The sequence below is a fragment of the Desulfurellaceae bacterium genome, from assembly GCA_021296095.1.
In the GTDB taxonomy this organism is placed as follows: domain Bacteria; phylum Desulfobacterota; class Binatia; order Bin18; family Bin18; genus JAAXHF01.
Genome location: JAGWBB010000026.1, coordinates 1 through 45,172 on the forward strand (window position 1 = coordinate 1; position 45,172 = coordinate 45,172).

A 45,172-nucleotide genomic window follows, 5' to 3' on the forward strand; every position below is an offset into this window, starting at 1 on the left:
GGTCCCGTTTGGATATCCCCACCGCCGCGATGACAAGCGATCCCGAGCGTGGTGTATTCCCAATCCTCAGGGAGAGGGTCAAACAGTTGCTCCCCCGTCCCACCCTGCTCTTCCTTCTCCACTAGCACCACATGCTCCGCTTCAATCTGTTTGTGGAACGACTCGGGGACGGCGTCCCACACGAAGAGATCCACCCGAAACGGCAGGGCGCTTTCCTCAAAAGCATCCCGGAGAGCGGAAACTCCACGCTCCTGCGCCGGTGTTGTGAAGACCACCATGTCCAGATCGGACTGTGGGCGCGCGTTCCATGTGGCGCGGGAGCCGTACACCCAGGCGGTGGTATTCGGCAGATGCTTTCTGAGCAAGGCCAAAATGATCTTGCGCTGAGCGGCAGTAATGTCGATGGCGTTGTTCATTCCCATGTCTCTTGGGTCATGGTTTGATATAGGCCAATGGCATCGTCAATAAAATCACTCATCAGCTCGCGCGCAAAATCCGCCTTCCTGCCGCTGTAGTCATGTGTCGTTCCGATCCGGGCATCCATGTATTTCAGCCATTGCTCAATCGGTGATGAAAATAATTCATTTTCAGACGCCAGTTGGAAAATCCGCTTCGGGCTGTTGGGAACATCAGGAATGCCCAATTCCTCCTGTAGATAGCGTTTGAGAACTTTCCACAGACTGTCATAACAGGTTTCAAAACGCTGGATGACAGACTCAGCGACGGCTTCCTTGTTAAGCTCGGAGAGAGTAGCGTCGAGGTTTTGGTAGTTTGCGTGCTGCACCTCAAGGCGCTTGAGGGACAGCTGAAACTTGTCGTAAGCGATCACAGGACCACCTCAGATTCCTCGCCAATCAGGCCATCGCAGCTGCTCGCGTATACTGGCTCTTATCAATGTATTCGGCCTCTGTTTCTGAATCTCAGTGACCAGTGTCTCAGTTGGACTTCTTTAACTCTCCACCGCCGCCAAAACCAAGATGCCTCAGATTCTCTGCGATGGCCGCATCCAGCTTTGCACCTTCGGCTTGCTGTTCCCTCAGTTGCGCCACCAATCGTTGCATCTTGTGCTCGAACGGCTCGTCGTCGGCCTCTTGCGCCTCCGCGCCAACGTAGCGACCGGGGGTCAGCACATAGCCGTGCTTGCGTACCTCTGCCAGGGAGGCGCTCTTGCAGAAGCCGGGGGTGTCGGCGTAGGCGTTGACACCCTCACCCCGGCCCTCTCCCTTCAAGGGAGAGGGAGTAGGAGGAGACTCTACCTGCGAGGGAGAAGAGGGGAAGTTGCGCCAGGCGTGGTAGGTGTCGGCGATGCGGGCGATGTCGGCGTCGGTCAGTTCACGGTGGGTGCGGTCCACCATGCGGCCAAGCTTGCGGGCGTCGATGAACAGGATTTCGCCGTGCCGGCCGCTGGACTGTCTGTTTTTGCGGTTGCGGGCCAGAAACCACAGGCAGGCCGGAATCTGGGTTGAATAGAAGAGCTGGCCGGGGAGCGCCACCATGAAGTCCACCAGCCCGGCTTCGATCAGGCTTTTTCTGATGTGCCCCTCGCCCGACTGGTTGGACGACATGGAACCGTTGGCCAGCACGAAGCCGGCCGTACCGGCCGGTGCCAGGTGGTGGACGATATGCTGCACCCAGGCGAAGTTGGCGTTGCCCTTGGGCGGGGCGCCGTACTGCCAGCGCTTATCTTCGGTCAGCCGTTCGCCACCCCAGTCGGAGATGTTGAAGGGCGGGTTGGCCAGGATGAAGTCGGCCTTGAGGTCGGGGGTCGGGGTGACGGTCGGTGTGGAAGGTGTCGCCGTGGGCGATCTGGCCCTCGATGCCGCGAATGGCGAGGTTCATCTTTGCCAGCCGCCACGTCGTGTAGTTCGACTCCTGGCCATAAATTGAGATGTCGGCCTTGATGCCCTGCGGTGCGCCGCCACCATTGCCGTTGCCAGATTGATGGGCGCGGATGAACTCGACCGACTGCACGAACATGCCGGAGGAGCCGCAACACGGGTCATACACCCGGCCTTGATAGGGCTCCAGCAGCTCGACCAGCAGCTTGACCACGCAGCGCGGGGTGTAGAACTCGCCGCCCTTCTTGCCTTCGGCGCTGGCGAACTGCGACAGAAAGTATTCGTACACGCGGCCCAGCACGTCCTTGGAGCGGGCCGCGGCGTCGCCGACCTGGATATTGCTGATGAGGTCGATGAGTTGGCCGAGCCGCTGCTTGTCGAGCGCCGGGCGGGCGTAGTCCTTGGGCAATACGTCTTTGAGCGCCGGGTTGTCGCGCTCAATGCCGGTCATGGCGCTGTCAACAAGCTGGCCGACTGTGGCCTGCCGGGCCTGGGCCTTGAGATGCCCCCAGCGTGCTTCGGGCGGCACCCAGAAAATGTTCTCGGCGCGGTACTCGTCCGGGTCTTCGGGGTCGGCGCCCTGGTCCTGCTCGCCTTCGAGACGGGCGTGCATCTCCTCGAAGGCGTCGGAGATGTATTTCAGAAAGATGAGACCGAGGACGACGTGCTTGTACTCGGCGGCGTCCATGCTGCCGCGTAGGGCGTCGGCCATGCTCCAGAGTTCGACTTCATAGCCGGTCGTCGCATCATGGGCGGTGGCCTGCGAGTGATCGTCTCGTGTCTTCTGTCCCCGTGCCACATCCTTTCCTTCCGCTTGAATAGAGGCCGGTCTAAGGCTCCTGTTGATAGGCCAGCTCGCCCGCCTCAATCCGCAGCCCGAGCCGGTTGTGCCGGGTCGGCAGCGGACAGGTGGTGAAGGGATTGTAGGCGCACGGCGGGTTGTAGGCGGTGTTGAAATCCAGGACCAGCCGGCCGTCGCGCGGCAGCGGGGCGTGCAGAAAGCGGGCCGCCCCGTAGGTCTCTGTGCCGCTCGTTGCGTCCCGAAACACAAAGAACAACTCGTTCGGTCCCCCGACGACGGGCTCCAGGCGCACGGTCTGCCCGCGCAGTGCAAAGACGACCTGGCCCGGACTCTGGAAACGCTCGAGATCGCCCAGGATGTTGAGCATGGTGACTGACTTGGGGCGCTCGTAGGGCTCAAAGCGTGCCTCGACCCGGTAGGCCGCATCAACGGGAAACCAGCGCAGACCGGTGAAGGTCTTGCGCAGCGGGTGGTCGGGGTCTCTGAGCCGAAGGGCAAAGCGCTGCCCGCTGGTGTGCACCCACAGGCTCAGCCGGCCTATGCTGAGCGCGTCCGAGACGGCGCCCACCCCCAGGCTGGCGGTCTGGACTTTTTCCCCGTGCTGAAAAACCTCAACCCCCGGCGCGGCCTGAAACGTCGTCGTACCGTGCTCAAGCCGGAAGACGCCGACATGGGCGGGCGCCGCGTCAGCCGGCAGGACAATGTCGTTGTCCGCAGCGCTGCCGACCCGGTTGTCGCCGGCTTGAAGCCAGTGCAGGCCGGCTATGGTAAGCCAGCCGGTCTCCGACCTGAGACCCGCCTCGCGCTCCTGACGCCAGGTCTCGATGCGTTGCGTGTACGTCTGCTGCTGACCGATCGCCGGTGCGGGCAGCAGCAGGCCGGCCAGGCAAACCGCAAGCAGCAGGACGCGCATGGCCTAGTCCTGAGACGGGTACAGCGGCGTGCCACGCAGGGCGGGCGGGTAGTTGAGGGCGGCCGCACGTTGATAGGCGGGCCGCGCCGTCTGGCGGGCCGTATAGTCCAGCAAGACTTGGTCCAGGGGCTGCTTGTAGGCATCCGCCCAGGTCAGACAGCTGGTCAGAATGATGTCGGCACAGGTAAAGGTGTCGCCTAACAGATAGGGTCCGCCGGTCTGGAGGGCCTGGCTAATAACGGCGACCTGCCGGGCAAAGCCCTCTTGTGCAGCGGTGATGGCGTTGGGGGCTTCTCCGTACAGCGAGGCCAGATCACGGTGGCGGCGTATCACATACAGGGTGTGAGCGTCCAGCTCGGTCATCATGAAAAAACACCACTGATCGTACACCGCCCGCTGGCGCGAGTGGGGCGGAGGCACCAGGTCGGTCTCCCGGCCATAGGTGTCGGCCAGATAGGTGACAATGGCCGCACTCTCGGCCAGGACAAGATCGCGGTCGCCCAGGACCGGAATTTTTCCGCGCGGGTTCAAGGCCAGGTACTCCGGGGTCTGGGTCTCTCCGGTTCGGGAGCCGATCAGACGCCGCTCATAGTCGGTGATGCCGAGTTCGTACAAAACCCAGTGGACCCGCATTGTGCGGGTCGTACCTCCGCCCCAGACGGTCAGGTGCTGATATTCGCCGGCCATCGCTTGTCTCCAATCTGTGGGCAGTATAGGAGAGAGGGACGCAGAATCAAGGAGGGCGCATGGCGGAGGAAAAGCTTGCGTATCGCTGGTGGGTGTTGGCCGCCAGCGTTCTGGTGTTCACTTTTACCTTTGGCATGGGCTGGACCTACATCGTCATGGTTGTTCCCCAGGTTCGAGCCGACCTTGGCCTGAGCCTGGCAGACTGGGGCTCGCTGTGGTCGGCGATCGCGTTCGGCACGACGCTGGCGGCCATTGTGGGCGGGGTCCTGGGCGACCGCTTCGGCATTCGGCGCATCGTCGGCCTGGGAGTCGTACTGATGGGAACCGCCCTGGTCTTGCGCGCCACGGCGTCCGGTTTCCTGTCCATGTACGCCTGGATGTTTCTGTTCGGGATTGCCCTGGCCCTGACCTTCCCCAACGTCCCCAAGGCCCTGGGCATGTGGTTCCCGCCCCAGGAGTTCGGCTTGGCCAACGGGGTGTCCCAGGCCGGCTACGGGATGGGCGGGGCTCTGGCCACCGTCCTGACGCCGCTGGTGCTGGGCCTGCTTGGCGGCTGGCGCCCCCTGACCCATGTGCTGGGCTTTACGTCTATTGCGCTGGGCGTGCTGTGGCTGCTGACGGTCAAAGACCGCGCGCCGGCCACGCCCCCAGCCGACGCCTCACACACGACCGACGCCGGAGAATCCAGCCTGGGTGCTGTGGCGGCAATCCGCCAGGTCTTGCGGGTCCGGGACGTGTGGATTCTGGCCGGCTGTTACATGCTGTTTCTGGGCGGCTATATTGGCATCATCGGCTATGTGCCGACCTATTTTGTTGAGGAGCAGGGCATGACCCAGATAGAGGCGGGTTTTGTGGTGTCGCTGCTGCTGTGGGCCTTTGTGGTCGGGAGTCTCATCCTGCCCACTGTGTCCGACCGGATTGGGCTCAGAAAACCCCTGTATATCCCGGGCATGCTGATCTCCGGGGCGTGCATGATTCTGGCCGCCTATGCCACCGGCTACTCCCTGTGGGTTGTCGCCATTGTGTGGGGTCTGCTGGGCGGGGTGGGCCCGATTGCCTTTGTCGTGCCGCTGGAAATGAAGGGGGTGGGTCCGATCCTGGCTGGCTCGGCGGTCGGCATCGCGCTGACCGCTGGTTATCTGGGCGGCATGCTGTCGCCGATCGTCGGCATGAGCCTGGTCGAACTCAACCCGCTGGCCGGCTTTCTGTTCTGGGGCGGCTGCTATGCGCTGGCCGGCCTGCTGTTCATCGCGCTGAAAGAAACCGGGCCACGGGCGGGCTAAGAAAGCAAGGAAAGCCCGATGAAGCACTACAGGATATTTGAGCATCCGGCCGGCAACATTGAGGCGGTGAAGCTGGGCTGGTCATGGCCGGCCTTCTTCTTTCCTGTGATATGGGCACTGTTTAAGAAAATGTGGTGGTTGGGCGGTTGCGTTTTCGCTTTCTCCTTCCTCGCATTCTTGCTCCCTGATGAGGCGCTCTATGAATCAGCGATACTTGACGTCATTGCCGTCATAGAAATCGTTCTGCGCTTTATCTTTGGCGTAAACGGCAACCGCTGGCGTGAAAACAATCTGCAATCGCGCGGGTATGATTACAAAGAGACCCGGACCGCAGAAAACCCAGAGGGAGCGACGGCTCTCTACTTGAAGCAGAAATCAAACGCCCCTGTTCAGCCCGGCGTGGGACGGCTGTAGGAGAGACAAGCCTGACGAAGCCCGGGAAGCCGGACTGTCACCTGCCCCGCCATTGCGGCTTGCGTTTCTCGGCAAAGGCGCGCGGCCCCTCCTGGGCATCCTCGCTCCGATACACCGCATCGAACAGATGCCGGGCAGCCTCAAGCCCGGCCTGCCGACCCATATCCGTCGTCATATACACCATCTCCTTGGCCGCAGCGACGGTCAGCGGGGCATTCTCGGCAATCGTTTCGGCCAGCGCCAGGGCACGCGGCATGACCTGCTCGGCCGGCACGACATGGTTCACAAAACCGATCTCATACGCCCGCTGGGCGCTGATCGGCTCGCCGGTCAGCAGGATTTCGAGCAAGATCTTCTGGGGGATCATATGCATCAGCGGTACCGCCCACGGCATCCCCCGACCGACCTTGGCCTCGGTAATCGCAAACCGGGCGGTCTCAGCCGCCACAACCAGGTCGCACATCTGCACCAAGGCCCAGCCGCCGGCATACGCCACCCCGTTGACCGCAGCAATCACCGGCTTGCTGAGCTGCGTGTTGACGTTCAGGGTTGGCAGGAAATTACGCGGCAGGCGGCCAAGCTTCTTGAGCGCCATCTCCTTGAGGTCGGCCCCGGCACAAAAGGCCTTCTCACCCGCGCCGGTCAGAATGGCGACGCGGGCGTCGGCATCGTTCTCAAAGCGTTGCCAGGCGGCCGCCAGCCCCTCCCGCACTCCGCTATTGATGGCGTTGCGCGCCGCCGGCCGGTTGATCGTCACCACGGCGACCTGTCCACGGTTTTCATACACAATCTCGTCTGACATCGGTGTCTTTCCTTAAAAAATATCGTCCGCCCCTGTTCAGCCCGGCGCGGGACGGCTATAGGAGAGACAAGCCTAGCACACAAGGAGGAAACCCTCATGGCCGACGAACCCGGAATTTTTGAGATCATGTACTCCACCCGCGCCATGCGCCGGCTCAAACCCGACCCGATCCCGGAAGACACCCTGAAAAAAATCATTGACGCCGGTATTCGGTGCGCCAGCGGCGGCAATATGCAGGATTGGGCCTTCATCATCGTCCAGGACACGGAGCGCAAGCGCTTCATTCGGGATTACTACTGGAATACCTGGCAGCAGATGCGGGGCGGCGGCACGCTCAACTACGACGATATGCCGGCCCCCCAGCAGCGCATGCTGAACGCCGCCTCTCACCTGGCCGCCCACATGGACGAGGCGCCGGCCCTGCTGCTGGCGTGTACCCGTGACCACTATCCGCCCATCGCCTCAATGGGCAATGAGCGGGCCAGTCGGGTGGTGATTTACGGCTCCATCTTTCCCGCCGTCCAGAATATCCTGCTGGCCTGTCGCGCTCTGGGTGTGGGGGCAACGCTGACGACCATCCACTGCTTCTTTGAGGATCAACTCAAGGAGAAGCTGCATATTCCGAACGATATGGAAGTGGCGGCGTTGATCCCGATGGGCTATCCCCAGGGGAAGTTCGGGCCGGTCACCCGCAAGCCGGTCGAAGAAGTCATCCACTGGGACGAGTGGGGCAATACCAGAGCCTGACCGGTCAGGGCGACAGCAGGCCGACCCGCCAGCCCCGACCGGTACGGACGAAGGCTTCCCGGTGGTGGAGTCGATTGTCACGGTGGGTCCAGAACTCCAGGCTGTCGGGGATAAGCCGGAAGCCCGTCCAGCTGGATGGGCGGGGGACCGCGCTGGCCCGGTACTGGCGGGCCAGCTGGCGGCGACGTTGTACCAGGAGATTACGGTCGGCCAGCTTTGTGCTCTGGCGTGAGGCCGAGGCCGAGAGTTGGCTGGCGCGGGGTCGGGTCTGCCAGTAGGCATCGGCCATGTCCGCCTCGACCTGCTCAACCCGGCCCTCAAGCCGCACCTGCCTGCCCAGGCTGGTCCAATAAAACGTGGCCGCAGCATGGGGCGTGGCTCGCAGCTCGCGGCCTTTGCGGCTACGGCCGTCGGTAAAAAACACAAAGCCGTTCTCGTCAAAGTGTTTGAGTAAGACGAAGCGGACCGAGGGCAGGCCCGTCTCCCCCACCGTTGCCAGCGCCATGGCTTCGGGCTGGGGCACTCCTCTGCGCTGGGCCGTGGCAAACCAGTGCCGGAAGCGACGGATCGGATCGTGGGTCATGCCTCCCTTCATACCCGCCGGCTCAAAATGTTGTCAAATACGGCGCCGCGTCGGCTTTGTTGACACGCCCATGCGTTTCACCGGATAATCCGCTGAACGCTGCGCACACAGGGCGACCACCGGGGGCGTCCCACGTGGAGAGCTGGGAGTGAACGCATGGCTGAGACCCGCGAGCAGACCCGACATGTCGTCCGTGATGTGTACGACTTTATCGGTGAACACCTGTACCTGAACCGTCCCGACCTGGACCTCGGCGGAGAAAAACTGAACTCGACCCTGCTGTTCAGTCTGCTGACCGCGCTGCTGGGTGGCAAAGCCCTCATCATCGGTGAGCCGGGTCTGGGCAAGACCACCTCGGCCGAATACATCGCCTCGCTGTTGTACCGCATCCCACTCGGCGTCATCTGGGGCAGCCAGGTCGCCGGCCACCCCGAACAGACCGAAGAGAAAATCATCGGTCGGCCCAATCTGGGCAAGCTCAACCAGGGCGAAGAGCATGTGGTGTGGAGCAATTTCGCCCAGTTGCCGGTCAAGATCATTGACGAGATCAACCGCCTGCCCGAGACCAAACAGAGCCTGATTCTCGACGGTGTTGACCGCGGCAACTGGGAGTACCTGAACCAGTTCCTGCTCCACGACGAGTACTGCCTGTTTGCCACCGCCAACTACCAGGACCCCGGCACCCATCCCCTGATCCCGCCCCTGCTCGACCGCTTTGACGTGATGATCGAGTCCAAACATCCGGGCGCCAACCTGGCCTTTTTCATCGGCCAACAGGAGAACAAAGAAGACCTGCTGCGCAATCCCGCGCAGGAGCAGGACTTTTACGCCGTGCTGGGCGACGACCAGGTGTCGGCCGGCCAGGACGCCCGGCTGGAAGACGCCTGTCAGCGTTTTGCCGAGTGGTTGTCCGACCGCCACGGTCTGACCACCTTCGGCAAGGCCGAGCGCCAGGCGGTACGGGAAGACATTGCCGGCATCGGCTTCAGCCAGGACGCCAGCGCCTTTGCCCGGACGGCCCTGGCCGAGTTTTCGTTCTGCTGTTTATACGGCCAAAAACGCTCGAACGAAGAGTGTCCCGAGGGCTGCCACTACACCGGCTATCTGTGCTACCAGGTCCAGAACTGCGCCTCAAACCGGCTGCCGATTTCCCTGCGCCGCTACGCCCAGGCGCTGGTCTGGTTTCTGGGCGCCGAGCAGGTCGAGGCCGAACACGTGCGCTGGGTGCTGCCCTTTATTCTCGCCCACCGCACCCAGTGGCGAGACGCCTATGTCGCCGCCCGGGAGCGCGAGTCCCGCCGCGACCCCCTGCCGCTGCATCTGGCCAAACAGGCCACGGCCGAGAGCTGGCGGCGCTTTGCCGAGCAGCGCGAAGACATCATGGGCGCGCTGGCGGTCGCAGCCCGCATTCTGGCCGGCGAGGACGTGCAGCCGAGCCAGGGCGACCATCCGATCTTTGCCGAGATTCAGCGCGACCTGGGAATCGAGACGGCATGGTAAACCCGTTTGCCGAGTTCCAGACCTATCGGCCGTGCCAGCGCAGCCTGCCGCTCGACCGCATCATCGCCGTCCGGGACGCGATTCTGGAACAGCTGGTGGGCAGCTATACGGCCTATATCGACCAGACCGAGCTGGACTGGGAGCAGCTGCCCGACCCCCGGCCGGTTGAACGCGCCTATCAGAGCGCGCTGCGTCACGTGGCCGGCTTGACGTACAACCACGACGACATCGAGGACTTCTGTTTCAGCCTGGAACAGCTCCACACACCGGCGGCCGCCCACAATCTGCCGGACGACTCACCCAGTCTGTGGGGCCTGTCCGGCCTGTACCTGTCGGCCCTGTGCAACCAGACCGCCAGCCGCCAGGTCCAGCTGCGCCTGCAGTGGATGCCGGCCCGGGTGCATCTGCTGGGCTATCAACTCCCCGCCGGCAAGCGTCTGGACATCGAGGGTCTGTGTGGCGACTTCCTGGGCATGGCGCTGGCCGGCGGAGAAATCAGCTTGCAGGGCAGCGCCTTTCATGGCGTCGGGTTTGCGTTGCAGCGGGGCAAGATAGTGATCTCCGATAACGCCGGCGAAGATGTCGGCCAGGACATGATCGGCGGAGAGATCCACGTCCTTGGCGGCCGGATTCGGGGCGTCGGTCGGGTGCGGGGCGGCAGCGTTTATCTGGGCCAGCGGCGGATCGCTCTGGCCGAGTCGAGCGAGCAAAAAGAGAGCGGTGCTGACCAATCCCCGGGCAAGAAGACAGCACCGCTCTCTTTCAAGGAGCGGGCGGACGCATGAACCTCCAGGCGGTACTGGCCGAGGTCTGGCCCCGAGCCCGGCGCAAACATTTTTTTCCCGAGCTGCCCCAGCCCCAGATGACCGACGGACTCAGCCAGGAGGCGGTGGATATCCGCCAGCGGCAGATTATTCTCAACCCCAGCTTTTGCCAGCAGCTGGCCGAGCATCTGCCTATCGCCGAGGTGATCGAAGCCCTGCTCGACCACGGCATTGCCCACTACACCCGCTGCCCGTGGGACTTTGCCACCCAGCTGCGCCTGTACGCGGCCGCCAAAAGCGAACTCGGTCGGCGCGATTACGCCCAGCGGGCGACCGATATTTTCATCGACGTGGTGACCAACACCCACTGTGTGAAAGACTTTGAGACCGCCCTGCCCCAGGTGTATCGCCACCTCCAACACCTCAGCGGCCGGCCGCTCGACCGGCTGATGACCGCCCTCTATAGTCTGATCTGGGGCATGGATCTGGAGGCCAGCGGCCCTGAGCCGCTGCTGCGCCGCCTGGCCCGGATTCCGTATCTGGACCGCCGCCGCTGGGAAGAGAGCATGCGGCGGTTTTGCCGGCTGATTCATCCGGTTCTCGACCAGGAACTCCAGCACTCCGAGATTCTGCCCACCGCCCTGCTCGGTCGCCACGGCCTGTCGCAGCACTCCCACAACGAGGTCGAACGCGGCCTGCGGGCGTTTGCCCTGCACGTCGATAACCCGCGCGAATTCCGTACCACGATTGCCGATTTCGACGAAGAGCTGGTCGCCCAGGGGCATGCCGAAGAGCAGGAGGGCATGGGCCGGGGGCGTGGCGAACAGATTGACACCGGCCTGCTGTACTACATGAAGCTGACCGAGCAGTACCAGCTGCCGGTGTCCGAGGCGCCGCTGCACAAGAGCAGTTCCTCAGACCCGTATATGCATACCCCGTGGGAGCTGGGCAAGCCGATTCAGGACCTGGACGTGTGGACCAGCTTTGGCAAGATCTTCCCCGGTCTGTCTCAGGCCTGGTTGTACCAGAACGGTCTGATCTACGGCCGACGGGAGGGCGTGCCGGACTGCATCATCATTCTGGACTCCTCGGGCAGCATGGCCAACCCGCGCTATCTGTTGAGTCACGCGATTCTGGGCGCGGGCTGCGCGGCCGACGCCTACCTGCGCGCCGGCGCCCAGGTGGCGGTCTACAACTTCAGCGACGTGCCGGCCGGCGACAAACTGTTGCTCGACTTCAGTAACGAGCGCAGACAGGTCTATCAGGCTCTGTGCCGCTATTTTGGTGGGGGCACGGTCTTTTCGTTTGAAGAACTCGACGAGTTGCTGCGGCTGGTTGAACACGACATGCCGGACATCTTTTTTATTACCGACATGCAGATTCCCAATCTGCAAAGCTTGATCGACTATCTGTCGGAACTGACCGGCCGGATCACCGTCGTGCATATCGGCGACACCGACTCGGCCGCCATCTTCAAGAAAGAAACCGCCCGCTGGAAAAACGCCCAGGTGTTTTCCGTCCAGCGCCGGGAAGACATCCCGCATATTGTCCTGGGTCAGGTCAAAACCTATCTGGGCTACAGCCAGGCCAATCAGTAGCGGTCCCGGCCCAGGGACAGGAAGGATTCGCGGGCGATCGAGATTGAGGCCGAGGGAAAGAGCCCGAGCAGGACCGTGCCGGCGGCAGCAATGATGATCGCCGCGCTCAGGGCCGGCCGGAGGGCGGCAATCTCGAACGCGGCGTCGCCCTCTTCCATATACATGGTGACGATCACCCGGATGTAGTAGTAGGCCGAGACCGCGCTGTTCAGCACACCGATGACCGCCAGACCAATATAGCCGGCCTCGACCGCCGCGCTGAAGACATAAAATTTGCCGGTAAAGCCGACCAGCGGCGGGACGCCGGTCAGCGACAGCATGAAAATCGCCATGGCCATGCCCAGGGATAATCGCGCAGCTCTTCATTGGGTTGGTCCTGACGATTGAGGCTCAGCACCACCCCGAAGGCGCCCAGGTTCATGAAGCCGTAGGCGACCAGATAATACATCATGGCCGCGCCGCCCAGCTCTTTGCCGGCCACCATGGCGACCAGCACATAGCCGGCGTGGGCCACGCTCGAATAGGCCAGCATGCGCTTGATGTTGGTCTGGACCAGGGCCGTCAGGTTGCCGACCGTCATCGTCAGCACGGCAATCACCCACACCACGCCCTGCCACTCGGCATGGACCGCCGCCAGCGCGTACAAAAAGACCCGGGCAAAGGCGGCAAAGGCCGCAGCTTTCACCCCCACCGCCATGAAGGCGGTGATCGTGGTTGGCGAGCCCTCATACACGTCCGGCGTCCAGACGTGGAAGGGCGCGGCGGCAACCTTGAAGCCAAAGCCGACCAGCAACAGCCCCATGCCGACCAGCAACAGGGTCGAGGACCCCTGGGCCGCCACCTGCTCGGCAATCACGGCCAGCTGCAAGCTGCCCGTAACCCCATAAATCAGGGCCATGCCGTACAGCAGAAAACCGCTGGCAAACGCACCGAGCAGAAAGTATTTCAGCGCAGCCTCATTTGAAGCCAGACGCTGATGCCAGATCCCGGCCAGCACATAGACCGCAATCGACATGGTCTCCAGACCCAGAAAAATCGTAATCAGGTCGGTTGCCGCTGCCATCAGCACCATACCGACCGCAGCAAACAGCAGCAGGGCGTAATACTCCCCCTGGCGGATCTTGGTCAGGTCCAGATAGCTGCCCGACATCAGCACGGTCAGCACCCCGGCCAGACAGAAGATGCCGTTAAAAAACAGGGCGTAGGAGTCGAGAGCCAGGGGACCCGACGCATCGGCCTGGCCCCACAGCCCAAACGACACCACACCGGTGACCACAAAGCCGCTGATGGTCAGCCATACCAGGTGGGGACGGTCTTCCTCCTGAATCCACAGATCCCAGAACAGGACCAGAATCGCGGTCAGGACCAGCAGCCCGGACGGCACAACGGACAGCCAGTTGATGTCCGGCGGGGGAATCGGCGTCATGGCAGGGGCACCCCCTGCGGCTGTTCTTTGACAGCCAGATGTTGAACAGACAGGCGTTGAACAGACAGCGCCGAGGATCGCTCCTCGTGCAGGGCAGCAGTCACATGTTCCATGCGGGCCAGGGTCGCCTCAACCGACTTTTCCATGCGGCTCAGGAACGGCCGGGGGTACAGGCCCATGAACAGCATCAGGGCCAGTAGCGGGGCAAAGATCAGCACATGTCTGCGGTCGAGGTCTTTCAGGTCGCTGTTGGCCGCATTCGTGACCGGCCCGAACATGACCCGTTGAAACATCCACAGCATGTACACCGCGCCCAGCACGATGCCGGACACGGCAATCGTGCCGAACAGCGGGCTGGCCTTGAACACCCCGAGCAGAATCAGAAACTCGCCCACAAAGCCGTTGAGACCGGGCAGACCGATCGAGGACAGCATCACAAACAGAAAGACCGAGGCGTAGATCGGCACCTGCTTCCACAGCCCGCCATACTCGCTGATCAGCCGCGTGTGGCGCTGTTCGTAGACCACGCCGACCAGCAGAAACAGGGCGCCGGTGGACAGGCCGTGGCCCAGCATCTGGTAGATGGCGCCCTCGGTAGCCTGGACGTTAAAGGCAAACAGGCCCAGGACGACAAAGCCCAGGTGACTGACCGAGGAGTAGGCGACCAGCTTCTTCAGATCCGGCTGGACCATGGCCACCAGCGCGCCGTAGATAATGCCGATCACGGCCAAGGCCATGATCAGCGGGGCCGCCTCTATGGCCGCAGCGGGAAACAGCGGCAGGGCAAAACGCACAAACCCGTAGGTACCCATCTTCAGCAGCACCCCGGCCAGGATGACCGAACCACCGGTCGGTGCCTCAACGTGGGCGTCGGGCAGCCAGGTATGAAACGGAAACAGCGGCACCTTGATTGCAAACGACAGGGCAAAGGCGGCGAACAACCAGCGCTGGGCGTCAAGCGGAATGACCAGCTGGTACAACTGCAACAGATCGAAGGTTACCATCCCCTGCTGGCTGTGGTGCAGATAGGCCACATACAGGATCGCCACCAGCATCAGCAGGCTGCCGACCATGGTGTACAGCAGAAATTTGAGGGCCGCATAAATGCGGCGTGGCCCACCCCAGATGCCGATCAGGAAATACATCGGGATCAGCATGACCTCCCAGAACACGTAGAACAGGAACAGGTCAACGGCCACAAAAGTGCCCAGCATGCCGGTCTCCAGGAGCAGGAAAAAGAACTGATACTCCTTGACCCGGTGCCGCACATCGCCCCAGCTGGCCAGCAGCACCAGCGGGGTCAGCAAGCTGGTCAGCAGCACCAGAAACAGACTGATGCCGTCCACCCCGACGTAGTACTGGATGCCGAAATCCTCAATCCAGGTGTAGCGCTCGACAAACTGGAAGTCGGCCGTCTGGCTGTCGAAACCGGCCAATACGCCCAGCGACACGACAAAGGTCAGCAACGCCGTGGCCAGCCCTGCATAGCGAATCCTGGTCTCCTGCTCCTTGGGCACAAAGAGCACATACAGGGCGCCCAGCACGGGCAGAAAGACGAGCAGGCTTACCATAGGTAATACCCCAGAATGAGCATGGCTCCGGCCAGAAACGATAAGGCGTAGGTCTGGACATTGCCGGTCTGCCACAGGCGCAGGGCCGAGCCGCTGGCGTCGGCCGTCTGGGCCGTGCCGTTCACCAGCCGATCAATCACCTGGGTGTCCCACACCTGCCACAGCCACTGCGAGGCGCTCAGAACCGGCCGCACGAAAACGGCCTGATAGATTTCGTCGATATAGTACTTGTTCAGCAGCAGCCCGTGCAGACCGGCCAGCTGCTGGCTCAGCCGGGCGGCCCGGCTCGGCTCGCGTACATACAAGACATACGCCAGCCAGATGCCGGCCAGGCCGACCAGCGTCGGCAGATACCTGATGACAAACGACACATGCGCGGGCTGGTGCGCAAACACCGCCTCCAGGAAATGGGGCACCGAGAAGTAGCCGCCAATGATTGACAGCCCGGCCAGCACAATCAGCGGGCCGGTCATGACCGACGGCGACTCGTGGATATGGTGGGCCACCTCGGGCTCGGCCCGGGTCTCACCCCAGAAGGTCACGAACAGCAGCCGGAACATGTAAAACGCGGTCAGACCGGCCCCCAGGGTACCCAGCAGCCACAGCCCGAGCGAGCCGTGGGGGGCGGCGTAGGCTTCTTCCAGGATCAGGTCTTTGCTGAAAAACCCGGACAGCAGGGGCACCCCGGCAATGGCCAGACAGCCGACCGCAAAGGTCCAGTAGGTGGTCGGCATGGTGTGGCGCAGCCCGCCCATCTTGTTGATATCCTGCTCGTCGCTCATGCCGTGGATGACGCTGCCGGCGCCCAGGAACAGCAGGGCCTTGAAAAAGGCGTGGGTCATCAGGTGAAACACCGCCGCGCCGTAGGCGCCAACCCCCAGGCCCAGGAACATATAGCCCAGCTGGCTGACGGTCGAATAGGCCAGGACTTTCTTGATATCGGTCTGGACCAGGGCAATCGTGGCCGCAAACAGGGCTGTCCCGGCCCCGATATAGGCGACCAGGGCCAGCGCAACGGGCGACAGCGCGTACAGGAAGTGCAGGCGGGCGATCAGGTAAATGCCGGCCGTGACCATGGTCGCGGCGTGGATCAGGGCGCTGACCGGGGTCGGCCCGGCCATGGCGTCGGGCAGCCACACATAGAGCGGAATCTGGGCCGACTTTCCGGTCGCGCCAATAAACAACAGCACGCACACCGCCGTCACCGTGCCGACCGACAGCAGCGAGGCGTTGGCCTGAATATCGGTGAACGACAGGCTCCACACCCCGTGCGCCCCCAGACCCCAGAACAGCACAAACAGCCCCAGCAGAAAGCCGGCATCCCCGATCCGGTTGACAATAAACGCCTTCTTGCCGGCGCTGGCCTTCTCATCGTCGGTGTACCAGAAGCCGATCAGCAGGTAGGAACACAGCCCCACCCCTTCCCAGCCGACAAACAGCAGCAGCAGGTTCTCGGCCATGACCAGCACCAGCATGGCGGCCGTAAATAGGTTGAGATAGGCAAAATAGCGCGCCACGTCCGCGTCCTCGGCCATGTAGCCGACCGAGTAGACGTGGATCAAAAAGCCGACCCCGGTGATGACCAGGATCATGACCGCCGACAACGCATCGACCCGCAGGGCAAAGTCGACGTGCAGCTCTCCAGCCGTAATCCACGGAAACATCCGGTCAACCAGCGCCCCGCCGTCGGGCAGCTGAAAAAAGGCTGACACGGCCAGCAGAAACGCGGCCAGGACCACACCCGGGCCAATAGCGTTGACCGCCCCGCGGCCCGCCCGGGCACCGTAAAACACGTGGAACACCACCCCCAGCAGGGGCAGCAGGATGATAAACCGCAGGTACGGAAGCGGAACGCTCAGCGCCTCGTGCATAGCCTCACCACCGGAGCAGGGTCAGTTCATCCGCATTGACCGTCTCTTTGCCGCGGAACACGAGCAGCACAATCGCCAGCCCGACCGCCGCCTCGGCCGCCGCCACGGCCATGACGAAAAAGACGCTCAGCTGGCCGTCCATGGAACCCAGCTGGCGGGCAAAGGCGACAAAGGACAGGTTGACCGCGTTGAGCATGAGTTCGATCGACATGAAGATGATGATCGCGTTGCGGCGCACCAGGACACCCATCACACCAATGGTGAACAGGATGGCGCTGAGGATGAGGTGATAACTGAGGGGAACCATGGGTTTCGCTTTCAGCCTCAGGTCTGGCGCTGGGCCAGGACCACCGCGCCGACCACGGCCACCAGGAGCAACACCGAGGTCACTTCAAACGGAATTAGGAAATCGGTGAACAGCCGCTCGCTCAGCCCGACCACCGTACCGAATCCTTCCGGCAGTTCGGCCGTTTCCTGGGTCGGCGCCCGGCCGAGCAGCACCACCAGCTCGACGATCAGGACCGCCCCGCCGCCCAGGGCGACTCGACTCAGCCCCCGGCCCAGGCTGGGCTGGGGGTCGGTCTGGAGGTTGAGCAGCATAATCACAAACAGAAACAAGACCATCACCGCCCCGGCATACACAATGATCTGCAGCACGGCCACCATATGGGCCTCCAGAAACAGATAGTAGACCGCCAGCAGAAACAGGGTCAGGACCAGAAACAGGGCGCTGTAGACCGGGTTGGGGTGCAACACCACCAGGCCGGCGACAAGGACCAGCGGAACGGCCAGGGCAAAAAACGTGATCGGGTCCATACGCTATTCCACCAGGAGAATGACCAGGGCGGTGGCCATCACATTGACCAGCGCGAGCGGCAGCAGAATCTTCCAGCCCAGGCTGATCAGCTGATCGTAACGAAAGCGGGGCAGGGTCCAGCGAATCATGATCTGCAGCCAGCAGAAAAAGATGACCTTGAGGGTAAACGCGCCGACCTGCAGCAGGCTGACCAGCAGCGACGGCAGGCCGATGCTCAGCCCGCCCGGGAACTGAAACCCCTCGCGGACCAGAAAAGGCACCTGCCAGCCGCCAAAAAACAGCGTCGTCACCAGCGCCGCGACCACCACCACCTCGACAAAATCGACCAGCATGAAGGTCGCCTGCTTCATGCCCGAGTATTCGGTGAAATAGCCCGAGATCAGCTCCGACTCGGCCTCCGGCAGATCGAACGGGTTGCGTTTGCTCTCGGCAATGCCGGCGGTCAGAAAGATGAAAAAGGCGACCGGCTGCAAGAAAATCCCCCAGGCCGGGATCACCCCGCCCCACAGCTGGCCCTGGGCGCGCGAGATAACCTGGAGGTCAAGCGTACCAAAGCTCAGCACCACCCCGATCAGCGACAGGCCCATGGCGATCTCATACGAGATCATCTGGGCCGAGCCGCGAATGCCGCCCAGCAGCGCCCAGCGGTTGTTGGACGCCCAGCCGCCCAGCACCACGCCGTACACCCCCAGCGAGACCATGGCCAGAACGTACAGCAGGCCGACGTTGAGCGAGGCTGCCTGCAGGGTGATGGTCCGCTCGCCGATCACCAGCACATCCCCGAACGGGATGACCAGAAAGGTAATCAGAATCGGCAGCAGGGCAATGATCGGGGCCAGGGTGTGCAACACACGGTCGGCCCCGGGCGGAATGAAGTCTTCCTTGGTGATCAGCTTGAGCGGATCGGCCACCAGGGTGTTGATCAGGCCGAAGTTGAACGGCAGCTTGCCAAAAATGGCGGCCCGGTTGGCGCCGATCCGGTCCTGCAACACCGCGCTGCCCTTGCGCTCAACCCACAGCAGCAGCCCGCCCAGGTTGATGACCATGAACAGGACCAGCAGGGTGAGCACAAAAGAAATGATGAAATCCAGCATGCGCGCGTCAGGCTTTCTCGGCTAAACCGTCGAGCAGATGCCCGACCCGGTCCGGGGTCAGGTTTTCGTGATAGTCGTCATTGACCTGGACGACCGGGGCCGTGCCGCACGAGCCCAGGCACTCGACCTCGCTCAGCGAAAAGACCTGGTCGGCCGTGGTCTGGCCCAGCCCGATGCCGAGCTTGTCCTGGACGCAGTCCACGATCCGGTCTGAACCCCGCAGGCGGCACGACAGATTGGTACACACCTGGAGGTGAAACCGACCCATCGGCTTCCTGTACAGCATGGTATAGAACGAGGCCACCGAGGCCACATAGGCGGGTGACAGCTCAAGCAGCTGGGCGATATACTCCATGACCTCCAGGCTCAGATAGCCGAACTCCTGCTGGGCCAGCCAGAAGGTCGGCAGCAGGGCCGCCTGCTTGGTCGGATAGTGGCTCAGAGTCTCCTCAAAGCGCTGGTAGGTCGCGTCTGAAAATTGTACCGCCATGCCGAATCTGCTGAATCCTTGGCTATCGGTCGCACTCGCCACCGATCATGTTGACCATGCCGAAGGTGGTGATGATATCGGATATCAGGTGGCCTTTGAGCATCGTGCCGAGTGCGGCCATGCCAAAGAAGCACGGCGGACGAACCCGGACCCGGTACGGTCGGCCGCTGCCGTCGCTGACCAGGTAGAAGCCCAGTTCGCCGTTAGCCCCCTCGACCGGGATATAGACCTCGCCGGGCGGGATTTTCACCCCCTCAATGACCAGCTTGAAGTGGTTCATCAAGCCCTCGATATTGCCGTACACGTCCTTTTTGTCGGGCAGGCTGATGCGGGGATCGTCAACCCGGATGGGACCCTCGGGCAGCTGCTCCAGGGCCTGCTCAATCATGCGCTTGCTCTGCCGGAGTTCTTCAAAGCGGACCGCAAAGCGGTCGTAATTGTCGCCCTGGGTGCCGGTCGGAATATCGAAGTCGAGCCGGTCGTAGACCAGGTACGGCTGGGAGCGACGGATATCGTGGGGGATGCCGGTCGCCCGCAACAGCGGACCGGTCAGGCTGTAGGACACCGCGTCCTGCTGGGAGATGGCGCCGACCCCGGACATACGCTCAATGAAAATCCGGTTCTTTGACAGCAGCTGATCGCAGTCGGACAGGATTTTGTCGATATCCCCAAACGTGTCGCGCACCCGCTCGGCAAAGCCGTGAGGCACATCCTGGGTCACCCCGCCGACCCGGGCATAGCTGACGGTCAGCCGCGCCCCGGTCACGGCCGAGACCAGGTCGTAGAGCAGCTCGCGCGTTTCCATCATGTAGAAGCCGACCGAGATGGCGCCGGCCTCGGCCGCCGCCATGCCCAGACAGGTCATGTGGTCGGTGATGCGCGAGATCTCGCTCATGATGGTCCGAATATACTGGCAGCGTTCCGGCACCTCGATTTCCAGCAGCTTCTCGGCCGCCAGGGCAAAGGCCACATTATTGATGAGCGGCGAGGCGTAGTTCAGCCGGTCGGTGTAGGGCACAACGTGGTTCCAGGTGCGCTGCTCGCACATCTTCTCAAAGCCGCGGTGCAGATAGCCGATCTCGGTCTCAAGGTTAAGGATTTTTTCGCCGTCGAGGGTCAGGTCGAACTTGATCGTGCCGTGGGTGGCCGGATGGGACGGCCCCATCTGCAGGGACATCACCTCCGAGGTCGGGTCCAGGCTTTCGGCGGCCGGGGGTGCCTCTTGTGCCATGTTATTTTTTATTCCACGGGTTGGCGATCGGGTCGCGCTCTTCGACCAGGGGCTGGCGCTTGGCGACCGGATAATCCTTGCGCAGCGGATGGCCCTGAAACTCTTCGTACATCAGAATCCGGGTGAGCTTGGGATGATCCCGGAACGACACCCCGAACATGTCCCAGACCTCGCGCTCCAGCCAGTTGGCCGCCTTCCACAGTGCGGTCACCGACGGCAGCCAGGCCTCGTCCTCGGCCACCCGGACCTTGACCCGCAGGCGGTGGTTGAGCCGCAGCGAGTACAGGTGGTAGACCACCTCAAAGCGCGGCTCCTGGCCAAAAAAATCGACCGCGCTCAGATCGACCAGCATATTCAAGGCAAACTCGGGGTCGTCTCTGAGGCGGGTCAGCACCTCAATCAGGTCGGCCCGCTCCAGCACGATCGTGGCGTTGTCGTGGTGCGTATGGCTCTCGACAATCTTGCCCGAAAAGGCGCTCTCGGCTTTGCTCAGCAGCTCCATGGCCGTCTCGCTCGTCGTCGGCCTAGGCCGACTCAAGTGCCCCTTTTTTGATCACATACACCAGCCCGACCGCCAGAATCAGGACAAAGACCAGCATTTCCACAAAGCCGAACAGCCCCAGCCGGCGAAACACCACCGCCCAGGGGTAGAGAAACACCACCTCAAGGTCAAACACGATGAACAGAATGGCGACCAGGTAGAACTTGACCGAGAATCGGCCCCAGGCCGAACCGCTCGGCGGGTTGCCACACTCGAACGGCTCATCTTTGACTGCGGAATGCTGCCGGGGGCCGAACAGGGTGCTGGCAAAGACCATGGCCCCCGCCACCGCCCCGGCTAAGATCAGCGCTATCAGGACCGGAACGTACTGCTCCATATTCCCCTCGATCAAAATGGACGATGATGACCAACTGAGCCGGAAGAGATCATCGTCCACTTTGCATGCCGCAGGCATAAAAACAGAGGCCGTCAGGGGTGTCAAGCCAGGACACGGTCATGCCCCCAGTTTCTTGCGGTCCCAACCCGGAGGTGGTACAACCCCGCATGTGGGAGAGGTGCCAGAGTGGCCGATTGGGCACGACTGGAAATCGTGTGTACCTTTACCGGTACCGAGGGTTCGAATCCCTCCCTCTCCGTCAGTGGTGATAGCTAGGTCCTGCGCAAGGGAGTTCGGGAACCCCGTCAGGTCCGGAAGGAAGCAGCGGTACCGATTTCATCTCTGTGCCGCAGGGTAGCCTAGCTATCACCACTGACGGCAGAAGGGCGGCTCTCCGCAGCGTTGCTAGCCATGAGTTATCTCGTCCTCGCCCGCAAGTGGCGGCCCCAGACCTTCGATCAGGTGGTTGGCCAGGAGCATGTGACCCGGACCCTGCAGAACGCGATTCAGAGCGGCCGGATCGCCCACGCGTTCTTGTTCACCGGCCCGCGTGGCGTCGGCAAGACGACCATCGCCCGGCTGCTGGCCAAGGCTCTGAACTGTGAGGGCGGACCGACGCCCCAGCCCTGCAACAGCTGTAGCAACTGCACCGAGATTACCGCCGGCAGCTCAATCGACGTGCTGGAGATTGACGGCGCCTCGCATACCGGGGTCGATCACGTCCGCGATATTACCGAAGGGGTGCAATACCGCCCGGCCAAGAGCCGCTTCCGGGTGGTCATTATCGACGAAGTCCACATGCTGTCGAACGCGGCCTTTAACGCCCTGCTGAAAACCCTGGAGGAGCCGCCGGCCCACGTCAAGTTCATCTTTGCCACCACCGAGGTCCAGAAAATTCTGGCCACGATCATGTCGCGCTGCCAGCGCTACGATTTCAAACGGATTCCGCTGCGCGATTTGCTCGGCCAGCTGAGCGCCCTGGCCGAGCACGAAGGCTTCGCGTGCGACGAGGTCGGCCTGTCCCTGATCGCGCGTGAGGCGGACGGCAGTCTGCGGGATGCCGAGTCGCTGCTTGAGCAGGTCGTGACCTGGGGTGACGGTCAGGTCAACGCCCAGACCGTCCGCCAGGCGCTCGGGGTGGCCGACCGCCAGGTCCTGTTTCAGATTGTCGAGGCCATCCTGGCCAACGACCCGGCTGCGGTGCTGCGCATCGCCGGCGATCTGTACGAATACGGCTACGATCCGCGTCGGCTGTGCCGCGATCTGCTGGAACACTTTCACCATCTGGTCATCATCAAGGTGTGCGCCGACCCGGCCGTGCTGAGCGACCTGCCCGACCATGAAGTCACCGCGGTCCAGGACCAGGCTGCCAAGCGCTCGCTCGAAGACATCCAGCGTCTGTTCAGTCTGCTGTTGCGGGCCGAGGAAGAGATCAACCAGACCGCCTATCCCCAGCTGGCGGTCGAAATGAGCCTGGTCAAGCTGGCCAGCCAGCCGCCGGTCATGCCGATTGACGAGGCCCTGGCCCAGCTTCGGGCGCTGGGCGAGCAACTCACCAGCCCAAACCTGGACCGAGGGCGTCCCGCCCTCGCCCCCCCGGCCGGTGCGCAGGAGCCAAGACCGGCTGTCGCGCCCAAGTCAGACCCGGCCGACTCTTTGGTGTCCGATCCACGCCCGTCCGCGCCACCCGCCCCCAGCCTGAGGCCCGACACGCCCCCCCCGACCAAAACGCCCCACTTACAGCCGGTTCCTGACTCTCCGCCCAGCCCCGGCAACGAAGACCCTTGGGAGCGCCTGTTGGCCGCAGTCCAAAAGGACAAGCTGTCGCTGTTTTTTGCCCTCAAATCGGGTCAGCTGCACGACCTCGATCAGACCGTGCTGACCATTGGGGTGCGCAAAGAGCCGTATTTCAAAGAACTCACCCGCCAAGAGAACCGCACGATTCTGGAAGAGGCCGCAGGCCGGGTCTTTGGTCGGCCGCTGAGGATTGCGGTCACCAAGGGCGAGCCGCCACAGGCCGCCACACAAACTGAGCCAAACGGTACGGCCGCTCCGGCGTCCCCAAACGGGTCGCCGCCGGTTGCGGCCAGCCCTGCCGACGGACCAGCCGGAACGCGTTCCGGCAGTCCAGCGGCGACGGACGAAGACCCGCTGGTCCGAACCGTGCTCGACGTGCTGGGCGGAGAAGTCCAGAAGACCCGTATCCGGGGCGGCAGCGGTCGCCAGGGCGGGCAATGATACGCCCCTGAGCAGAAAACCTCAGCGTCCGCCGTCAAGGCACAGACAGGAGTCGGTATGGCAGATTTTAATATTGGCGACATCATGAAACAGGCCCAACAGCTCCAGAGCCGGCTCAGCCAAGTCCAGGAACAGGCCGCCCGCAAGACCGTCACCGCCACCGCCGGCGGCAGCATGGTCAGCGCCGAGGTCAACGGTGGGCTGGAGCTGGTCTCGCTGACCATCGATCCGGTGCTGCTGGACGGCGACGAGGTGGACAGAGAGATGATTCAAGACCTCGTCCTTGCGGCCGTCAATCAGGGCATCAACCAGGCCAAGAAGATGATGGCCGATGAGGTCGGCAAGCTGACCGGTGGACTCAAAATTCCCGGCCTGACCCCATGAACCTCACCCCGTCTCTGGCACGTCTGGTCGAGCAGCTCGGCAGGCTGCCCGGCATTGGCGAAAAAACGGCCACCCGCCTGGCCATGTTCATTCTGAACGCCGACCGTGAGTATGCCGAGGCGCTGGCCGAGGCGGTCTGGGCGGTCAAGGCTGAAACGACTCTGTGTCAAGAGTGCTTTGGCCTGGCCGAAGGCGAGCGCTGCGCCATCTGTCTCGATCCCAAGCGCAACGACGAGGCCATCTGTGTGGTTGAAGAGCCGGCCGACCTGATAGCGCTGGAGAAGGTCCACGAGTATCGGGGCAGATATCACGTCCTGCACGGGGTCTTGTCGCCCCTCGACGGCATCGGTCCCGAAGAACTCAAGATCGCCCCGCTGCTGGACCGGCTGCGGCGCGGCGCAGCCCAGGAGGTCATCGTCGCCACCAATCCGACTACCGAGGGCGAAGCCACCGCGCTGTATCTGGCCAAAGTCATCAAGCCGCTCGGTCCGCGGGTCAGCCGTATCGCCCGTGGCATTCCCATGGGCGGCGACGTGGAATACACCGATGTCGTGACCCTGGGCCGGGCCCTCGAAGGGCGGCGGGAGATGTAGCCGCCCGGCTCGGCTGGACAACGCGCCATACTTTACACCCGCCCGGCCCTTTGCTACAAAAATCTGCCCAGACTGCTGCACGCACGCATGTGATCCTCGGTAGCTCAACCGGCAGAGCAATCGGCTGTTAACCGATGGGTTGTAGGTTCGAATCCTACCCGAGGAGCCATCTTTCCACCGCCAACTCGGGCGCCTCGATAGCTAACGCGAAGCCCCGGAGGATCACCCCTTCGGGGCTTCGTCGTATCTGGCGCTTTTCCAAAGAGTGACGCCCCTTCCTACTTGGTCCTCGTTTCTCCGGTTCGTAAATTCAACCTGGGATGCCGCGTGCAACCAGATTGACGAATCACTTCAGGAGCGCCGTTTCGGCTCGTTAGCCGAAGGCTCCCGCGAGATGGTCGAAGGCCCGTTTCAGTTCACCGAGCTGCTGGATGTCGGCCACTTCGTCCCGGTTGTTGGATGTTGACAAAATTGCTACGTAATTTGCGCACCCTATAACTCGATGGCAACGCGGAAAACAACGAAGGGGAATAACCATGCCAGGGCGTGTAACCAGCGATTTTATGCTTGTCGGTAGCCTACCCTCAGCAAGCACCGAGGATGCTTTGCGCACGTGTGGGCCTTTGTTCGGAGATTGCTGTTTTGCCTTACCCGACGGTGAGACCGGCAATCGGGCGCTGTGGATTTGCCAGGAAGCGAACTGGCTCTTTCGCCCCCACCCGGCTATCGAAACCTTGCAAATGCCCAAAGACACTCCGCCGGGTTTTGACGACTGGGTGCCGGGGCACCAATGGGATATGCAGGAATTTCGCGTGAGGCCTGGTGTTTCCTCGTTCAAGCTCGATAGCTGGTTACGGATAGACGACGCCATCGAGTCCTACCAAACGTTCTCCGCGCTGCGCGAGGAAGGCGTCATACCGGCGGGCGTCCGTTTTCAGATTGGTCTGCCCTATCCGAACAGTGCAATTGGCATGTGGTTTCGAGAAGATTTCGCCCACGATTACCCCATCGTGGCGGCGGCCTACGAGGATCTTGCTGAAAAACAACTCGACCGCTTGTTCCAGGCGGTGCCAGCCGATGACATCGCGATTCAGTGGGACGTCTGTGTGGAGGTGCTCGACATCGAGGGGATCTTGCAATGGATGACCAAAGACAAGTCGTGGGACCGTTATGCCGATCCGCTCCCGCGGCTGGCGCGGATCGTCCCGGAGCAGGCGCTGCTCGGTTATCATTTTTGTTACGGCACTTTTCCCGCCTGGCCGATGTTCGAGACGAAAGACATGGGGCTGGTAGTGCGTATGGCGAATGAAGCCGTGGCAGCGGCGGGGCGTCCTGTCGACTTCCTCCATCTCGCCGGGTCGAAAACGAGCCGCAGCGACGACGATTCCTTCTATGCGCCGCTGACCGATCTTCATGTCGGTGATGCCCGGGTGTTTCTGGGTCTGGCGATGAATGTCGATGGCGCGGTCGGCCTCAAACTGCGCGAGACGACCGCGCGCCGCTACCTGGAGGATTTCGGGGTGGCGAACTACTGCGGTTTCGGGCGCCAACCCGGCGTCAATCCGCTCGAGACGATGCGCGCGCACCGGCGCCTGGTCGATGCGTTTCGGTCTTAGCGCCGGGCGGCTTTTCAACCGGTCGCAAACTTTCCAGGGGAGCGCTTGGCCTTAGAGTGCTTACACCTTACCCTCAGAACTTCTCTTTCAAGGACACTGTTGAGACACAGCTCGCACGTCTGCGAACAGAACCAAATTGAGGGGAAGAAAATCGCACACGCCTATGACCAATGAGATGCAACAAAAAGAGAAATCCGCGACAACGGCGCTTCCGCCTCCCCCGAGCCGCCAGATTTTCGTAAGTCACTGTCGTGAGCCGAACCTGATCAGATTGCCGTCCGGATCATAGACATACAATTCGGCCATGCCCCAGGCTGTCTTCGTGACGACTTGCAGGGTTCCTAATTTCGCGCTCAGCTCCTCATGCAGGGCAGAAATATCCGCCACACGCACGTAACACGAGGTATTCTCGGCGATGTATCTGTCATCGTAGGCCCAGAAGTGGAATCTCCGTGTCACCGCGTGCGGCCATGCCATACGAGAAGTCCTCAATATACCGGGTCTTGAAGCCAAGAGACTCCTCAAAGAATTTCAGTGTTCGCGCAAGGTCCAGCGACGCCAGGATGGGGACAGCTTTCCCGAACGCATAATTGGTCTCGGTCATTTTTTCCTCCCGGTTGAGTTGACTCAAGGAATGGCCTTGAGGGATGGCCAGATACCTGCTCGACTCGGTCATCGTCAGCGACCACTTTAACGGCGTTGAGGCAGCGACGGTGTTTCTTGCCGCCCACGGGGGCGACTGCGCGACTTCCGTCATTTCAAAAGGAAGAATACCACCATATGGATACCGCTCCCAGCGTCTCCACGAGCGAGAGGGGATGGGGAGGAGGGGAAAAACGGTGAAGCGATCACAGAACCGGGTTACTGCCAGCCTCAGCCCGGGAGCAGCTTGAGCAGGGCCACAATGACCCCGCCCTGGGCAATCAGCGCTCCCGTCATCCACTTGAGCAGATCGGATTTGACCTCGGCGAGATTGGCCTTCGTCTCTTGGCGCAGGGCGTCGATATCCCGGTGGATGGCAGCGACATCGGCTTGAGTGGCCAGGTTGGAGTTGAGCAGATGAACCTGCTCATCGGCCAGGACTTCGGCCTGCTGCTCGGTAAAGCCGTTCTCGGTCAAATGCTTGACGAACCGATGGGTGTCAAAGGCAATCGCTGCGGCCATGGACCGGGACTATAGCATAGTCCAAGTGAGCGGGGCAGGTCTGCACCAGCCTTGGTGCTGTCCTATTTTGAACTGTAAGCCACTGTTTCTGTTGAGGGAAAAACCTCAAATTAGGACAGTACCCCAGCCTTTCTGCATCTGCGGATAACAGTCCTTGCTGTGGGGTGTGGGTTATCTCCGGCCCAGCGACCGCCGCACGACTGGCGAGCGCAGGTTCCTGGAAACGTGCATCACACGTTGAAAAAGGGGGACTGGGGGGGATTTTTCTCTTCCAGCCTCTCGCGGACCACGCTGATAATGCGCTCTGTCACCGCCTCTGGCTCCTGGAGTACCTGGAGATTATCAAGCTGAGCGGTAGGGGCGGGTTTCAAACCCGCCCCTATGCGGAGGTGGGACAGTTCAGTGATGGACCGGGCACTGGCCGGCTCCGGCGGGCGTGTCATGCTCGACCGGGCACTGGCCGGTGTCGTGCCGCTCGGCACGCGGCAGGCCCTTGGGCACCCCGTGACGGCGCTGGTACCGCACCCGGCAGGGGCTGGCCGGCCACTTGGTCTTGGCGCCCGACACGGCCTTCGGGGCCGGGTCGAGCAGACTGAACTCGTAGTGCTGGAGCAACAGGGTCAGCACGACCTTCATTTCCAGATAGGCGAAATTGACCCCCGCACAGCGATGGATGCCGCCACCGAAACCGATCAGGCTGTGCTGATTGCGGGATTCGTCGCGTTCCGGCGAAAAGCGCTCCGGCACGTAGCGGTCGGGGTCGGGAAACACGTCCGGCATGCGGTGCGATACCGACGGCGCGGCAAACACCTGAGTGCCCTGCGGCACCTGAAAGCCGTCGATCTCCAGGTCCTCGGCTGCGGTCCGCATCAGGATGTAGGCCACCGGATGGAGCCGTTCGGTTTCCTTGACCGCCCAGTCCATGCGCACCAACTGGCGCACGTCGGCCATGGCCAGGTCCTGGCGGTCGCCAATTTTGGCGTCCTGGTCATCAATCACCGTGTGCAGATAGTCGGGATGCTGGAGCAGGTCGATCAGCGCCCAGCTGATATGACCGGCGGTCGTTTCGTGGCCGGCCCAGACCAGCAGCAGAATCAGGTTGATGGTCATCTCTTCGTCGAGCAGCCTGCCGTCGGAAAAACGCGATTCGACCAGGGTCTGGAGGAAGTCGGGCGGATCGACCGGCTGCTGGCGACGGGAGCGGATCAACTCGCCCAGAACCCGGTGCAGCTTCTTCTTGGCCTTCTGGCTTCTGAGCAGCTTGGGCAGGGGTAGCCACAGCGGCAGGACCGGCTCCATGCCAGCCGAGAAATGCCGGAAGTCGGTAAAGAACTCCCAGCCCAGGCGGCTCCGAAAATCCGAGCCCAAAAATGAGTGGGCGGCGATGTTCATGACCAGCGGACCGAGGGTCGGAATCAGGTCGAAGGAACCGCTGTCGCCCAGCTGGTCCATCAGATCGACGGTCTCCCGGACCATGGTCGAGACATACTGGGTCATCTGCTGGCCCTGGAAACGGGGCATCAGAATGGACCGCTGTTCCAGGTATTCCTCGAACTCGGCAAAGAAATAGAACCGCTCGTGGAACATCTTGATAAAGAACGGGTAGCCCTCCCGAATCGACAGCAATTTATCGGTTTCGGCGAAAAAGAAGCGGTTGTTTTCAGGGCCCAGGAGGATGACCGCCGGCTTGTTGCCGAGCCGCACGGAAAAGACCACGCCGTGCTCCTGATAGCCGCGTTCCAGGAGCGGAATCGGGTCTCTGAGAAATTGGAGCGCGTGTCCAACCACCGGGGCCGAACCGCTGACTGTCGGGGGTAATGCAAGCGCTTCCATAGTGTCCTCCTTGTGGTGTCATGCCGTCCGCGACGGCAGGCGAACCGTGGCCGTGGCCCGCACCGACAGCTCGTCGTTCTGATTCTTCGCCGTTTGGGCGATTTCGACATAGTGGGCCTTGTCCTGTTCGAAGATGCGCGTGACTTCTCCGCTGATATACAGCGTATCGCCGACCGGATTGTGACGCCGAATTTCCACATGGATGTGGCGCAGAAAACCGGCATCGCCCATCCAGTCAGTTATATGATGGGTCATCCACGAGGTGCGCTCGGGGCCGTAGTCATAGGCGTCGGGCGTACCGACCAGGGTGGCCAGGTCGCCGTCCCAGTGGACCCGTTCGGGCACGTCGGGAATGCCGAAGCGGTCCGCAATGCCCAGGCCGGGATGTTTCTTGAGCTGCTTCCAGGCCAGCCGGTTGGCCCGGATGTACAGGCCGCCCCAGCCCTGGGCGTAGCAGATGAAGCCCGTCACCGTCATCGGTCCCTTGACCATGCCGGGCAGGCTGTCGCCGACCCGCACGTCCTCAATATAGCGCGGGGTCGCCCCCCGGATTCTCTCCTCGGCGTACTGGGCGAAGATCCCGGCAATGTCGTCGCGCGAATACTGGACCGGCCGGCGTTGTTTGACCTCGGTGTACTTTGTGCCCCGCTCGCGGGCGGTATCGCGCTCGGTCCGAAAACACCAGCTGTCGCCGCTGGCGACCAAGACGTTGTTCTGGTTGGAGTACTCGACGTGGTAGACCTGCTGAATCGCCCGGCCGGCAAAGTGGGTGTCGTGCTCGATCAGGTCTTTGAGCCAGGCTGTGGTGGTAAACGCATCGCCGCGCAGCATGGGCGCGTGCCAGTCGATATCGGCCCCGGCCCACATGGCGTGCACGCCGGGCAGGCCGCCGACATAGCCGCTCAGGATACGGTTCAGCGGAAACACGAACGACGGCGGTGCGACCAGGCTGCCGTAGGCGGTGGTGGCGGCGTAGTCGGGGTCGCACCACAGCGGGTTGTCGTCGCCGATGCCGTGGGCGTAGTGGCGAATGTTGTCGCGGGTGGCCTCGTAGCACCAGGGTTCCAGCGAGTCCTCAATCGGCACCCCGATCAGCTGCCGCAGTTTGCCCAGGGATTCGTCGGTAATCAGGGAAAAACGTTGTTCTGCCATGCGGTTTCTTTTTCCTTCCGTTCAGTCCTGCATACCAGCTTGGTCGCGGCATTCAAGACCGCGCAGCGCCACGCGACGCCACGGCTGTTGAAAAGCCGGGGCAGAAGTCTATCATGGCAGGCTTAGTCTGGCAGGCTCGATGAAGGAGGGTACGGCATGCAAGGACTCGAAGGTGTCAAGGTTGTCGAGTTGGGACAGCTGGTCTCGGCCTCATACGCCGGCAAAATCATGGCCGACCTGGGGGCCGACGTGGTCAAGGTCGAGGAACCGGGCGGAGACTTGGCCCGGCGGCGCGGGCCGTTTCCCGGCGGTTTGGCCGACCCGGAAAAGAGCGGCCTGTTCCTGGCGCTGAATACCAACAAGCGCGGCATCACGCTCGATCTGGCTCGGGAGCAGGACCGGCTCGCCCAGCTCGTCGCCTGGGCCGACATCGTGGTCCACAATTACCCGGCCGCCCAGATGGCGGAGCGGGGCATCGACTACGACGCCTTTCGACGCATCAACCCCGGGCTGGTCCTGTGTTCGATCACGCCGTTTGGGCTGACCGGGCCGTATAAGGACTATAACGCCTATGAGCTGAACGTGTCCCACGGCGGCGGCTGGGGTTGGCTGAGCCCGGGCGCCTCGGACTTCCCGGACCTCCCGCCGCTGAAGGTCGCCGGCCACCAGTGCGATTTTCAGGGCGGCGTGTCGGGCGCCATGGCGTCCCTGGCCGCCTATCACCGGGCTCTGGAAACCGGTTCCGGGGAGCATATCGACCTGTCCACCCAGGCTTTTATCGCCGCCTTTCTGGAGCAGAATTTTGTCTACTACTCGTACAGCGACCGGATTGCCTCGCGCCTGGGAAAACGCCTGCTGTACCCGTGGGGCATCTTCGAGTGCCAGGACGGACTGCTCTTTATTCTGGCGGTCGAAGAAGATCAGTGGGAGCGCATCGTCGAACTGATGGACAAGCCCGAGTGGGCCGGCTGGGAAATCTTCGAAGGCGCTACCGAGCGGTCCAAAAACCAGGACGTGATGAAGATGTACCTGGACGAGTGGGTCAAAGACTGGAAGGTCGAGGAGCTGTGGCACCAGGCCCAGTCACGGCGGATCTGTTTTGCGCCGGTGTTCGGCATGGAGCAGCTGAGCAAGCAGGAACAGCTGCGGTCCCGGAATTTCTTTGTTGAGGTGAATCATCCCAAGGCCGGGACGGTCACCCAGCTCGGCCCACCCTACCAGCTGCGCGAACCGTGGTGGCAGATCCGTCGCCCGGCCCCGCTGCTGGGCCAGCATACCGACGAAGTCCTGGACGCGCTGCCGCCGACTCCGGCTCCCCGGCCGCCGGCCCCCAGCCCCAAAACCCGTCGTCCGCTTGAGGGCGTGCGGGTTGCCGACTTCACCTGGGTCTGGGCCGGCCCCTACGGCACGATGTACCTGACCCACCTCGGGGCCGAGGTCATCAAGATCGAGTCCAACACCCGCATCGATATCACCCGCCGCCTGCCGCTGTATCCCACGGGCATGGAAGCCGGAGTCAACCGCTCGGGGCTGTTCAACCAGTGGAGCCTGGGTAAAAAGAGCGTGCTGATCAACTTTGCCCAGCCCGAGGGTCTGGCCGTAGTCAAGGAGTTGATTGAGAACAGCGATGTGGTGGTCGATAATTTTGCGACCGGGGTGATGGAGCGCTTGGGCCTGGGTTATGACGAGCTGGTCAAGATCAAGCCCGACATCATCATGGCCTCGATTTCCGGCTATGGCCACAGCGGCCCGCTCCAGAACTACATGGGCTACGGCCCGGCCATTGCGCCGCTGACCGGGCTGTCGGCCATGACCGGTTATGCCGGCGGCCCGCCCCAGGAGGTCGGCATTTCCTACGGCGATCCCAACAGCGGCATTCACGCCGCGGTGGCCGTGACCGCCGCCCTGGCCGCCCGCAAACGGACGGGCAAAGGCCAGTATATCGACGTGTCGCTGTGGGAGTCGGTGGCCGCGCTGGTGCCCGAGGGCTGGATGGACTACGCCATGAACGGCCTTGAACCGACCCGCCGCGGCAACCGCGACCCGCTGATGGCCCCGCATAATTGTTTCCGGTGTGCGGGCGAGGACGAGTGGGTGTCGATTGCCTGCGGCACCGACGCCGAGTGGCAGGCCCTGTGTGGGGCCATGGACCAGGCCGGGCTGGGCGCGGACGCCCGGTTCCGAACCGTCCAGGACCGCAAGGCCAACGAGGACGAGCTGGACAACATCATCACCGCCTGGACCCGGACGCGCGACAAGTGGCAGGTGACCGAGACCTTGCAGGCTCGGAGCGTGGCCGCCTTTCCGTCCATGAACAGCAAGGACTTGGCCGACGACCCGCACCTCGCGCAACGGGGCTTCTTTGCCGAGCTGCCGCACGCCGAGGTCGGCCTCCGCAAGCACACCGGCATTCCCTGGCTGCTCAGCGAGTCGCCCAACGGGGTGCAGAGCCCGGCCCCGCTGCTGGGCCAGCATACCGATCAGGTCATGCGGGACGTGCTGGGCTATTCCGACGAGCACATCGCGCAACTGAAGGAACGGCAGGTTTTATATTAGGGATTGGGGCGGCGAGGGAATCTCGTAGGGACGGGTTTCAAACCCGTCCCTACCGCTGTTCACTGGGCGACAAAGCCGCCGTCGACCGGCAGCTGGGTGCCGGTCACAAACGACGCGGCCGGCGAGCACAGCCAGACCACCGCCCGGGCGATTTCCTCGGGCTGGCCGATCCGCCCGACCGGATGGACGCTGGCGAAGCGCTCTTCGAGGTCGGGATTTTTCTGTAGCCCACGCTCGAACATCGGCGTCTTGATTACCCCCGGACACACCGCGTTGACCCGAATGCCGGCCTTGGCGTATTCCAGGGCGGCCGTCTTGGTCAGGCCGTTCACCCCGTGTTTGCTGGCCACGTAGGCTGGGCCGTAGCGAAAGCCGACCAGGCCGGCGACCGAGGCGGTGTTGACAATCGCGCCCCCGCCGTGGCCGAGCATGTGCTGGATTTCGTACTTCATGCACAGCCACACGCCTTTCAGGTTGATGCGAATGACCTGCTCCCAGCGCTCTTCCGCATAGTCGGCGGTCTTGGCCATGCCGCCCTCGATGCCGGCATTGTTGAACGCGCAGTCGAGACGGCCGTAGGTCTCGACGGTTTGCCCGATCAGGGCTTCGACCTGAGCCGCCTGGGTGACATCGGTTTTGATGAAGGTGGCCTGGCCGCCTGCGGCGCCGATGAGCCGGACCGTCTCCTGGCCGGCCTCAGCCAGCACATCCGACACCACCACCCGGGCGCCCTGGTGGGCGAACTCCAGCGCGGTCGCCCGGCCGATTCCGCCGCTGCCGCCCGTCACCAGAGCCGCCTGTCCGTCAAGCCTTCCTGCCATGTCGTTTCTCCTTTTCTCCTAGTCGGTGGACGCTGGTGCGCCGGCCCGCAGCTCCTCGACCTCGTCCGGGTCGGGCATGAGCACAAACTCGGGATAGGATTCGATGCCGAGTTCCATCGCATCCTGGCCGATCTCTTCGACGTTGCGCGCGACCCGAACGCCCAAGAGCTTTTCCAGGGCCAGCCAGGTCAGCCACGAAGTCCCGAACACGAAGACGCCGACCGCAACCACCCCCAGGAGCTGGACGCCGAGGTTTCCGCCGGCCGCGATGCAGACCGCCAGCGTGCCCCAGATGCCGGCGACCAGATGGGCCGGAATCGCCCCAACCACATCGTCCAGCTTCAGGGTCTCCAGCAGTTTGATGCCGCCCAGGCACAGTGCGCTGCCCAGCGCCCCGATGATGACCGCCCAATAATGCTCGACAATGTCGGGTCCGGCGGTAATCGACACCAGACCGGCAATAGCGCCGTTGAGGATGGCCAGCAGATCGATCCGGCCGAAGATGGGCCGCGACAGAAACAGGGCGGCCACGACCCCTGCCGAGGCGGCCAGATTGGTGTTGGCCAGCACATTGCTCATAGCCACCGCATCGGTCACGCCGCCCAGGGCGAGTTGCGAGCCACCGTTGAAGCCGAGCCAGCCAAACCACAGGATCAGGACGCCCAGGGTCACCAGCGGCACGTTTGAGGGGGGCGTGATTTTGACGCCGCCGTCGGACCGAAACTTGCCTATTCTCGGCCCGACGATGATGACGCCGGCCAGCGCAGCCCAGCCGCCGGTCGAGTGCACGATGGTGGAGCCGGCGAAGTCCTGAAATCCCATCTGGTTGAGCCAGCCCTCCCCCCACGTCCAGGCGCCGACAATGGGGTAGATGATCGCCGTCAAAATAGCCGTAAAGGCCAGGAACGACCACAGCTTGACCCGCTCGGCCAGCGCCCCCGACACGATAGAGGCTGCGGTGGCGACAAAGACCATCTGAAAGAACCAGTCCGACATGGTCGCGTAGCTCTGGCCGAGGACTGCGGCCCGGGCTTCGTCCTGGCCGGACAACAGGGCCAGCTCATCCGCCGAGGGACCATACAGAAAGGAGACCGAGCCGATCCAGGCGCCGACATCGACGTACATGAGGTTGTAGCCGATGAAGTAGAAGGTCAGCCCGGCGATCGAGTACAGGCCGATGTTTTTGAGGCAGATGACAGACGCGTTCTTGGTCCGTACCGAGCCGGACTCCAGCATGGTGAAGCCGGCGCACATCCACATCACCAGCGCGCCCCAGATGAGAAACGAGAAGGTGTTGAGGACAAACTGCGACTCGTCGTCTATGGCCGCCTGGGCGGTGTCGGCCAGCAACACGAGGCCGCCGAGCGCCGCCAATACGCCGGCTGCCAGCGGGCGATAGGCGCGCGGCCTTGATTCGTACCCGTTCATGTTCGCCTCCCGGTTCGTGGTGGACCGCCCGCTGCTCTTGGTCACAACTGCGTCCCTATTCACATGCAATATGTTCCATATGTCCTCCTTTTCCCTTCCACAGCCTGAACACATGGCGGCTCTTCACCCGTCTTGGAGCAGGGCCTCCAACACTCTGCGCGGGTGGTCCGCGGCTTTGGCGACTTTCTTCCAGTGCTTTTTCACTTTGCCGTCCGGTCCTACCCAGACGGTCGAGCGGATGACGCCCAGCGTCTTTTTGCCGTACAGCGTTTTCTCACCGTAGGCCCCGTACTTGGTCATGACTTTCTTGTCGGGGTCGCACAGCAGCGAAAACGGCAGCCGGTGTTTGGTGACAAACTGTTGGTGTGAGGCTTGACTGTCGGGAGAGATGCCGAGCACGGTCGCCCGTCGCTCCTGGATAGCGTGCCAGACATCGCGAAAACCGCAGGCTTCTTTGGTACAGCCGGGGGTGTTGTCCTTGGGATAGAAGTACAGGATGACATCCCGGCCTCTGAAATCTTTGAGCGAGACCGGCTTCCCTTCCGCATCTTTGAGACGGAAGGCCGGGGCGGCTTTGCCTTCTTCGACCGGCATTGTCGTGTCCTCCCTGGTGTGACGGCTGGATTCGGGAGCCGGGCTGGTTGCGGAACACGGGCGGCCGACAAGGCTGGGACGGCTGCCCGGTCAGGGAACAGACAAAAGCGCCGGGTGCAAACCCGGCGCTCATCTCAAGGATCAGAGCAGGAGAAACCCTGCTCGTGGGTGATTAGGCAGCGGCCGTATCGTAGCTGCGCAGCATCTTGCCCGGCAACGCTCCGGTGCACTTCTGGCCCTCAAAGGTGATACCACCGTTGACGATCGTATAGTGGTAGCCGTCCGCCTTCTGGACTCGCCGCCAGTCGTTGTTCGGCAGATCGGTGACGATCTCCGTCGGCAACACCTGGAGCTTCTCCAGATCATAGACGATGATGTCAGCCGGCATGCCCTCACGCAGCCAGCCGCGGTCGCGGATGCCAATCGCCCAGCCCAGCATGGTCGACAGCCGCCAGTGCGCCTCTTCCAGGCTCATGAGCTGCTTGTCGCGCACCCAGTGGCCCAGGAAGTGGGTCGGATAGCGACCGGTGGTCAGGAACTTGGTATGGGCGCCACCGTCCGAAGCGCCAATCAGGCTCATCGGATGCTTGACGATCTCGCTCACCGCTTCCTCATCGCCGTTGATGAAGTCGTGCAGGGCAAATTCGGTTCCCAGGTTCTCCTCGACCGCCAAGTCCAGCATGGTGTCAACCGGAGATTTCCCCAGCTCCTGGGCGACCTCGGCTATGGTCCGGCCCTCCAGGTGCTTGTTCTTTTCCAGACACACCTCGGCGATGGTGGTCTTGTCCCAGTTGAAGAGGGATATCTGGGCAGCTTCGCCGTCATCCCGCCTCTTCTCCATGAGGGTCGGGGTATTGTCCATATCCCGCCTCAGGGCCGGGCGTCGGGACGGGTCAGACAGCTTGGCCTTGCGCTCTTCGTGGGTGCCGACCGTGGCTTCATTCCAGGCCGGCAGCTGGTCAAACAGCCCGACGGTCTCAAATTTGAACTCAAATTCGATCGGCAGGCAGATATTGACCGGCAGCACCACAGCTTCGTTGAAAACCTCTTCTGTCCACTTCAGCTGGTCGCGCCAGACAGTCGGGTTGGTGGGATCATAGATAATAGCGTTCCAGTTCACCGGCCGGCCGCTGGTCTTGGCCAGCTCGACCAGGAAATCCCGCCCCAGACCCTGCAGGGCGTGGCCCATGGTCCACTCAATCGAGCCGCGGTTGAACTCGCGCATGACCTTGGCCATTTCCAGAAACTCTTCGCGCGGGGCCACGTGGGTCGGCAGATAGCCGCCGTCGTAGTCGCGGTTGGCCATGCTGAAGCTGGCCGAGAAGCCAAAGCCGCCGGCCTCGATGCCTTCGCGTACCAGGTGCTTCATCTGAGCGACCTGATCCGAGGTGGCCTTGTAGTTCGGATCGCGGGCTGCGTCCGTGCCCATCACCCAGGCGCGCAGCGGCGAGTAGGGAATGAGCGAGGCGGCATTCACCCCTGTTCCATGCTGGTCAATGCTGTTCAGAAATTCGGGAAAAGTCTCCCAGTCCCAGCGCATCGACGCCTGCATAATGGACATCGGGATCGTCTCGGTGCGCTCCATGCGCAGCATCGCCCGCTCGCGATCCTCGGGCCGGACCGGGGCAAAGCCAAAACCGCAGTTGCCGATGGCGACGCTCGTCACCCCGTGCCAGCCGGACAGCGTGGCATACGGATCCCAGCCGGTCAGCGCCGCGTCGTAGTGGGTGTGGATGTCCATGAATCCGGGAGCCACGACCAGCCCGGTGGCATCAATGACGCGCTGGGCGCTGCCCTGAACATTGCCCATCGCCGCGATCTTGCCATCCCGGATGCCGATGTCCCCTCGGAACGCGGGCATCCGCAAGCCATCAACGATCTTGCCGTTTTTAATAAGCAGATCATAATCAGCCATGCGATCCTCCTTTTTGCTCATGCGAGCAGGCTAATGGTGAAGCCAAAAAATGACGCGATGAAAAAATCCCCATGTGCTCGACCGCACTGCCGTGCAGCCTGTCATCCTCGGGTTCAAGAGACTCTCTGGCTTCTAGCACACCCGGGCCGGCTTTTACAATGGATGAAATGAGTAAACGTTCAGTCGGCCTCGGCGGTCGTCACGCTTGCCAGCTGCGGCCCGGAGGGGGTACACGTGGGGTGCATCAGAGGAGGGCTGTATCATGCGTGTTGCCGTGGGTGGATATCTCACCTGTACCAATTCCTTTGCCACCCAGACGGTGGGCTTGGAACGCTTCCAGGCCGCCACCCTGAGTGGCGAGCGGCTGCTCAGAACCGGCCGCGGCTGGAGTGCGATTGCCGGGCTTGTCGATATTGCCAGGGCCGAGGGCTGGGAGCTGGTGCCGCTCCAGTTCATCCTGCCCGGCATTGGGGGCAAGATCAGCCCCGAGGCCCACGACTCTGCTAAAGAATCGTTCCGTTCCCTGCTGCGTCAGGCCGGGCGCGTGGACGGCGTGTTTTTGCAGCTCCATGGCGCGGCCGCAGCCGAGCATGTGGATGACTGCGAGGGAGATTTCCTGGCAGCGGTGCGCGAGGTGCTGGGAGACACGACACCGCTTATTGCCTCCCTGGACGGCCATGCTAACGTCACCCCCCTCATGGTTGAGCAGGCCAGTCTGCTGATCGGCGTCAAGACCAACCCGCACCATGATTTCGTGGCGGTTGGACGCGCGGCGGGCCGGGCGCTGGCCGGCATGTTTGCCGGCAGCCTTGCGCCGACCAGCGCCTGGGCTCAGCCGGCCCTGGCTCCGGCCCTGCAAAAGCTGTATATCGCCCCCGGCTGGCCCATGGATCAGCTCATGCGTCAGGCGCGTAACCTGGTGGCCGGCGATGCGCGTGTAGTGGATGTCTCGCTGCTGGGCGGCTTCTTCTGTTCCGATATCCCCGAGACCGGGATCAGCGTCACCGTGACCACCGACCGCGAGCCCGATCTGGCCCGGGATCTTGCCGAGCAGATCTCGGCAGCCTGCTGGGCCAGGCGCCACGCGTTTCAGGTCGATGTCGTGTCGGTAGAGGACGGGGTCCGCGAAGCGATTGAGACCGCAGAAGGACCGGTCTTACTCGGCGACCTGGCCGACAGCGGTGGGGCGGGGACGCCCGGAGACGGAACGGTGCTGTTGGCCGAGTTGCTGAAACAGAACGCGCAGGGTGCGGTGGTCGGCAATATCACCGACCCGGCGGCGGTCCAGGCCGCGATCCGCGCCGGGATCGGCCGCCAGGTCACACTCACGGTTGGTGGCAAGGTTGATCGCTTCCACGGCGAGCCGGTGCAGATCGACGGCAGGGTGCGGGTGATCCACGACGGGCGGTATGCTGCCGCCACCCGGTTCAACGCCGGCAACTACCGCCGGGGCGCGACCGTTGTCATCGACTGCGGCGGGCTGGAGGTGATTCTGACCTCGCGGCCAACCCATGGCTTTGAGGTCAACCATTTTCGCAGCCTGGGCATTGAGCCGACCGCCCGGCAGATTCTGAGCTGCAAATCAGAGCTGCAACACCGGGCCGCGTTTGAGGGCATCGCCAGCAAGATTATTGATGTGGATACGCCAGGGCTGGCCAACCAGATTCCGGGTCGCCTGCCGCACCGGAAGATTCGCCGCCCGGTGTTCCCGCTGGACGATATCTGAAGCCGACACGAGGAGGGGCCGTGGACATTCGTCAAATCGACCCCGGCCGGGATGCCCGGTCCTTTCGATTGCCCCTATTGCCTGTCGTGCAGAAGATGGAGGTTGAGGCTCACCCACGCCGCCGCAGCCAGACAGCCCGCGCCGGTCAGGGCGACGGTCAGGGGTGCGCCGATGTAGGGCGCCAAGGTTCCTGACAACAGGCTGCCGACCGGGGCGGCGCCCATGATCATGATGAAGTACAGGCTCATCACCCGGCCCCGCAGGTGGTCTGGGGCGATGGTTTGCAGCAGGGTGTTGACGGCAGCCATCGGAACCATAAAGCCTGAGCCGACCAGGGGCAGGATCAGCAGCGACAGCCACAGGTTACGAGAGTAGGCAAACAGGATGAGCCCCAGGCCAAACCGGACCAGGGCAAACGCAATCGCTCGACCCATCCTGTCGGTCCCGCGATGCCGGGCCAGAAAGCTGACCCCGATCACCGCGCCGATCCCGGCCGCGCCCATGAGCAGGCCCATGCCGCTCGGTCCGCTGTCGAGAATATCCTTGGCAAACACCGGCATGAGGACGGTATAGGGCGTGCTGAGCAGACCGACCAGCCCGATCAAGACCAGGGGCAGGCGGATGGACGGCGTGCGGATGGCGTACACAAGCCCTTCGTGGATAAAGGCCAAAACCGACGTCTTTGAGGCGGCCGTGCGGGTCCGGGGCGGCAGCCGCATGGCCAGAAACCCGCCGATAATGGCCAGGTAGGACAGTGCGTTGACCGAAAAACACGCCCCTTCCCCGGCTTGGGCCACGATAATGCCGGCCAGCGCCGGACCCAGAATCCGGGCGCCGTTGACCAGGGCCGAGTTGAGCGCGATTGCGCTGGGCAAATCCTCTCGGCCGACGATTTCCATCAGAAAGCTCTGCCGGGCCGGCATCTCAAAGCTCTGGACTATGCCGGCAAACAGGGCCAGAAAAAACACCTGCCAGGCCGTAATCCAGCCGCCCAGGGTCAGGACGCTCAGCACCGCAGCCTGAAGCATGGCCAGCACGAGCATGAGCAGGATGACGTGGTAGCGGTTGAAGCGGTCGGCCACCACGCCCGCGAACAGACCCAGCAGCAGCGAGGGAAACTGCCCGGCAAACGACACCAGGCCGAGCATGAATGCGGACTGGGTCAGCTGGTAGACCAACCAGCCCTGGGCCACCCATTGCATCCAGAAGCCGGTCCGGGAGACGAACTGACCGATAAAGAACAGCCGGAAGTTGCGGTGCTGGAGCGCACGCAGACTGTAGGGCAGTTGCCAGCCATAGGCGCTGGCCGGTGCAGGCGGTGCAGGTTCGGCTTCTTGGAGTTGTGTATGGGCGAGAGGTGCCGGCTTGGATAACACGGTCTGAGCCTATGCGCCGAGCCCTGGGCTGTCAATGAAAAGGGAGAAAAGGGCAGGGTCAGGCCGCAGTCCTGTCCGCGACCCGTTGGCCCGTGTGCCAGTCCTTGGTATAAGACACCCACAGAGGAGGGCACACGCATGGAAGTTGGCGTTTTAGTGACCGCTACCGCCCAGAGCGGCGATCTAGCCGAGGTCGCCCGACGGGTCGAAGCCGAGGGCTTTGATTCGCTGTGGATTCCCGAGCATCCGGTCATTCCGGTTGGCCACCAGACCCCTTTTCCGGGAGCTGCGGACGGGCAGCTGCCGGAGCATTACAACCGCTGGGCCGACCCGTTTATCGCCCTGACCGTGGCGGCAACGGTGACGACAAAGGTCAAGCTGGGGACTGGCATCTGCCTGCTGCCCGAACGGGAACCGCTGGTCACGGCCAAAACCATCGCCAGTCTCGACCTGTACTCCGGCGGGCGGGTGGTGATCGGAGCCGGGGCCGGCTGGTTGCGAGAAGAAACCGAAGTCCTGGGAACGGAATTCCGGCTGCGCTGGAAGCGTATGCGGGAGACGGTCGAGGCGATGAAGGTCTTGTGGACCCAGCCGGAAGCCGCCTATGAGGGCGATCTGGTCCGTTTTCCGGCCGTCCGCTGTGAGCCGAAACCCGCTCAGCCCGGCGGGCCGCCGGTCCTGCTCGGCGCCCACGGCCCAAAGGCATTGGAACGGGTGGCGCGCAGCTATGACGGCTGGTTTCCGCTGGTCCAGAGTCCCGACGCTTTTGACAGGCAGATGACAAGCCTGCGCCAGCTGACCACAGAGGCGGGCCGTGACCCGGACGGCTTACACATCACGATCATCGTCGATCCGGGAGAGAACGGTCCCTCAGAAGACGAACTCAAGCGCTACCGGGACGCCGGAGCGCAGGGTGTCGTGACCTTCTCCCAGCAGATGGGCACCGAGATTGCGGATGGCGGGGCCATGACCTGGATTGACCGGGTGCTGCCCACGGTCGAGCGGGCGCAGCGGGTGTAGGCACCTGCCATGGCGCATTGACGCGTGTACGCCCGCATCCGTCCGCGACTCGGGAGCCTGAAGATATCCTCCCCCAACGCGAAATCGGCCATGGGATTGAGCGCCGGGCAAGCCGAGAATTGTTGGAGCCGGCATACTGCGGACGGTGCTTGCTTCGCTCGACATGTCTCGACTGTCTTCATCCCGGCGTGGTGTTGCTTGGAGAGTGGATATGGCCTTGTTGCAATGATTCGTGTATGCTGAGCCGTCGCTGACCCGGGCAAGAACCCCGAAGAGAAAGGGATAGAAAAAACGGACGAGTGGGAGTTCTGCCCTAGCTATAAGCTTACATGCATTTCGTACGCATGTTTTTGGCGGCTAGCGCACTTCACGATGCTGTGTCGCCCTTCGACTTCAGGCGCGTTACGCCTGACGCTCAGGACGAACGGCCTCCCGTTCATGCTGAGCGGAGCGAAGTCGAAGCAGGGAATGCCGGATCACGTCCAGCCTGACGAGAGCGGAACGGCGGGGCTACAGCCTAACGTGAAACGCTCTAGGGCGTTTGAGCCGGTCATTGCTCTGGAGCTTCAGCACGCTTTGCTTGTTCTCCTCAGGCGGGCGAGTTAAGGAGGAGATGTCGATCCAGAGCCTTGGCTCAAGACGAGAACGGTTGATACGTACCTGAGAGGTCGAAGATGAAGAGTTTCAACATACCCTGGAGGAGGTCGAAGATGCAGGTAAAACGAGTTGGAGTGGTAGTGGGGGTCTTTATGCTGATGGGCGCCCCGAGTCTAGAGGCCCAGGAGACGCAGGAGGCGAGCCAGCAGGAGCCGGTCGCAGCCCAAGACGTCGAATCCCCGGAGGATATCATCGGGCTGGAAGTCTTCCGGGTGGTCGGCTCGCGCGTGGCCGGGCGCTCGGCCCAGGATTCGCCGGTCCCGGTGGACATCATTCGGGGCGAAGACTTGCAGACCTACGGCATCCGGGACATGGATTCCCTGCTGTCGGCGAGCGTGCCGTCCTACAACGTCGGCCAGGAGCCGATCAGCGACGAGGCGACCTTTGTCCGGCCGGCCACGCTGCGCGGTTTGCCGCCCGACTCCACCCTGGTGCTGGTCAACGGCAAACGGCGTCACCGCGGGTCGGTGATTAACTTCCTGGGTTCTCCGAATTCCAGAGGATCGCAGGGGGCTGACCTCTCCACCATTCCGACCATTGCCCTGGAGCGGGTCGAAGTCCTGCGCGATGGCGCCGCCGCCCAGTACGGCTCGGACGCCATTGCCGGCGTGCTGAATTTCGTGCTCAAGGAGAACCGCGAGGGCCTGACGGTCCACACCAGCTGGGGCCAGAACTACCACGGCGACGGCGACAAGGTACAGGTGGCCGCCAACCTCGGCCTGCCGCTGACCGAGAACGGCTTTGCCAGCCTCAGCTTCGAGTTCATGAACGTGGACGAAACCAGCCGCAGCGTCCAGAGCAGCGACGCGCGGGGCTTGATTGAGGCCGGCAACGAGCATGTCCGCCGTCCTGCGGCCCAGATCTGGGGCGCGCCCGAAGTCCAGTATGACTACAAGTTTTTCGGCAATGTCGGCCTCGACCTCGACGAGATCAACAGCCGGCTGTACGCCTTCGGCAACTATGCCGAGCGGCGGGTGGAGGGTGGCTTCTACTTTCGTAATCCCCACACCCGGCGCGGCGTGTTCCGGGGCGACCCGCTCGAAGACGGGACCAACACGGTCAAGATGATTGACCTGTCGCACGACGGCATGTCGGGCAACTGCCGGGATATTCCCATCCGAGGCAATGTTCCCCAGTTTGCTGAAGTCGCCGATAACGGCCCGGACTGCTTTTCGTTCATTGAGCGCTTTCCGGGCGGCTTCACCCCCCGCTTCGGCGGCTATGTGAAGGACTGGAGTATCGCCTTCGGTCTGACCGGCGACCTGGAGGGATTCGGCGGCATCTATTCCCTGCTGAACGGCTGGTACTACGACATGAGCGCCTACTTCGGGGAGAACAGCGTTGACTATTTCTTCATCAACACCATCAACCCCCAGCTGGCCGACATGCGAACGAACATTCCCACGCAGTACCGGCCCGGCGGCGTCTCCCAGTCCGAGAAGACCTTCAACCTGGATATTTCCCGGCTGGTGGACCTCGGCGTGTTCGCCTCTCCGCTGAACATGGCCTTCGGCTTCGAGTACCACATCGAGGAGTACGAGGTGAAACTCGGTGGCGAAAACTCCTGGTATTCCGACTTCGACCGGTTCGGTCCTCAGGGTCTCGGTGTGGGCTCGAACGGGTTTAACGGATTCGGTCCCAATATCATCGGCGACTATCAACGGAATAACTACGCCCTGTACATGGACCTGGAAACCGAGGTGATTGAGGCCGTCACCCTCGGCGTGGCCGGACGCTACGAAAACTTTGACGCGCCGATCGGCGAGTCCCTGAACGGCAAGGTGTCGCTCAGGTGGCAGCTGCTGGAGATGCTGGCCGTGCGCGGCGCGGTCAGCTCGGGCTTTCGCGCGCCCACGCCCGGTCAGGCCAACGTGAACAGAATCACCACGGCCTTTGACACCGAGCTTGGCGGGTTGGTGGACAGGGGTACTCTTCCCGCCCACCATCCGGCTTCGGCCTTCCTTGGCGCCAAGCCGCTGACCCCGGAAAAAGCCGTCAACTATTCTGCTGGCGTGGTGTTCAACTGGGACGAGCTTGAGGTCACCCTCGACTATTACCGGATCAAGATGCAGGATCGCATCGTCCCCGGCAGCCAACTCCATGTGCCGACTGAACTCGCCCGGCGGGGCATTACCCGGGCGGAATTCGACGCGGCAGTTGGGCCGAACCAGATCACGACGTTCACCTTCTACACCAACGATTTCGACACCACCACCCAGGGCCTTGACCTCGTGGCCAGCTACCCGCTGGAGTCCATGCTCGGCCTCACCGAGTTCACGTTTGTCGGCAACTGGAACAAGACCGAGGTGGACAGCCGTACCCCGGAGTTCATTAGCGACAAGCTCGTGCGGCAAATCGAAGAGGGGCTGCCGCAGTTCCGCTTCTCGCTGACGGCCGACCACAACTGGGGACCGTGGCGTTTGCTGTCCCGCCTGTACTTCTACGACAAATTCCGCGATTACCCGACCGACGGTGCTTTCGGCTTCGATACCGGCGAACGCTGGATGATGGATGTCGAACTCTCGTACACCCTCCTGAACCTGCCGTTTACGCAGGCGGTTACCATCGCGGTCGGCGCGGAGAACGTGTTCGACGAGTACCCGCGCAGAAACCCGCAAGCGGCTAATGTCGGCCTGAAATACCCGGAAACCTCGCCCTACGGCTTCAACGGCGGCTTCTACTACCTGCGAGCCGGATTCGAGTTCTAAGTAGGCTCTGACGAACCGAGATGACAAAAAGGGGGGCAGGCTCATATCCGTCCCCCTTTTTGTCCGGCTCCTACCACCCGCT

General features: G+C 62.7%; 42 protein-coding genes and 2 tRNA genes. 16 read left to right on the top strand and 28 right to left on the bottom strand.

Annotation, left to right across the window (positions count from 1 at the left end; genetic code table 11):
• The 6 genes from J4F42_08130 to J4F42_08155 all read right to left on the bottom strand — a co-directional run.
• On the bottom strand, positions 1 to 416 hold a 416-nt coding region (locus tag J4F42_08130; GenBank protein ID MCE2485465.1), incomplete at its 3' end, for a nucleotidyltransferase domain-containing protein.
• Entirely contained in the window at positions 413 to 829 is a 417-nt protein-coding gene (locus J4F42_08135; GenBank protein MCE2485466.1) for a nucleotidyltransferase substrate binding protein, read from the bottom strand. The genes J4F42_08130 and J4F42_08135, both read right to left, overlap by 4 nt.
• Before the next feature lie 106 nt (positions 830 to 935).
• A complete protein-coding gene (locus J4F42_08140; protein MCE2485467.1) occupies positions 936 to 1,742 on the bottom strand; it encodes an N-6 DNA methylase in 807 nt (268 codons plus the stop codon).
• Entirely contained in the window at positions 1,681 to 2,637 is a 957-nt protein-coding gene (locus J4F42_08145) for an SAM-dependent DNA methyltransferase (protein ID MCE2485468.1), read from the bottom strand. The genes J4F42_08140 and J4F42_08145 overlap by 62 nt, the downstream gene beginning before the upstream one ends.
• Positions 2,638 to 2,668: 31 nt before the next feature.
• A complete protein-coding gene (locus J4F42_08150; protein ID MCE2485469.1) occupies positions 2,669 to 3,553 on the bottom strand; it encodes a DUF1684 domain-containing protein in 885 nt (294 codons plus the stop codon).
• Positions 3,554 to 3,556: 3 nt separating this feature from the next.
• Complete coding sequence (locus tag J4F42_08155; protein ID MCE2485470.1) at positions 3,557 to 4,240, bottom strand: glutathione S-transferase family protein; 684 nt, start codon at positions 4,238 to 4,240, stop codon at positions 3,557 to 3,559.
• Between the two features lie 59 nt (positions 4,241 to 4,299).
• Between J4F42_08155 and J4F42_08160 the strand changes: the two genes are divergently transcribed.
• Both J4F42_08160 and J4F42_08165 read left to right on the top strand, forming a co-directional pair.
• Entirely contained in the window at positions 4,300 to 5,523 is a 1,224-nt protein-coding gene (locus J4F42_08160) for an MFS transporter (protein MCE2485471.1), read from the top strand.
• Between the two features lie 18 nt (positions 5,524 to 5,541).
• The gene (locus tag J4F42_08165) at positions 5,542 to 5,937 is read left to right on the top strand and encodes a DUF2628 domain-containing protein (protein ID MCE2485472.1); all 396 of its coding nucleotides are present in this window, start codon (positions 5,542 to 5,544) and stop codon (positions 5,935 to 5,937) included.
• A gap of 37 nt (positions 5,938 to 5,974) precedes the next feature.
• Here J4F42_08165 and J4F42_08170 read toward each other — a convergent pair whose 3' ends face one another.
• Positions 5,975 to 6,739, bottom strand: coding sequence for an enoyl-CoA hydratase/isomerase family protein (locus J4F42_08170; protein MCE2485473.1), 765 nt, complete (start codon positions 6,737 to 6,739; stop codon positions 5,975 to 5,977).
• 96 nt (positions 6,740 to 6,835) lie between these two features.
• Here J4F42_08170 and J4F42_08175 point away from each other — a divergent pair, with 96 nt between their 5' ends.
• Positions 6,836 to 7,486, top strand: coding sequence for a nitroreductase family protein (locus J4F42_08175; GenBank protein ID MCE2485474.1), 651 nt, complete (start codon positions 6,836 to 6,838; stop codon positions 7,484 to 7,486).
• A gap of 4 nt (positions 7,487 to 7,490) precedes the next feature.
• On the opposite strand, the gene pdxH is transcribed toward J4F42_08175, so the two are convergent.
• Positions 7,491 to 8,069, bottom strand: a complete 579-nt coding sequence (gene pdxH, locus J4F42_08180) for a pyridoxamine 5'-phosphate oxidase (protein MCE2485475.1) — start codon at positions 8,067 to 8,069, stop codon at positions 7,491 to 7,493.
• A gap of 156 nt (positions 8,070 to 8,225) precedes the next feature.
• Between pdxH and J4F42_08185 the strand changes: the two genes are divergently transcribed.
• The 3 genes from J4F42_08185 to J4F42_08195 are packed head-to-tail and all read left to right on the top strand — an operon-like array spanning position 8,226 to position 11,931.
• Positions 8,226 to 9,569 (top strand): AAA family ATPase, encoded by a 1,344-nt coding sequence (locus J4F42_08185; protein MCE2485476.1) that lies wholly within the window; start codon positions 8,226 to 8,228, stop codon positions 9,567 to 9,569.
• A complete protein-coding gene (locus J4F42_08190) occupies positions 9,563 to 10,354 on the top strand; it encodes a hypothetical protein (GenBank protein ID MCE2485477.1) in 792 nt (263 codons plus the stop codon). Before J4F42_08185 ends, J4F42_08190 begins: the two co-directional genes overlap by 7 nt.
• On the top strand, positions 10,351 to 11,931 hold the full coding sequence (locus J4F42_08195; protein ID MCE2485478.1) for a VWA domain-containing protein: 1,581 nt from the start codon (positions 10,351 to 10,353) through the stop codon (positions 11,929 to 11,931). The genes J4F42_08190 and J4F42_08195 overlap by 4 nt, the downstream gene beginning before the upstream one ends.
• Here J4F42_08195 and J4F42_08200 read toward each other — a convergent pair.
• The 11 genes from J4F42_08200 to J4F42_08250 are packed head-to-tail and all read right to left on the bottom strand — an operon-like array spanning position 11,925 to position 21,309.
• On the bottom strand, positions 11,925 to 12,263 hold the full coding sequence (locus tag J4F42_08200) for a hypothetical protein (GenBank protein MCE2485479.1): 339 nt from the start codon (positions 12,261 to 12,263) through the stop codon (positions 11,925 to 11,927). The two genes, J4F42_08195 and J4F42_08200, sit on opposite strands and share 7 nt — an antisense overlap.
• Positions 12,239 to 13,357 (bottom strand): NADH-quinone oxidoreductase subunit N, encoded by a 1,119-nt coding sequence (locus J4F42_08205; protein MCE2485480.1) that lies wholly within the window; start codon positions 13,355 to 13,357, stop codon positions 12,239 to 12,241. The genes J4F42_08200 and J4F42_08205 overlap by 25 nt, the downstream gene beginning before the upstream one ends.
• Positions 13,354 to 14,928: an NADH-quinone oxidoreductase subunit M gene (locus J4F42_08210; protein ID MCE2485481.1), complete on the bottom strand. Its 1,575-nt coding sequence runs from the start codon at positions 14,926 to 14,928 to the stop codon at positions 13,354 to 13,356. The genes J4F42_08205 and J4F42_08210 overlap by 4 nt, the downstream gene beginning before the upstream one ends.
• Positions 14,922 to 16,799 carry an NADH-quinone oxidoreductase subunit L gene (gene nuoL / locus J4F42_08215; GenBank protein ID MCE2485482.1) on the bottom strand — a complete coding sequence of 626 codons (1,878 nt, stop codon included), beginning with the start codon at positions 16,797 to 16,799 and terminating at the stop codon, positions 14,922 to 14,924. The genes J4F42_08210 and nuoL overlap by 7 nt, the downstream gene beginning before the upstream one ends.
• A 4-nt stretch (positions 16,800 to 16,803) precedes the next feature.
• Positions 16,804 to 17,106, bottom strand: a complete 303-nt coding sequence (nuoK, locus tag J4F42_08220; protein MCE2485483.1) for an NADH-quinone oxidoreductase subunit NuoK — start codon at positions 17,104 to 17,106, stop codon at positions 16,804 to 16,806.
• Between the two features lie 17 nt (positions 17,107 to 17,123).
• Positions 17,124 to 17,615 carry an NADH-quinone oxidoreductase subunit J gene (locus J4F42_08225; GenBank protein MCE2485484.1) on the bottom strand — a complete coding sequence of 164 codons (492 nt, stop codon included), beginning with the start codon at positions 17,613 to 17,615 and terminating at the stop codon, positions 17,124 to 17,126.
• A gap of 3 nt (positions 17,616 to 17,618) precedes the next feature.
• A complete protein-coding gene (locus tag J4F42_08230; protein MCE2485485.1) occupies positions 17,619 to 18,710 on the bottom strand; it encodes an NADH-quinone oxidoreductase subunit H in 1,092 nt (363 codons plus the stop codon).
• Positions 18,711 to 18,717: 7 nt separating this feature from the next.
• Complete coding sequence (gene nuoE, locus J4F42_08235; protein MCE2485486.1) at positions 18,718 to 19,200, bottom strand: NADH-quinone oxidoreductase subunit NuoE; 483 nt, start codon at positions 19,198 to 19,200, stop codon at positions 18,718 to 18,720.
• Between the two features lie 22 nt (positions 19,201 to 19,222).
• Positions 19,223 to 20,431, bottom strand: a complete 1,209-nt coding sequence (locus J4F42_08240) for an NADH-quinone oxidoreductase subunit D (GenBank protein ID MCE2485487.1) — start codon at positions 20,429 to 20,431, stop codon at positions 19,223 to 19,225.
• A 1-nt stretch (position 20,432) separates the two neighbouring features.
• Complete coding sequence (locus tag J4F42_08245) at positions 20,433 to 20,933, bottom strand: NADH-quinone oxidoreductase subunit C (GenBank protein MCE2485488.1); 501 nt, start codon at positions 20,931 to 20,933, stop codon at positions 20,433 to 20,435.
• A gap of 22 nt (positions 20,934 to 20,955) precedes the next feature.
• Positions 20,956 to 21,309, bottom strand: coding sequence for an NADH-quinone oxidoreductase subunit A (locus J4F42_08250; protein MCE2485489.1), 354 nt, complete (start codon positions 21,307 to 21,309; stop codon positions 20,956 to 20,958).
• Between the two features lie 172 nt (positions 21,310 to 21,481).
• Here J4F42_08250 and J4F42_08255 point away from each other — a divergent pair.
• The 6 genes from J4F42_08255 to J4F42_08280 all read left to right on the top strand — a co-directional run bounded on the left by J4F42_08255 (position 21,482) and on the right by J4F42_08280 (position 26,140).
• Positions 21,482 to 21,568, top strand: a tRNA-Ser gene (locus tag J4F42_08255).
• Positions 21,569 to 21,720: 152 nt separating this feature from the next.
• Positions 21,721 to 23,547: a DNA polymerase III subunit gamma/tau gene (gene dnaX, locus J4F42_08260; protein MCE2485490.1), complete on the top strand. Its 1,827-nt coding sequence runs from the start codon at positions 21,721 to 21,723 to the stop codon at positions 23,545 to 23,547.
• A 57-nt stretch (positions 23,548 to 23,604) separates the two neighbouring features.
• On the top strand, positions 23,605 to 23,931 hold the full coding sequence (locus tag J4F42_08265; protein MCE2485491.1) for a YbaB/EbfC family nucleoid-associated protein: 327 nt from the start codon (positions 23,605 to 23,607) through the stop codon (positions 23,929 to 23,931).
• Positions 23,928 to 24,524: a recombination mediator RecR gene (gene recR / locus J4F42_08270; protein ID MCE2485492.1), complete on the top strand. Its 597-nt coding sequence runs from the start codon at positions 23,928 to 23,930 to the stop codon at positions 24,522 to 24,524. Before J4F42_08265 ends, recR begins: the two co-directional genes overlap by 4 nt.
• A 93-nt stretch (positions 24,525 to 24,617) precedes the next feature.
• Positions 24,618 to 24,693, top strand: a tRNA-Asn gene (locus J4F42_08275).
• Positions 24,694 to 25,060: 367 nt separating this feature from the next.
• A complete protein-coding gene (locus tag J4F42_08280) occupies positions 25,061 to 26,140 on the top strand; it encodes a hypothetical protein (GenBank protein MCE2485493.1) in 1,080 nt (359 codons plus the stop codon).
• Positions 26,141 to 26,383: 243 nt separating this feature from the next.
• Here the strand turns inward: J4F42_08280 and J4F42_08285 are convergent, their stop codons facing one another.
• The 4 genes from J4F42_08285 to J4F42_08300 all read right to left on the bottom strand — a co-directional run bounded on the left by J4F42_08285 (position 26,384) and on the right by J4F42_08300 (position 30,289).
• On the bottom strand, positions 26,384 to 26,617 hold the full coding sequence (locus tag J4F42_08285; GenBank protein MCE2485494.1) for a hypothetical protein: 234 nt from the start codon (positions 26,615 to 26,617) through the stop codon (positions 26,384 to 26,386).
• Positions 26,618 to 27,013: 396 nt separating this feature from the next.
• Entirely contained in the window at positions 27,014 to 27,304 is a 291-nt protein-coding gene (locus J4F42_08290; protein ID MCE2485495.1) for a DUF1640 domain-containing protein, read from the bottom strand.
• Between the two features lie 399 nt (positions 27,305 to 27,703).
• Positions 27,704 to 29,137 carry a cytochrome P450 gene (locus J4F42_08295; protein ID MCE2485496.1) on the bottom strand — a complete coding sequence of 478 codons (1,434 nt, stop codon included), beginning with the start codon at positions 29,135 to 29,137 and terminating at the stop codon, positions 27,704 to 27,706.
• Between the two features lie 18 nt (positions 29,138 to 29,155).
• The gene (locus J4F42_08300; GenBank protein MCE2485497.1) at positions 29,156 to 30,289 is read right to left on the bottom strand and encodes a MaoC family dehydratase N-terminal domain-containing protein; all 1,134 of its coding nucleotides are present in this window, start codon (positions 30,287 to 30,289) and stop codon (positions 29,156 to 29,158) included.
• 156 nt (positions 30,290 to 30,445) lie between these two features.
• Here J4F42_08300 and J4F42_08305 point away from each other — a divergent pair, with 156 nt between their 5' ends.
• Positions 30,446 to 32,845, top strand: a complete 2,400-nt coding sequence (locus J4F42_08305) for a CoA transferase (GenBank protein MCE2485498.1) — start codon at positions 30,446 to 30,448, stop codon at positions 32,843 to 32,845.
• A gap of 59 nt (positions 32,846 to 32,904) precedes the next feature.
• Here the strand turns inward: J4F42_08305 and J4F42_08310 are convergent, their stop codons facing one another.
• The 4 genes from J4F42_08310 to J4F42_08325 form a co-directional block, all read right to left on the bottom strand.
• Entirely contained in the window at positions 32,905 to 33,666 is a 762-nt protein-coding gene (locus tag J4F42_08310) for an SDR family oxidoreductase (protein ID MCE2485499.1), read from the bottom strand.
• 18 nt (positions 33,667 to 33,684) lie between these two features.
• Entirely contained in the window at positions 33,685 to 35,094 is a 1,410-nt protein-coding gene (locus tag J4F42_08315; GenBank protein ID MCE2485500.1) for a hypothetical protein, read from the bottom strand.
• A 123-nt stretch (positions 35,095 to 35,217) separates the two neighbouring features.
• Complete coding sequence (locus J4F42_08320) at positions 35,218 to 35,688, bottom strand: peroxiredoxin (GenBank protein ID MCE2485501.1); 471 nt, start codon at positions 35,686 to 35,688, stop codon at positions 35,218 to 35,220.
• Between the two features lie 172 nt (positions 35,689 to 35,860).
• A complete protein-coding gene (locus J4F42_08325; protein ID MCE2485502.1) occupies positions 35,861 to 37,603 on the bottom strand; it encodes an amidohydrolase family protein in 1,743 nt (580 codons plus the stop codon).
• Positions 37,604 to 37,865: 262 nt separating this feature from the next.
• Here J4F42_08325 and J4F42_08330 point away from each other — a divergent pair, with 262 nt between their 5' ends.
• A complete protein-coding gene (locus J4F42_08330; GenBank protein MCE2485503.1) occupies positions 37,866 to 39,329 on the top strand; it encodes a M81 family metallopeptidase in 1,464 nt (487 codons plus the stop codon).
• Positions 39,330 to 39,403: 74 nt separating this feature from the next.
• On the opposite strand, the gene J4F42_08335 is transcribed toward J4F42_08330, so the two are convergent.
• On the bottom strand, positions 39,404 to 40,705 hold the full coding sequence (locus J4F42_08335; GenBank protein ID MCE2485504.1) for an MFS transporter: 1,302 nt from the start codon (positions 40,703 to 40,705) through the stop codon (positions 39,404 to 39,406).
• A gap of 138 nt (positions 40,706 to 40,843) precedes the next feature.
• On the opposite strand from J4F42_08335, the gene J4F42_08340 reads away from it, so the two are divergent.
• Positions 40,844 to 41,725: an LLM class F420-dependent oxidoreductase gene (locus J4F42_08340; protein ID MCE2485505.1), complete on the top strand. Its 882-nt coding sequence runs from the start codon at positions 40,844 to 40,846 to the stop codon at positions 41,723 to 41,725.
• 710 nt (positions 41,726 to 42,435) lie between these two features.
• Complete coding sequence (locus J4F42_08345; GenBank protein MCE2485506.1) at positions 42,436 to 45,090, top strand: TonB-dependent receptor; 2,655 nt, start codon at positions 42,436 to 42,438, stop codon at positions 45,088 to 45,090.
• Positions 45,091 to 45,172: the final 82 nt, after the last annotated feature.

What these genes read in the sequence shown, in the direction of transcription:
- J4F42_08150 (MCE2485469.1), bottom strand. Translation starts at nt 3,553, where the DNA reads ATGCGCGTCCTGCTGCTTGCGGTTTGCCTGGCCGGCCTGCTGCTGCCC.
- J4F42_08155 (MCE2485470.1), bottom strand. Translation starts at nt 4,240, where the DNA reads ATGGCCGGCGAATATCAGCACCTGACCGTCTGGGGCGGAGGTACGACC.
- J4F42_08160 (MCE2485471.1), top strand. Translation starts at nt 4,300, where the DNA reads ATGGCGGAGGAAAAGCTTGCGTATCGCTGGTGGGTGTTGGCCGCCAGC.
- J4F42_08165 (MCE2485472.1), top strand. Translation starts at nt 5,542, where the DNA reads ATGAAGCACTACAGGATATTTGAGCATCCGGCCGGCAACATTGAGGCG.
- J4F42_08170 (MCE2485473.1), bottom strand. Translation starts at nt 6,739, where the DNA reads ATGTCAGACGAGATTGTGTATGAAAACCGTGGACAGGTCGCCGTGGTG.
- J4F42_08175 (MCE2485474.1), top strand. Translation starts at nt 6,836, where the DNA reads ATGGCCGACGAACCCGGAATTTTTGAGATCATGTACTCCACCCGCGCC.
- pdxH (MCE2485475.1), bottom strand. Translation starts at nt 8,069, where the DNA reads ATGACCCACGATCCGATCCGTCGCTTCCGGCACTGGTTTGCCACGGCC.
- J4F42_08185 (MCE2485476.1), top strand. Translation starts at nt 8,226, where the DNA reads ATGGCTGAGACCCGCGAGCAGACCCGACATGTCGTCCGTGATGTGTAC.
- J4F42_08190 (MCE2485477.1), top strand. Translation starts at nt 9,563, where the DNA reads ATGGTAAACCCGTTTGCCGAGTTCCAGACCTATCGGCCGTGCCAGCGC.
- J4F42_08195 (MCE2485478.1), top strand. Translation starts at nt 10,351, where the DNA reads ATGAACCTCCAGGCGGTACTGGCCGAGGTCTGGCCCCGAGCCCGGCGC.
- J4F42_08200 (MCE2485479.1), bottom strand. Translation starts at nt 12,263, where the DNA reads ATGGCGATTTTCATGCTGTCGCTGACCGGCGTCCCGCCGCTGGTCGGC.
- J4F42_08205 (MCE2485480.1), bottom strand. Translation starts at nt 13,357, where the DNA reads ATGACGCCGATTCCCCCGCCGGACATCAACTGGCTGTCCGTTGTGCCG.
- J4F42_08210 (MCE2485481.1), bottom strand. Translation starts at nt 14,928, where the DNA reads ATGGTAAGCCTGCTCGTCTTTCTGCCCGTGCTGGGCGCCCTGTATGTG.
- nuoL (MCE2485482.1), bottom strand. Translation starts at nt 16,799, where the DNA reads ATGCACGAGGCGCTGAGCGTTCCGCTTCCGTACCTGCGGTTTATCATC.
- nuoK (MCE2485483.1), bottom strand. Translation starts at nt 17,106, where the DNA reads ATGGTTCCCCTCAGTTATCACCTCATCCTCAGCGCCATCCTGTTCACC.
- J4F42_08225 (MCE2485484.1), bottom strand. Translation starts at nt 17,615, where the DNA reads ATGGACCCGATCACGTTTTTTGCCCTGGCCGTTCCGCTGGTCCTTGTC.
- J4F42_08230 (MCE2485485.1), bottom strand. Translation starts at nt 18,710, where the DNA reads ATGCTGGATTTCATCATTTCTTTTGTGCTCACCCTGCTGGTCCTGTTC.
- nuoE (MCE2485486.1), bottom strand. Translation starts at nt 19,200, where the DNA reads ATGGCGGTACAATTTTCAGACGCGACCTACCAGCGCTTTGAGGAGACT.
- J4F42_08240 (MCE2485487.1), bottom strand. Translation starts at nt 20,431, where the DNA reads ATGGCACAAGAGGCACCCCCGGCCGCCGAAAGCCTGGACCCGACCTCG.
- J4F42_08245 (MCE2485488.1), bottom strand. Translation starts at nt 20,933, where the DNA reads ATGGAGCTGCTGAGCAAAGCCGAGAGCGCCTTTTCGGGCAAGATTGTC.
- J4F42_08250 (MCE2485489.1), bottom strand. Translation starts at nt 21,309, where the DNA reads ATGGAGCAGTACGTTCCGGTCCTGATAGCGCTGATCTTAGCCGGGGCG.
- dnaX (MCE2485490.1), top strand. Translation starts at nt 21,721, where the DNA reads ATGAGTTATCTCGTCCTCGCCCGCAAGTGGCGGCCCCAGACCTTCGAT.
- J4F42_08265 (MCE2485491.1), top strand. Translation starts at nt 23,605, where the DNA reads ATGGCAGATTTTAATATTGGCGACATCATGAAACAGGCCCAACAGCTC.
- recR (MCE2485492.1), top strand. Translation starts at nt 23,928, where the DNA reads ATGAACCTCACCCCGTCTCTGGCACGTCTGGTCGAGCAGCTCGGCAGG.
- J4F42_08280 (MCE2485493.1), top strand. Translation starts at nt 25,061, where the DNA reads ATGCCAGGGCGTGTAACCAGCGATTTTATGCTTGTCGGTAGCCTACCC.
- J4F42_08285 (MCE2485494.1), bottom strand. Translation starts at nt 26,617, where the DNA reads ATGGCATGGCCGCACGCGGTGACACGGAGATTCCACTTCTGGGCCTAC.
- J4F42_08290 (MCE2485495.1), bottom strand. Translation starts at nt 27,304, where the DNA reads ATGGCCGCAGCGATTGCCTTTGACACCCATCGGTTCGTCAAGCATTTG.
- J4F42_08295 (MCE2485496.1), bottom strand. Translation starts at nt 29,137, where the DNA reads ATGGAAGCGCTTGCATTACCCCCGACAGTCAGCGGTTCGGCCCCGGTG.
- J4F42_08300 (MCE2485497.1), bottom strand. Translation starts at nt 30,289, where the DNA reads ATGGCAGAACAACGTTTTTCCCTGATTACCGACGAATCCCTGGGCAAA.
- J4F42_08305 (MCE2485498.1), top strand. Translation starts at nt 30,446, where the DNA reads ATGCAAGGACTCGAAGGTGTCAAGGTTGTCGAGTTGGGACAGCTGGTC.
- J4F42_08310 (MCE2485499.1), bottom strand. Translation starts at nt 33,666, where the DNA reads ATGGCAGGAAGGCTTGACGGACAGGCGGCTCTGGTGACGGGCGGCAGC.
- J4F42_08315 (MCE2485500.1), bottom strand. Translation starts at nt 35,094, where the DNA reads ATGAACGGGTACGAATCAAGGCCGCGCGCCTATCGCCCGCTGGCAGCC.
- J4F42_08320 (MCE2485501.1), bottom strand. Translation starts at nt 35,688, where the DNA reads ATGCCGGTCGAAGAAGGCAAAGCCGCCCCGGCCTTCCGTCTCAAAGAT.
- J4F42_08325 (MCE2485502.1), bottom strand. Translation starts at nt 37,603, where the DNA reads ATGGCTGATTATGATCTGCTTATTAAAAACGGCAAGATCGTTGATGGC.
- J4F42_08330 (MCE2485503.1), top strand. Translation starts at nt 37,866, where the DNA reads ATGCGTGTTGCCGTGGGTGGATATCTCACCTGTACCAATTCCTTTGCC.
- J4F42_08340 (MCE2485505.1), top strand. Translation starts at nt 40,844, where the DNA reads ATGGAAGTTGGCGTTTTAGTGACCGCTACCGCCCAGAGCGGCGATCTA.
- J4F42_08345 (MCE2485506.1), top strand. Translation starts at nt 42,436, where the DNA reads ATGCAGGTAAAACGAGTTGGAGTGGTAGTGGGGGTCTTTATGCTGATG.